The sequence below is a fragment of the Bacillus sp. N5-665 genome (genome assembly GCF_022637375.2).
GTDB classification, from domain to species: domain Bacteria; phylum Bacillota; class Bacilli; order Bacillales; family Bacillaceae_G; genus Bacillus_A; species Bacillus_A wiedmannii.
The window spans coordinates 2,364,063-2,421,733 of record NZ_CP093325.1; the positions used below are offsets into that span (position 1 = coordinate 2,364,063).

A 57,671-nucleotide genomic window follows, 5' to 3' on the forward strand; every position below is an offset into this window, starting at 1 on the left:
AAGCAGTCATGTTGCAAGTAAAAGACGGTATGGAGACGGAGTATGAATCGGTATTTAAGCAAGCATCCTCAATCATCTCTTCCATGCAAGGATACATAAATCATGAATTACAACGCTGTATGGAGCGGAAAGGAAAATATTTGCTCCTTGTGCAATGGGAAACTTTAGAAGATCACACGATAGGATTTCGACAATCTGAACAATATCAAGAGTGGAAAGCATTATTGCATCACTTTTATGATCCATTTCCAACAGTTGAACACTTTGAGCGTGTAGAGTTATCACGAAACTGAACTTGACCGTCTATTAATACTTGAAAAGTATCTTCCAATAACGAAAATTATGTAAATAAGCTGTTCATATGGACAGCTTATTTTATTTTTCCGCATAGCGTAGGTTGTTTTGCAAAATACTGACAGTATCCCATGGAACATAAAAAAGTAACAAAATACTAAACTTTAGAAGTCAAATAAAGAATAATTGGGGTCTCGCCAACATAACGCGAATTTCGTACGCTAAAGAATTACTAAGTTAAAAACTGTTTTTTTCGGTACGTTAACAAAGTTCCATTTAAAATTGTCGTTTTACACCTTCACATTTTTGAGGAAGAATTTTTTTGTCAGAAAACAATAAAATTTTATTAATTTTTATAATTAGTTGAATTTTTATAGAAATAATTCTCTTAATATATTAAAATAACATCGTATTATGTCAGATTTTAATTAGGGGAGAGAAATTTTATGTTGAAAAAAATTATTCCAGTTGCTTTAGCACTAAGTACAGTTACTTTTACTAGTGTATTTGCTGCGCCTTCAGCCCAAGCAAATACAGGACCAAACCGCTACATAGATGTGCAAATGCTCGGTATTAACGATTTTCATGGGCAACTAGACACTGTAAAAAAAATTAACAATAAAGATGCAGGGGGAATTGAGTACTTAGGGGCTTATTTACGTGATCGTGAAAAACAAAATCCGAATACATTAAAGGTACATGCTGGCGATGTTGTTGGAGCAAGTACTCCTGTTTCAGCATTATTACAAGACGAACCTACGATTGAATTTCTAAATGATTTGAAATTCGATGTTGGAACTATAGGGAATCATGAATTTGATGAAGGTGTTGCGGAAATGAACCGCCTTATTTATGGTGGGTACCATGAGAAAACAGGGAATTTTAAAGGAGCAAAATTCCCATATGTTGCTGCAAATTTCTATAATAAATCCACCGGTCGTTTATTTTTACCACCATTCACTATAAAAAAGGTACAGGGAGTTCCTGTTGGATTTATAGGAGTCGTAACAACGGATGTTCCTAACCTTGTTATGCCTACTATGCTAAAGAATGTAGAAATTACAGATGAAGTTGAAGCTATTAACAAATCCGTAAAGCAATTACAAAAACTAGGCGTTAAATCTATCGTTGTTCTTGCACATAACGGAGGTACAACAGATGGGAACGGCGTAACAAATGGTGATATCGTCCGATTAGCAAATGAGACTGATCCAGAAGTCGATGTTATTTTTGGTGGGCATAGCCACACTTATGTAAATGGAACTGTTAATAATAAACTTGTCGTACAAGCAAATTCTTATGGTATGGCTTTTGCTGATGTTGATGTAAAGATTGATCGTAAAACACAAGATATTGTTGAGAAAAAAGCAGAAATTGTTACAACTTACCATGAAGGCATGGAGCCTGATAAAAAAATAAAGAAGAAGATGGAGAAATATCAAGCGAAAATCGCACCTCTTGTCAATGAAGTTGTAGGTAAGTCTATTGCTCCACTAGATCGTAAACTCAATACGGCTGGTGAATCTACTCTCGGAAATTTAGTTGCTGATGCCCAGCGTGCAACAATGCAATCCCAAATTGCACTTATGAATCCTGGTGGTATTCGTAATGACTTAGATGCTGGTGATATTACATGGGGAGAGATATATGGTATTCAACCATTCGGAAATCAATTAATAAAAGTAAATTTAATAGGTCAAGACATTCGTGATATTTTAAATCAACAATGGCAAAAAGACATAACAAGAATGCTTCAAATTTCAGGGATCCAATACACTTGGGATGCGAACAAACCTAATGGAGAAAAAGTAACAAGTATTTGCTTAACAAATGGAGAAGAAATTATTCCTTCTAAAACTTACAGCGTTGTTGCGAACGCATTTCTAGCTTCAGGTGGAGATGGATTTGTATCCTTTAAAAACGGTAAAGATGCTGAAACAGGACCAACTGATTTTGAAGCATTAGTAGATTATATAAAAAAATCAAAAGAACCAATTCAGTCTATTATTGATGGAAGAATTCAAAAAAAAAATTAGTTTTTTATTAATCTCAAAAACAAATAGATTACCTGTACACTATACTTTTTAGTGTGCAGGTAATCTATTTGTTGTGGATTTGGAATAAAGTCTTACTGTGGCCAATGGGTATACCGTCTAGATGCAGAGTGCCGAAAAAAATGAAGTAAACAAAAAATCACCCCTAAACTAACCCTATGATAAAGAGAATACATTGCAAAAAAACAAAATTTGGAACTTCCTATTAGCCCAATATTAACTACACTACAATGGATTGAAGCTCATGTAGTTTTATATTCGTATGAGTGAATTAAGGATTTCTTAAGAACCTATTAAGAAACAAGTGAGTTTTAGGAACTAGAATAAATGTATCTTAACAGTAATAAGGGAGTTAATGGTTTTAACGGAAGTCCTTATATTATGTTGAAAATTAATAAAGATGTATTTCAGGAGGTTTTTATGAAAAAGAAAATGATTATTGCAATTGTTGCTTCTGCTATAACTTTCACTAATTTTGTAGGAAGTACTTATGCAGATTCGAAAACAGAAGTTTCTGTTACAGCTCCATACAATACAAATCAAATAGCGGAATGGTTAGAAGCACATGCAAAGCCTTTAAAAACAACTAATCCAACTGCATCTCTTAATGATTTAAAACCACTTAAGAATATGGTAGGTTCAGCTTCAATCGTAGGTTTAGGTGAAGCTACGCATGGGGCTCATGAAGTTTTTATGATGAAACACCGTATTGTTAATTACTTAGTATCTGAAAAGGGCTTTACTAATTTAGTTTTAGAAGAGGGATGGGACAGAGCTTTGGAACTTGATAGATATGTTCTTACTGGTAAGGGAAACCCAATCCAACATCTATCACCTACATTTAAAACGAAAGAAATGTTGGATTTACTTGATTGGATTCGGCAATATAATGCTAATCCAAAACATAAATCTAAAGTGCGTGTCATCGGGATGGATATTCAATCAGTAAATGAGAATGTTTATAATAATATAATAGAATATGTAAAGAGAAACAATTCAGATCTTGTGCCTAGAGTAGAAGAGAAGGTAGAAGGTCTTATTCCTGTAACGAAGGATATGGATACCTTTGGCAGTCTTACGAAAGAAGAAAAGGAAAAGTATATTTCAGACGCTAAACAAATCATTGCTTTATTAGAAAAAAATAAAAGTTATTTAAATGGAAAATCGACAGAATTCGCATGGATAAAGCAAAATGCTCGTATTATTGAACAATTTACTACAATGTTAGCGTCATATCCTGATAAACCATCGGACTTTTATTTGAAACATGATATTGCAATGTATGAAAATGCGAAGTGGACTGAAGAACATTTAGGAAAAACTATTGTATGGGGACATAATGGACACGTTTCGAAAACAAATCTGATTCCTTTTATATACCCTAAAGTAGCTGGGCAGCATTTAGCAGAATACTATGGGAAACGGTATGTATCTATTGGAACATCAGTTTATGAAGGACAATATAATGTTTATAATAGTGACGGTGAATTTGGCCCTTATGGAACATTAAAATCAGATGATCCAAACAGTTATAACTACATCTTCGGACAAGTTAAAAAAGATCAATTTTTTATTGATTTACGTAAGGCGAACGGAGTGACAAAAACTTGGTTAAACGAACAACATCCAATTTTCGCTGGAATAACTAGGGAAGGTCCTGATATACCAAAAACTGTTGATATATCATTAGGTAAATCATTTGATATACTTGTTCAAATTCAAAAAGTGAGTCCATCTCAACTGCATCAATAAAATTAGAATAATGTGCCTAAATGAAAACGTGAGAAGTGTTTCATATAACACTATGAAATTTGTGTTAATAGAACAAGGAGAATAATCGTATTAGAAAAAATGGAAATTTAACCTGTTAAGACTAAAATGAATCTTCAATATTTAAAGCGCAAAAAAACACCGAAGCGACATCGGTGTTTTTTTGCGCTTTCGGGCACAGATGCTACTTCAATCCTATCATTATAGAAACGATTTCGAATGTAAGGAATTCGTAAGGGATAGGTAAGGAAAAAGAGATTTTCATTGTGTAGGATAAAAATATAAGGAGGCGTGAAGGGGGATAAGTACGGCCTACATATAAAACAATCAGTAACAAGAGTGTTTTGTGAAAATAATGAGTATAATGATTCCAAATGCATTGTTGCCTTTTCATCATTGGGAGAATGGATAGCTGTGTGGTTCGCATATGACACAGCTATCAACTATCTATACAATTTTAATAGAAGAGAGGAATTCTTTATGAAAACACGCAGTAAAATTACATGTGCAAGTCTAGCACTTTTAATAGCTGGAAGTTCCCTGTTATACATAACACCAGCCTCAATTGTAAAAGCAGAGCCCACGCAAAATGTATCTAGTTCGTTACAAACAAGTACTCAAAGCGATCGTACTTCCGTTAAGAAAGCAATGCGGGATACACTGCAACTAGGATACCCGGGAATACTCGCTCAAATTTCTAAGGGGGGTAAAACTTGGAGTTATACCGCTGGGGTAGCAGATCTGAGAACTAAGAAACCAATGAAAGCAGATTTTCGCTTTCGTATTGGCAGTGTAACGAAAACGTTCATTGCAACAGTTCTACTTCAATTAGCTGGAGAGAACCGCTTAAATCTAGACGACTCCATTGAAAAATGGATGCCTGGTGTCATTCAAGGAAACGGATATGATGGTAACCAGATTACTATCCGGCAGATATTGAATCATACAAGTGGTATTGCTGACTATATAAATTCAAAAGACTTTGATATTATGGATACAAAAAAATCGTATACGGCTGAAGAATTCGTAAAGATGGGGATTTCTCTTCCCCCAGACTTTGCCCCAGGAAAGGGTTGGTCTTATTCAAACACAGGATACGTAGTACTGGGGATCCTTATTGAAAAAGTAACTGGAAACAGCTATGCGGAAGAGGTTGAAAATCGGATTATTGAACCGCTTGATTTGTCAAATACATTCTTACCCGGCAATTCAAGCGTTATTCCAGGCACCAAGCATGCCCGTGGCTATATCCAACTAGACGGAGCAAGTGAGCTAAAAGACGTTACTTATATTAACCCAGGTAGCTCGGATGGAGATATGATTTCTACTGCTGACGACTTAAACAAATTCTTCTCTTACTTACTCAGTGGCAAATTACTGAAGGAACAGCAATTAAAACAAATGCTTACTACAGTTCCTACAGAAAGAGAAGGAACCGGATATGGTCTTGGAATCTTTGAAACTAAGCTTCCAAACGGTGTCTCGGTATGGGGACACAGAGGTGGCGTTCTAGGGTTTTCCACTTTTGCTGGTGGAACAATTGGAGGCAAACATACATTTGCTATCAATTCGAACAGTTTAAACATTAATAATCCGGAATTTTTTAAAAACATTTTACTTGCTGAATTTAGCAAGTAGGCAAAAAGGAAAAACGGATAAATTTTGTCATTTGTAATTAGTATAGAGGGGATTAAGTATGTAGAAACAATCAAACCAATCATGAGAGATGGGTAAGTAAAAGGATTGGTTTATACATTGGCCGATTAAAAGAGCAACAGATATAATGAGTGATTATTGTGTATATACTATTGTATTTGTATGGGTAGTGTAAGTAATTGTAAAATTTGTATAAAGTGCGAAGTCTAATTTAAGACTTCGTACTTTTGCTGTTTAACAGCTTTTATTGTGAAGCTATTAACGATAGAAAAAAGGAGAATGTAACTAGTTATGCGGATGAATCTTGGTACATGCGCTATGTAGGAGATTTTGCTGAAAAAATATACAAGAAAAAATCAAATTTAGAAGAATATATGTATTAGAGACAAGAAAGCTGAAGTAAATTAAAAATCTTTGCTTTTTTTGTTTTGGGAATAGTATTTTATTATCTTCACACATATAAGAAACAAAGGAATTTATATAAATTATGTTTTGATAATAAGGGTTTAATTGGTTTGTTTTGGTAGTTTTATGCTTATGAGTTATTTGGAATTCTAGCGGTTTTGTATACATAGTTTTTCTTGCCTTAATTGATAGCGCACAGATATAGCGGTTATTTTAACCAAAATTTTCATAAAAATACCTTCAAAAAGAACATAAGTTCGTGTATAATGAGAACAAATGTTCTTTTGTTAGGGGTGATAACCTTGTATGATTATTCTCTTTTACCGAATCGTATTATTCTTTGTGTAGATCTTCGTAGCTTTTATGCAAGCGTATCATGTATAAAAAAAGGACTTGATCCACGATATACAAAATTAGCTGTAGTAGGAGATATAAACCGCAGTGGATCAATCGTATTAGCAGCAACACCGCCACTAAAAGCATTAGGAATTAAGAAAATGGCAAGATTTTATATTGCCATTTTTTTTAGAGTTAAATTAAATTTAATAACTATATCAAAGGTTATCTTAATTTTTCTCAAAATAGAAAAATTTATGAGGCGAAATTAATTGGAAATCTTCATTTTTTTCAGAGATTGGAAAGGGAAGAGTGAAATAATGTTAGATAATACAAAAGCTGTTATATTAACTGGCTCCAGTTTTTTAAATAAAATGGACTGATACTTTAGAAAAAACTCATGTGTAACTAAAGTTATATAATCTTAGCTTGATAGGGATGTGGTGCTATCCCACATCCATCAACTTAAAGTATATATTTATACAAAGAATGGTTTGTTTTTCATATAGGTTTTGTTAAAAATCTATATGAAAAACAGAAAAAGATCATATTATGGAAATAAAACCTAGGATATGACCCGTTTTTAAACGTATCTCGGCTGAATCCCATGTACACCTCGCGTTTCATTATTGCACTCTACACCATACTCTATGTGTATGCGAAAAAGAGCGGAGCAAAAAAGCCGTATCATGATGATGGACGACGCTTTTTCACACATTCACATTTTAAATTTATCTCGATGTATCTGAAATCCTGAAAGAACGTAGTATTTCAGTTCACCCGAAACCCATCGTGTATATGGCAATCTCATCTATCAAATTTGGAAAGTGAAAAATAAATCTGCATGCTTATCTTGGTATTTGGATGAAATCTATATCAAAATTAAGAGAGACTGGTGTTATCTCTATGGTGATGTGCGCCACAAGAATGGCAATCCCTCTCACGAATTGTTAGATTTTTAAAGTCTTTGTTTTTGTATTTACAATTGGAACATAGTTGACTAGAAGCAAATGTTTTAAATACCATAACCACTTGTTTATCATACCATTTTGCTTTATATTCACTTAAGTTGTAACTTAGTTTAAGAAACATCGCAACAGAACCGAAAAGAGCGTTCTATTTCTTGTTTTTTCATAATATAGGTAAATTGGCGAATCCCCTCTACATAGACTACTATAGAGGATAGAGGTAAAAGCCGTTTCCTCTTCCAAAGAATGAGCATTTTCTATTTGGAGGTAATAGTATGTTTAATAATCAAAATGAACATAGGAAATGGGAAGGGATTCAGGTTGAATCTTTGAATTCTAGTTTAGTGGGGCCGACGTTTCCAGCTATTCCTTCCTTTACCTTCCCAACGGGAGCAACCGGACCAACGGGAGCAACGGGAGCAACGGGAGCAACCGGACCAACGGGAGCAACCGGACCAACGGGAGTAACGGGAGCAACCGGGCTAACGGGAGCAACCGGACCAACGGGAGCAACCGGACCAACGGGAGCAACCGGACCAACGGGAGTAACGGGAGCAACCGGACCAACGGGAGCAACCGGACCAACGGGAGCAACCGGGCTAACGGGAGCAACCGGACCAACGGGAGCAACCGGGCTAACGGGAGCAACCGGACCAACGGGAGAAACGGGAGCAACCGGGCTAACGGGAGCAACCGGACCAACGGGAGCAACCGGACCTACAGGAGCAACGGGAGAAACGGGAGCAACCGGGCTAACGGGAGCAACCGGGCTAACGGGAGCAACCGGACCTACAGGAGCAACGGGAGTAACGGGAGTAACGGGAGCAACCGGACCAACGGGAGCAACGGGAGAAACGGGAGCAACCGGGCTAACGGGAGCAACCGGACCTACAGGAGAAACAGGTACCATGGTTTTAACAGGAGTTGGAGATCCAACATGCGCTATTGGAAATTTAGGAGATATTTACATTGACCTATCCACAGGGAGAACATATTATAAGCTCTCTCAGCCAGTTCCTCCAATGGTCAGAGCTATTCCAGCACCTACCGGTGCCACAATTCCTGTGGGTTCAACGCAGACTTATACTACAATTGATGCAGCTTTAGCTGTCGCTAATAATGGTGACAGGTTATTACTTGACGCTGAGACCTTTATAATTACATCCACTGTTACTGTTAATAAATCGGTAACGATTGAGGGTCAAGGAATAGGGGCAACTACCGTCATTACTACCTTGAATACTGTAATCTCTATGTTTAATGTTACAGTATCTAACGTTATTTTTCGTAATATGTCAATTGTCCAAAATTTCCCTTCTGTTTTGAGTGTAGAGTCTGTTATTTCAATTAATAATTTGTTAGCAACAGGAATATATGTTGATAGTTGTGAAATTTCAGTATGCGAACTCGGTATCGCCATTAAAGCAACTGAATTCCAAATAACAAATTGTAATTTTACCTATGCACCCGCTGCTTCACCTAACAACGGATACTTCTATATCATTATTTCCTCTACTTCAGGGCAAAGTATTATTGACGGTAACACCTTTGTGTCTGACTCAGGTAACACGAGATGCAGATTTATCATCATAACCAATATAACCGTTAATTCAGGCACACTTCAAGGGAATTTAGTAATAAGCAATAATACACAAGACAACTTATCTCCCGCTACATTAAGACACCTGTTAGATATCGAGGAATTTGTTGGTACAAATTTTGGTTTGTTTCTTTTAAACAACACAACAGTAAATGAAGGAAATGTACCTGTTTTATTGTTTAACGCGGACTTTACTATATTTAAATTCATAGAAGTTAATGGTAACAGTATCCAAAATACTGCCGGAAAGGGAATTATAGGAATTGACTCGAGTTCTATCGGTCAAACACCTATTTTTAGTTCGGGTAATACAATTGCAAATCAATTTTTCACTCTAGGATGGGCTTCTGCAACCATTCCACTTAGTTTTATTGTGGGGTATAATACAACGGTAATCTCAGAGCCACCTAACCTGCCATTAACTAGTTGTTATTGGCTTATGTTGATTTGATGCCGTATAGATGTAATTTAGAAGTTTAATATGTTACTATGACCCCAAACAAGACCACCCAAATATTTGAATAACATTGTAGAACAAGAGCATCACTTTATTAAGAAACGTGTACATTCTATGTTAAGAATCAAGTTTTTTCACACAGCTATATCCTTGCAGAAGCAGGTGACATTTTTTGGTTTTTATGAAGTATAAGAAACCGTCAGAAGAAGTAGAGATTGAATATCGATGTAATTTCGAAAAAATAAGATCATTACTTTTGGGAACACAACTTTATTAGATTTTCTTGCAAAGTCTTTATGTATATATTAATAAAAAAAGAATGCACACAGATTAAAATGTGCATTCTTTTTTATAATAAAGCTTGATTAATAACTAACTGTATTCTTATTGCTATGACTATAACTTTCTTCCATAGCCAATGCATCTGCTTTAGTAACATGAACGGTACCAAATGGATGATTTGGAGGAGCGTATATCGAGTAAAGTTTTAACGGAATATTACCTGTATTAGTTACATTATGCCATGTTCCCGCAGGTATCATTATTGCAAAATCATCATAGGCATTTCTTTTAAAGTTCAAATTATCTTTACTCTTGCCCATTTGAACAATCCCCTGACCTTGTTCAATACGTAAAAATTGATCGACATTAGGATGTATTTCCAAGCCAATATCTTCGCCAACATTGATGCTCATTAAGGTAACTTGTAAATGTTTACCTGTCCATAAAGCAGTACGATACTTATTGTTTTGTTTTGTTGCTTCATTTATATTAACAACAAATGGTTCTGATCCATAATCTGTTAACGAAATACTTCCAACACCGTCGGAAAAACTAAAAGAATCAAATCTGTTTGCATACTCTATCTCATTGGGGAAAGTCCAGTAAACAGGAGGTCTTCCATAGTTATACGGTACATTAACATAATAAGGACACGGATACATAAAAGGAATATAGTACATTTTTCTCAACCCTCCACGATTTTATAAAATTATCCTATGCACTGGTTAAGTTAATGTACTTAGATTAAAGGTAACTTTTGTAAAGAAGGCTTTTTAGCATAAAAGGGGTATGGAAACAATTATGGATTTCAGGGGTTAATCTGGGATTAAATCCTATATTTTAATTTTGATAAGTAAATTTGAGAGCTTCTAAAGCATTTAAAATAAACAACTTGTTATATTATTAATAGAGTATATCCTATTCATAATGCTTGGTATGACTAGGTTTATCTCATTATCGTTATAAATCTGCATAATCCTGATGTGACACGGTTTAGTTTTTAGACATATTATGTAAATGTTTATGTAATTATTAACTGAGGTGAATTATTATGATAAATCCTTACTTTATTAAAAACAGGGCAATAGGCTCAGTCTATACAACCCATGGGGCTCAATCAACAATGCATGCAGTATATCATGCAATGCAGCATATGCCATACTATCAACATCCCGCTATACCTTATTATGAAACCATACAATATCATCCCTCTATAGAATATACACCTCAAAGTATATATCCTACCATTTTTACAACAATTCCACTTTATTAATCATCCTTCTGTTTTTAATTACTTTTAAACTGTATATACAACCACTGGGGAACTCTTCCCAAAATTCTCGTTTTTGGTCTGTTTGGCTTGGCGACACCCTTGATACTCTATATAGGAATGTAAATAAATAAAAAAAGAGTGTAGACATCTATACTCTTTTTTCTCTAACTATTTGAGACTTTTAAAGGGGCTCTTTCTGTTATTACAGATTTTAGACATACTTAGACTTCAGAAGAGGACCAACATTCGAATTTATTGGAGATATATGTACTACTCACTCGAAGTGTGAACTCTAAACGATCACATGAATTAAGAAAGTCAGTTGTTGAGGGTGAATTTTAGCCTGATTTTCATACACCAATCGAAGCGATGACGTATAACGACGCTACAAGAACTTGCAACGATGGTGTTTTACAATAATGTTGCTAAGGTTGCAAGTAAGCATGATCCAGATCTTGCTACATTATTACGCCGTCTTGCAAAAGATGAAACTCTTCATTATGCGTTTTATCGAGACGTGATTCGAACACATTTAGAATTGGAACCTAATTATTGCTATCATATTGCCAAGGTGATTAAGAATTTTAAAATGCCAGGTGCCGTCATGCCTGATTTTGAAAATAGAATGGCTGTGATTGCAAAAGAAGCGAACTATGGACCACTACATCAAGTACTTGATGTAGTGGTTGATTATTGGGGGTTAAAAGATTTACGACCAATTGCACCTTTAGCTGAAAAAGCAAGAATTGAGATTTTAGAATACCACACAAGATTGAAAAAAATACGTGATCGATTTGGTTGTTTTCAAGGGAAAACTGATCTACGTTAATGAGTAGAGATTTCAGAAAATAAGCGGGGTAATTCCCCTTCCCTTTATGGGAAATCTGACACACTCCCTATTGTTTTTGGGATGTTTTTTACTTAATTTAATTTTTTGTTAAAAATTTATTGACGGTAAAAATAATTTTATGATATTATAAAAAGTTTGATAAAAAATAACATGTGTGTTAAGGTTAAGAAGGTTACCATATATGGAGGTGGATTATATGTTTCAAATTGGCGATAACATTGTTTATCCAATGCACGGAGCAGGTATAATTGAAGCCATAGAAGAAAAAGAATTCTCAGGAAAAAAACAACAGTATTATGTTATAAAAATGTCAATCAGTAATATGCAAGTCATGATTCCTATGGGTAAAATACTAAGTTCGAGTATACGCCCAGTTACTGATATACTTGCATTAAAACACATTATACACATTTTTCAGTATGGAGAATCAGATGAATTATTGCCGTGGAAACAAAGGTATAAAGTGAACACGGACAAAATAAAAACGGGTGAAATACAAGATGGTGCTGAAGTTGTACGTGATTTAATGCGTATGAAGAAAGAAAAGGCACTGAATACAAGCGAAAAAAAAATGTTGGATAACGCACATGAATTTTTGATTAGTGAACTAGGATTAATTAAAGGGATCACTGAAAATCAAATAAAAAGTTTCTGTTAAGATTCATTATAGATAATGTATTACATCCCCCGGAAATATCCTGAATTTTTCGGGAATATGATGATTATTAAAAGTAAATCATTTCAAAGACATTCAACTTCTTCAACTCACTTTTAGAGTAGGAACCTCTTTTGTTATTACTTCAATCTTATCCATTTTTATTTTTAAATTTCTTTTACGAACGTTCAAAGTTTCATCAAATAACTCGATTAAATAGTCACTTGATTTTTGCAATCCTGATTCACACTGGCACGGACAAGGATCCGTAAGGATGAAAGAGAGGTAGGGCTTTCATTGTTTTAGGTAATATATTATCTAAGTCATTATTTCTAGAAGAAAAAACAATTAATCTCACCGCTATCTCTTTAAGAGTTCCTTACATCTACTGAGACAGTGAATAGTAATTGTTTATCTTCTTTACGTAAAATTGATAAACGAACTGGTAACACCTTATGGTCAACTACAAAAAAATGGTTTCCAGACCAGGAAACCATTTTTAATCTTATTTACATAACAATAGTAAATTAAGCAGTAAGAAGGAGTGCACACATGAAAAAAATGTTAACAAAAGAATTAAGTAATGAATTAAAGAAGCGAGAAGGGATTATTTCTATTACAGTTGAGCCTTATGAAAAAATCGAAGTTGGTGGAATTCGTGTAGATGGACCAGCTGTGATTCTAATTAATCAAGAATAGCTAAAAATAGTTGAATGAACGAAGAAAAGGATCAGCCTTTACGAGAAGGGAAGATCCTTTTTGTTTGCTACGGCTAATAACAGGATATACATATATTCCATCTGATGTGATGGGGTTCAAAGGAAGGAGAGGGTCCGGATTATCATAGTGGAAAGCTTAATATTGGTAGGATTTCTTTTTATTTTATATACATTAGTTGATCAAAAACAAATTAAGTATTTGAAACGATAGATTGTTTTCTTTTTAAGAGCGGAATTTATCTTATAGTGAAACGGATAATTTAAAGGAGGAATTTAGATGGATGCAAGGAAAAAACGCATAAAATACGAGAAGATGTCAAAGAATTATGATCGTATTTATTTAGTTTCGTTTATCCTATTAATTGTACTTGTTTGTAGTAGTGTGATTATCATAGGAGCTACAGGGGGAAAATATGGAGTATTTTTATTGTTAGCAATTTTACTTAACGCACGTATTACGAAAGAATCTCAAAAAAAGTATGAGCACTATTCTAATAAAGGGCGTATTTAAAATGATACATAACCAGAAAGGAACAACCTAGATGTATATTCAAAATATCCCTTTATCATCTCCTATTAACTAGTAAAAGTAACTTTATATAAATCATTTTTTTTAGCAATGCAGAAATAGAAACCGTACCCTATTAAAATGTTATTTCCGTCCATATAATGAATTATCCTTCTAGCATATTTATAAGATTTATATCATATATTAGTAGAAAGAATGCAAGTTAGAAAGGAGTCTTATAGAATGAGTTATTTGGAGGGAAATGACTTTAGTAAACAAAATATGGTAAGTGTACCTAATCCCTATGTATATCAGACATTACAATCAGTAATTGGTAAACATGTGGTTATTGAAACTGTAAGAGGCAATATAAGAGGTAAATTAAAGGATGTGAAACCAGATCATTTGCTCATTGAAGATACGGTGCCATATATTGTACGCATTCAACAAATTGTATGGATTATGCCAAAACAATAATCAAATTGCCTGTAATTTAATTTATAATAGATTAGCGTTATAGAGCATCAAATAAAAAAACAGGGTTTTATCTCTGTGTTTCTTCAAATTTTCGTTTTTGAATATATGCTTGAGCATGGATAATTTCTTTCTGAAGTTCTTTTAATTCTTCCGTAGATCCAGATTCAATCCTCATGTACGTAGTAACTAGACTAATCATCATATCCATCTTCTCTACTATATTTTGAATGACCTGTTCAGATTGCTCTTTTTTAGGGTGTTGTATTGCTATTAAAGCATTTTCTATATAATTGTTCTTTCTTTGCTGGATATCATAAATAAACTGTTTTGTGTTTGAATTCATTTGTTGTTCCTCCGTTTTGGATATGTTTCTATTGTATCACCTTTGAATAGAAAATACTGGATTTCCCTAAATTTAAATCTGTCTCACAGATCTACTCAAATATACAAACTAATTCCTGAACGTACAGGGAATTAATTAAAATGTGTCAATAATGTGTATTGATGATTTTGTTTTTTTGTTGTTACTAGTTCGTTAAAAAATACCCCTATTTATACATTGGTCATGGGAGTAGGTAGTTTGTCTTTACTCCCTACATAAACATCATGTAATTCATACACTTGGCCAGCTTGTAATTGTGTCATGATGTCTTCCAAATGAATTTGTATATATACCGGTCTCAATTGAGTGAGCTTTGTTTTAAATACAACTGTTTCGCACTCTTTTCTGTATATTTTAGTTGGTAACTTAAGACGTGATAAATAATATCCTTGCTTGTCTTTAGTAGACTTAAAGTCTTGTAAACGAAAACATCCTAAGTCACGAATATATAGTTCATTCTTTTGTGCCATGCCTGTTCGAGTCGCACTATATGGGGTAGTACCACATCACCATCAAGCTAAACAAGTAATTTACTAGGTACGAAATGATCCTTGTCTCAAAACTAGCAAGTGATAAAAAAGTAGGCATGCTAAATAAGCCTATTAAAACGCGATTTTTTCGCTAGGCAGCTTGTCTATGCTTCACCGTCGTTTTATACAAAATCCCTAGAATATCAAATACGGTCATCTTCTTATGTCTATGACATTTACGACCGTTCTTTTTGAGCAGTTGATAAAGGCTATGCAGAATTTTTAAAAGTTCTTCTGTGCCAGCAGCTATCGCTTGAAACAGTAACGGAAAGTAATCCTTAATCATATAAATCGCTTTGTATTCACTCAGCTCCCGCTTTTTCTTTTCAAACAGAAACTGACGCATTTGAAACATCGTAGAAGAACAGAGGAGAATGCCGATGAGTTGTCCGTATAAATGGCACTCTAGGCGTTCTCTTTTTATATTTTGACACTCATCAATTTCAAAGAATGACTTCCACGTTTTAAACAAAATTTCAATCTGCCAACGAAGTGAATACAATGCATGCACGTAGTTCGTTGGTACTTCTTCTAGCGACGTGTTCGTGATATATACATTCATGCCCATTAAACGTTTACTTTTATCCTTCATGACAATGCCTTTCTTCTTTTCACGTATCGCTTGGTTTTTCAGACGTGTTTGCGTTTGATCATCGGTTAAACGATGGATAATGACACGTGCTGGAAGTTTCTGATTTTGGCCAATGTATGCCTCGGGGATTTCCATCGTTTCACCGGGGATTAGACAAGACATCATTTGTGTCATATCAAGCTGGATGTATTCTGTTTGCTTTTTCAACGTACCATTATTGAAGTATTCTGGGTCAGGGTTCTTGATATAAATGCGTGTATTCAACTTCAACCGTGAGATATAGTAAGCTTCTTTATCATGAATGGTTTGTAAGTCTCCTAAATCGAAGTAACCAAGATCACGTAAACACAAATCGCTTGCTTCTACGGTTTCAAGGCAGATGGTACCGTATGTTTTATCATTATTCTTTCCTGGTCCAAGCTGCACGTTAAGAAATTGACCACTAAGTAAATCATATTCCAATTGGATTTTCACGCCTGCGGTATTACTACTCCCACCTGAACCTTGATAGTCAGTGGCGAATTGATCAGGTAGTTGAAACACTGTTGCATCTAGAATACGGATACGATTGAAAGTAGAGATTATATGTGCAGAAAGTGAGTGATCTGAACAGAGTTTTTGTGTGAGAAGAGAAGTAAAGACTTCTCGAAGAAATGCGACGGCTGCTGGATTAAAGCGTTGATTCAGTCCTTCTGGACTCATGAGTGTAGCTGTATTTTGGGTCCCGCCCCATCGCTATCAAGTTAAGCTCATACAACGTCAATTATAGTTGACGTTGTTTTTTTTCTAAAGGCTACATGTGAGGGAAATTAAAGAGTTGCATACGAAATAAACCCTAAAGGGTTTCATTTTTTTAATTTAAGCCGCTTGATTATCAGACATGGTGCAATTGTAAACGACACCTAATATATCAAAGACTGTTTTCTTCTCATACCTATGGGATTTTCGTCCGTTTTTCTGTAAGAGATTGAACAGACGAAACAATATCTTTGTTACTTCTTGGGCGTCTTTTTGTAAAGATTGATAAATAAGTGAGAAATAATCTTTTATGATATAAGTTGCTTTATATTCGCTTAATTCTCGTTTCTTCTTGATGAGGAGTAATTGGCGCATTTGAAACATGGTGGAGGAACAAAGAAGGATACTTATTAATTGTCCGTATAAGTGACATTCTAGTCTTTCTAATTTTACAGAACTACATTGATGAATACGAAAAAATGATTTCCATGTTTTAAAAATAAGTTCAATTTGCCATCGTAAGGAGTAAAAATCGTATACTTGCTCTTTTGGAAAATATTCCAATGGAATATTTGTAACGTAAAAGTTAATTGCACTAAGCCGCTTACTGCGTTCTTTATAGGTAATTTGCTTCTTATGTTCTTTAGATGCTAAATCCTTTTGTCTACGCTTCATTTGCGTTTCAGTTAATTTATACAGAATAAGTCTTGCAGGAAGCTTTTGATACATTCCAATATAGATTTCAGGAATTTCATATGTTTCACCTGACTGTAATTGATCAATAAATTGCTCCATATCTAATTGGATGTACTCAGATTGTTTTTTTATGGTTCCATTTTGAAAGTATTCAGGTTCTTTATTCTTCTGATATATACGTGTATTAAGCTTTAATCGTGAAATAAAATAAGCACCACACTCGCTTATAGTATGTAAATCTTTTAAGTCGAAATATCCTAAATCATGTATACATACATCGTTCGGTTGAAGGGATGTTAAACAAGTAGAAGCATACGTTTTATCATTGTGTTTTCCTGATCCTACATGAACATGAAGAAATTGACCACTTAGTAAATCATACTCTAGTTGAATTTTTACGCCAGCACTTTGACCGCTACCACCTGAACCTTGATATGTAGAAGTGAATTTATCGGGAATTTGAAAATGTGTAGAATCCAATATACGGATACGTCGAAAATAGTTTGTATACAAAGTTGGAATCTTGCTAGAAGAACAAAATTGTTGGTGAAGTAAATGCGCTAAGAGTTGTTGTAAAAACTGAACAGCCTGAGGGTTAAAACGTCGATTGAGTCCCTCTGGACTCATAGAAATACAGGTGTTAGCTTCTAATCGACTACATAATTGTGTCAATGAAGTATGAGCTATGTTTTTGCTTAACCAAACACAAAGAGCCACTAAGTCTTGTGCACGATATTTACTCCTTCGTTGTACAAACCCTATCTTTCTAGCTAACTGATCCAAAGCATGTGGTGACATATGTCGCTGTAATTCTTCAGTAAACAATTCTAATTCATCAGAAATCGATAAATCCATACTAAAAACGCCATCCTTTCTGTATGTTTCTACAAAAAGAATAGCGTATCTTTGCATTTTGAGGAAGTTTAGTTTTGTTAGCTTGATAGCGATCTGGTGCTACCCCATATTTGGAATTTTATGTTCGTTCAATATAATCTACTTCTGTTTGTTAAAGATGGATTGATCATATCCGTTACTGCACGAAATAGATTTTCCGGATATTCAGCTATTCGATGACATAAATACAAGTACCACTCTTTTCCGTAAGTTAAATATACTTTACAGTTGTACCCCTTACTTTTTAAATCCATTAACAAATCTGGACGGATTCCGTAGAGCATTTCCATTTCTACGTTGGGTTGATTAAGGTATTGACGGTTTTCCATTTCTTGAATAAGCATTTCATCATGTGTGGCTATGGATACTGGGTGGTTAGATTCTATTATTTGTTCTACAAGTTTAAGATAACGATTATTTAATTCCTTTGATCTAGACATAGCAACATCAGCTGTTTCTTGATAAGCCCCTTTGACAACTCGTATTTTCCCAGGATAATGAACTAATTCCTGAACATCATCGTTGGACCTATATAAATGTGCCTGTATAGTGATCCCTACATTAGGATATTGCGTAGTTGTTTTTTTATAGATATCAAGAATATCGTCAGTTTTTGATGTTTCTTCCATACTTATCATAAGTGTAACGCCGTACAGATTTGCTTTCTTGGCTAACTCAAGTAAATGAATATAAGCTGTTTCTGGATCCACAGATAATCCAATATGTGATAAATCAAACGAAACAGTCGACTTCATGGAGAACAAACCCATTTCTTCAATAAGATTCAAAAACTCGTTTTTGGCGTTTCGGCATTCTTCTAAATCTGTTGTATTTTCACCAATGTATTCCAGTGATATAGAATAACCTCTTGAAATTAGTTCTTTTGCTATTGCAAGCCCATCTTGCCTATGCTCTCCGGTTACAAACCGTTTGGCGGCTTGCAATAATAAAGGATAGAGTTCATTGGACTGCTGAATATAAGATTTAATATGTTCATTTCGTGCAACCGATTTAAGTGCTTGGGTGACTTGAATCTTTGGATTAGTCATAACTTACATCTCCTTTTTCATATTTACATAAACTTTATCATGGTAAAATGGTTTATATTAGTACCATTTATAATGAATTTTCAAAGTACCAATTTTAGATAAGGAGTAAATTTCAATATGCTTTGGATACCCATTGACCGGTCATTAGATATACCATTAATTAGACAAGTTTATCAGCAAATACGAGAACAAATTTTAAACGGGGACTTACAATCAGGAGAAAAACTACCGTCGACACGTGAACTATCTTCTGAGTTGAATGTATCCAGGAATGTGATTTTGGAAGCGTATGATCAATTATTGGCTGAAGGATTTTTAGTTGCAAAAAGGGGTGCTGGAACATTTGTTGCTGAAGGAACTTTTTTAGAACAACAGAATAAAACACCTTCATTTCATTATGTGAATTGGAGTGAAGATAAAAATAAAGATGATAACATCATCAACTTTCGTTCAGGTATACCAGCACTGGATTTATTTCCGCGTAAGACATGGGCAAAATTGTCTCATACCATATGGAATGACATTGCACCTTCTACTTTTGGATACGATATTCCCGAAGGACGTCCGGAATTACGACAGGTTTTATCACGCTATTTACTGAAAACAAGAGGTGTTGATTGTCATCCAGAACAAATTGTGATTACATCTGGTGCAACCCAAGCTATGACACTTGTTTCTAAATTACTTTTATCGCCCGATGATACAGTGATAATGGAAGATCCAATCACCAATGATATTCAAACTATATTTAAAACTTCAGGTGCTCTTCTTTACCCTATACCTGTTGATGAATATGGAATGAAGACATCGTTGCTGCCATTAAATAATTATCCAAAGTTTATCTTTGTTACTCCGTCCCACCAGTTTCCGTTAGGAGGAACGTTACCAATTCAACGAAGGATTCAATTAATTAACTACTCTAGAAGAACAAATTGTTATCTTGTTGAGGATGATTATGACAGTGAATTTAGATATGAAGGACCACCTGTAAGTTCATTACAGGGATTGGATTCAGATCGTGTATTATATATTGGTTCGTTTAGTAAAATCTTATCACCAGCCCTTAGAATGGGATATTTAATTCTTCCTTCACAACTTATTGAAAAATGTCGCAAGCTAAAATGGTTTTCGGATTTACATACCCCTTCTTTAGAGCAGCTTATCCTTGCCCGTTTTATTGATGAAGGCTATTTGGAACGACATATTATGAAGATGAAGAAAATGTACAAAAAACGAAGAAACTTCCTTATTCATTGCTTAAAAACAACATTTTCGAATAGGGTTAATATTTTCGGTTATTCAACAGGCTTACACCTAATTGTTGAATTAAATGAATCCCATTTTTCAAAAGAATTACTCGAATGGATCGAACGGTTTGGAGTTAAAGTATATCCTGTAGAAGATCATACTATAGAAAAAGGAAAACATCATAATCGAATTATTTTAGGTTATGGGCATCTAAAAAATGAAGAAATTAAAGAAGGTGTGACCAGACTACATAAAGCAATATATAATTTTAAATCCAAAAATTAAAGCCGAGCCGTCCTTAGCTTAGCATGAGGACAACTCGGCTTAGTTTTCTGTCAGGATCCCATCACTATCCAGCTAAAATTTTATAGTATCTCCAGAACGAAATTTTGTGTTAACTTGTAACAAAAAGTTCATTTTTTCGTTTTGGGGTAATTCTGGATTTTTAACTTGATAGCGATGTATAGTGCCCCCTAATACATAAAAATATATTTCACTTTACTCACCTCTTTATATTATTGTTGCAAACACAACAATAATGAGTTATATTTAATACATAAACTTTTTGTTGTATTTGCAATAAAAAACGGTTGAGGAGTTAATTATGAAAGAAATTCTTCGTGAAATTGGAATGATTGCAAGGGCATTAGATTCTATTAGTAATATAGAATTTAAAGAATATGACCTCACAAAAGGGCAATATTTGTACCTTGTACGAATATGTGAAAACCCCGGAATTATTCAAGAAAAGTTAGCTGAGATGATAAAAGTAGACCGAACAACAGCAGCACGCGCTATAAAAAAACTAGAAATAAATGGATTCATCGATAAGAAAGATGATACCCATAACAAAAAAATAAAAAAACTTTTCTCAACAGAGAAGGGCAAGAATGTTTATCCTTTTATAAAAAGAGAAAATGATTATTCTAATATCGTTGCATTAAATGGATTTACAGAAATGGAAGTGAAGACCATCTTTAACCTTCTTCAAAGAGTGAGGAAAAATGTAGAAGTTGATTGGGATTTTGTTAAAAAAGGAAACAAAAGAAATTATTAATTATATGAAATTCTTTGCATTTGCAACGAAAAATCAAGAGGTGAAATTTTATGAGTTGGAATTTAAAGAAATTTGACGAGTTAACAAATATTGAACTATACAATCTTTTAAAAGAAAGAACTTTAGTTTTTGTGGTTGAACAAAATTGCCCTTACCCTGAAGTTGATGGTAAAGATCCTTTTTCATATCATCTTTTTAAAGAAGACAATGGAGAAATTATTGCATATTTAAGGATTGTACCTGCAGGTGTTTCTTATCAAGAAATTTCTATTGGAAGAGTCTTTGTAAAGAAAGAATACAGGGGACAAGGAATTGCAGAGGAGCTTTTAAAAAAAGGGCTAGATTTTATCCAAAACGAATTAAAAGAAAAAACTGTTAAAATTCAAGCCCAAGATTATTTGAGAAAATTCTATAGTTCCTTTGGTTTTCAAACCATTTCCCAGACATATTTAGAAGATAATATCCCTCACGTCGATATGCTTTTACAAAGATAACACAACTGGTCATTATTGGATAAGTTATATCGAGGTGTAGAAGAGATTGTTATGGGTTACACTTAAACAAACTGGGACGTTAGCTTAAAGTACCAAATTAAAAAAACGACTCCTAAAATTTGTAAAGGAATCGATTTTTTTTTGCTCAATTTAATTTAACGTTGTAAATCCGCATTTTCCTGACGCTACCCCTTGTAGACCCCCCAGAACGAAATTTTGAGTTAACTCTTAACAAGAGCTCATTTTTTTCGTTTTGGGGGTGACCTATTTTTTTAGCTTGATAGCGATGTGACGCTACCCCAAATATAATTATTTTATTTGAAGGTTGTAGTTTTAGAATAAATTTTGATTAAAAGACTCCTTTCAATTTTTGTTTAGCAACAAAAAGAGCAACTCCATTTTGAAAAAAGATTGATCGAAATGGAGTTGCTCTTTTAATATAAGAATATGATTTTTATATTACATATTGATCGGGCAAATACCTCAAAGATTAGTTAGAGGAAGTGATTCCCTTCAGAAACGCTTTTGTCTGCTTCAGACTAAGTATACTGGCCGGAGAGGCCATACCAAACTGATAGCCGTGACCCGCTTTTATCTCGTTGGGGTCGAAAAATAAAGAAGTAACTGGTACGTCTTTTTCTTGAAGTGTAGCGACGAAAGTCCTGGCTTGTGTTTCAAATGAATTCGTGTTGCCGTCGGTTACAAATGCAGGAGGGAAGTCTTTAGTGATATACTTTGACAGATTTAAGATATCAAACTTCGGATTGTCCATCCAGTTCTTATCACCCAAAATGCCCCAGCCCATACGTTTGATTACGAATTGTTGCACGGGATTTAGATCGCTATGCTGAAATGCTGTAATATCGTAGGGGGCGCTATATAGTAATAAGCCCTTGATTGTATTCTTCGATACAGATTGCGGGACTCCCACGAGATTTGCATATTCAGAATTGGTTTGGATCAGGGCAAATTCCCCGGCCAAGAAAGCTCCCGCTGAGGAACCGGCCAAGATCACCTGCGATGGGTCCAAGGGGTATTTTTGAGCTAACTTCTGCAAATAAGACAATACCTCGCCGACTTGCTTCGTTTGATCAAACAAAGTGGCCCCTGGCGCTAACTCGTAATTCATGGATACTACAGCAAAGCCTTCCGAGGCTAGCGCCCTTGAATAATCGGCAGGCATATACTTGTCTCCATTAATAAAGCCTCCACCGTGGATAAAGATGATTACAGGCAATGGCTTCGAATAGGTTTGAGGAAGGTAAAGGTCCAATTTATTTTCTTGGTACTTGGATGGATATGAGATGTCAGAGAGAACCCGAGTTTGTTTCATAAGAGCAGGCAAATCGGATGGGTGGGAGCCATAATTTTCAGGATTATTCTTGCTGGCGAGCATTTGGAGCGCCCAAATGCTCGGCTGAGGTGTCCAAATGGTGAAGGCAGCCGTGATTAGAACAATCATCAAAACAGCAATCCCTGTAAGCTTGATTAATTTGAAGGTGCGCTTTTTTTCTATTCGTTGGTTGGGTATTTGTACTTGTGTCATTGGTTAACCTCCTACATCCATGTCTTCGGTTTGAGCATAACCGGTCATTTTTAATATGAATTTCATGGACGATCTCGTTTATTTAATTATATCACTTCTAAACTGAATCGTAATTCGAAAACTTATTCAATTAAAGCGCCCTTTAATTGAATAACAGAGGAGTTTCTATTAGCTAGTTTAGTCGAAAAGGGAAAAATACTAAGGTTGATATACAGTGATCAACCAATACTGCAGTAATGTTTATAATAATACTTATAATCATTAAAGACCATTCTATAACCGTTCGTACTTAATGTAGAAGAACTTACACCTAGTATTAAAATAACTATTTGTAAAGGTCAGTTTTTAACCAATCTGAATCCCCCTTTAAACATAACATCCTTATTTTTTAATATCAAAAAATAAGGATGTTATTGATTGTAAGATAGTTATCTATGGGTATTTAACTTATTTTTTCTTTTTGGGGGTATTTGCATTTCTTAGCTTGATGGCGATGTGGTGCTACCCCATTGCCATCAACCTAAGAAAACAATTTACCCCCAAAACGAAAAAAATTACTTTGTTTTAAAGTTGCAAATGATTTTTGCTCTGAAGTATTTTTCTTTTTTAGTTGTTAGACGAGAATCATATATCTTAATGGGTTATTTTTAAAATAATAAAAAAATTCAGATATTTACATAGATACCAATAGGTGATATTATATAAAAAATAAATGCGATGAAGAGAAGAGTAAATAAAGTGAATTCTATACAGAGAACCCTGGTAGCTGAAAAAGGGTTAGAATATCTTTATTGAAGCAAGCCTCAGAGCAGCACGTCGGAACCTTTTAGGAGGGGGTGATGTGACGGGAGTTCCCGTTATAGAGCTAAGGTATAAGCATTTTTACATGACGTACCTGATAAGGTTAATATGGCGACATATTAATAAACTAGGGTGGCACCGCGATGATAAATCTCGTCCCTAAGACTTCAAGTCTTGGGGGTGGGATTTTTTTTTGTTAAACAAGAAAGTAATAAAAATATACTTAGGAGTGAGATTGATGAATTTAAAAAAAATGAAAAAAACTGTTATGGCTCAAATATCAATTCAGGAATTAACTGTGAAAAATATTTATAAATGCCTAAACCTAAAGTTAGCAGAGAATCAAGTTGATCGAATTGCTCCTAATGTTTATTCCATTGCAGAGTCTAAGGTAGATCCCAGTTTTACACCGTACGCGATACATTTGGATGAGGAAGTTATAGGATTTGTGATGACGGAACATCATTCAAACGAGATTGAAGAGAGGAAGTATTGGATTCCTAGGTTTATGATAGATGTCTCTTATCAAAGAAAGGGATACGGGAAAGAGGCGATGAAACAAGTCATAGATATGCTCACAAAGAATGATGACTGTCATTATATTGGCCTTTCAACAGAGCCAGATAATTATTCGGCACTTCAATTCTATGAGTCACTTGGATTCGTGAACACAGGCGAGTTGTTAGAGGGAATTGAAGTTATTTTACTATTAAAAGTTAGACGGTAACCTTCACTAAATGCCCTAGCAGGAAAAATAAGTTATTTATCTAGGATGAAGTGACCAATACTCTTATTCAGCAAACGGGCGCGATTGTTTCACTCCTTATTTTTTATGATTTTTTACGATTTAGGTCTTGATAAAATACTTATAGGGCTACCGCCACATCGCTATCAAGCTAGGATTTTTCACTATGCATCAAGTAAATAAAACGTTATCCTTTCTATAGAATTATAAGAAAGGATGGCGTTTTTTATGAATCTTTCGATTCTTGACGAACTTCAACCAATCGCTGAAGAATTACAACGATATATGTCTCCTGACGTTCTAGAACACCTAGCTTTTATGAATCTTTCGATTCTTGACGAACTTCAACCAATCGCTGAAGAATTACAACGATATATGTCTCCTGACGTTCTAGAACACCTAGCTAAAGAAAAAGGATTTGTTCAGCGAAAGAGTAAATATCAAGCAAAGGAGTTAGTTGCTTTATGTGTATGGCTCAGCCAGCAGGTTGCAAGTACATCACTCACACAATTATGTAGCTATCTTGAAGTATCTACAGGTGTTCTTATTAGCCCTGAAGGGCTTAACCAACGATTTAATGCTTCTGCGGTACAGTTTCTTGAACAAGTTCTAGCTAATCTTCTAACTCAAAGAAATTATTCCACAAAAGAAATAATTCACCAATATTCCACGACCTTTAAGCACATTCGGATTCTAGATTCTACAACATTTCAGCTTCCAGATACGTTTTCTTCACATTATCAAGGTTCAGGTGGAAGTAGCCATACGGCAGGAGTCAAAATTCAATTAGAGTATGATCTATTGAGTGGGAAGTTCCTGCACGTTTATGTAGGAGAAGGAAGAGAAAATGATAAAATCTTTGGTTCAACAACCCTGCAAACCATTCAATCAAAAGACTTGTATATAAGAGATTTAGGCTATTTCGATTTACATGATTTACAGGATATCCATGATAAAGGGGCTTACTATATCTCACGTTTGAAATTAAATTCCCGAATCTATCGTAAGAATGAGAAGCCAGAGTATTTTCAAAATGGGACTGTGAAGAAAGGGACACTTTATATTCAGTTAGATATGGAAGAACTTATGAATCAACTGTCTCCTGGCCAAACAATGGAGATTTCAGAAGCATACATTGGACAGTATCAAAAATTACCATCTCGTGTTATTATTCATCGATTAACAAAAGAACAAACAGAGAAAAGACTAAAGGAACAAGCTAAAAAAGAAAAGAAGAAAGGTATTATCTACAAAGAACGAAGTAAACGATTAAGTGGGATCAACGTGTATATTACAAATCTTTCTGTAGAAAATGTTCCAATGGAACATATCCATGACCTGTATTCATTGCGCTGGCAAATTGAAATTTTGTTCAAAACATGGAAATCTTTCTTTCAAATTGACAAGTGCAAAGAAATCAAAAAAGAACGCTTAGAATGCCATTTATACGGGCAACTCATTAGCATTTTACTCTGTTCATCGACAATGTTCAAAATGCGTCAGTTACTCTTAGACAAGAAAAAGAAAGAGTTAAGTGAATACAAATCCATCTATATGATAAAGAATTATTATCTATTGTTTTATGAGGGAATACTGAATGGAACCGATGAATTATTAAAAGTTTTGCTGCGTTTGTTTTACCTTTTAGAGAAAAACGGGAGAAAATCTCACCGGTACGAAAAGAAAACCGTCTTTGATATCTTAGGTGTTGTGTATGACTATACGATGTCAAAAAGTTACAAGGTTGCATAGTGTTTTTTTAAACACCTAATTGATAGGTTTATTTGTTATGCACAACTTTAATAGAGTCGTAGAAATTCCAAAGAAGCACACTTGTATATACTTTCTTGGCAATCTTAGCTTGATGGCGATGTGGTGCTACCCCAATTAATGGTCTTTTTGTTCAATCGATAATGCGCGATAAATTTTATGAATAAGCTTGGTAATATTTAAAAGCCACGAGACGCCTTCATACGAGCGTTTCGTGGCTTTTTTGAACTATTCATGCACATACTTTTATACATTGTCCCCGTAACTTTTATAGAACTACTTAAAGTTGCATTAAGTTTTATTCGACCGGTACTTTATTAGCATCCATTTCTATAAATTCATTAAAATCATCTCCCCAATCACAGATAGCAGTTACTACGTGTTCTAGTCGACGACCTATTTCACTAAGTTCATACTCAACCTTTGGAGGTACTATAGGATATACACATCTAGTAATTATTTTATCTTCTTCTAACTCTCTTAATTGTCTGATTAACATGCGTTGATTCACATCAGGAAGCTTTTTTTGTATTTCACTTAATCTTAAAGGTGAACGCTGTAACAAACACCATATAATTGCTATTTTCCAACGCCCTCCTATCACAGATAAAGCTAAATCTTTTCCAGTGAAAAATTCCTTGTCCTTATAATGAATAACCATAATTTTTGATCTTCCTCTCGCGAAAAAATGTTTATAGTGACGAATTTGTCAGTATTGTAATTAAAATTATAAAGTGTAATCTTAGTGGTGTAAACAATAAAAAAAGAAAGTAGGGATTCAATTGAAAAGTAGAGCTGCTGTTGCATTTAAGCCAGGAGAACCACTTCAAATCGTAGAAATCGATGTAGAAGAGCCAAAAGCAAAAGAGGTATTAGTTAAAATACTATATACTTCTGTCTGTCATACAGATGCTTTTACATTATCAGGTGACGACCCCGAAGGAGTATTTCCTGCTGTACTAGGTCATGAAGGTGCAGGTGTTGTCGTTTCAGTAGGTGATGAAGTTACTTCAGTAAAGCCTGGTGATCATGTTATTCCACTATATACACCTGAATGTGGAGAGTGTAAATTCTGTCGTTCTGGTAAAACAAACTTATGTAGTGCTGTACGAGAAACACAAGGTAAAGGTTTAATGCCTGATGGAACAACTCGCTTCTCTTATAATGGAGAGCCACTTTACCATTACATGGGAACTAGTACATTCAGTGAATATACAGTTGTTAATGAAATTAACTTAGCGAAAATCGACGAAAACGCTCCGTTAGATAAAGTTGCCTTATTAGGGTGTGGTGTGACTACAGGTATCGGTGCTGTACACAACACCGCGAAAGTTGAAGAAGGAGCTGTGACAGCTGTATTTGGTTTAGGAGCGATTGGATTAGCTGTTATTCAAGGATTAGCACAAGCAAAAGCAAGTCGAATTATTGCCGTTGATTTAAATCCTGAAAAGTGGGAATTAGCCAAAAAAATGGGAGCAACTGATTTTGTGAATCCTGCAGATTATGATCGCCCAATTCAAGAAGTTTTAGTCGAAATGACAGATGGAGGCGTGGATTATAGTTTCGAATGTATTGGTAATGTTGAAGTAATGAAGTCCGCTCTTGAAGCATGTCATAAAGGTTGGGGCGAAAGTATTATTATCGGTGTAGCCGGTGCTGGTAAAGAGATTCATACTCGTCCATTCCAATTAGTAACGGGTCGAGTATGGCGTGGATCAGCCTTTGGTGGAGTTAAAGGAAGATCTGAGCTTCCAGAAATGGTCGAAGATTATATGAAGGGTGAAATTGATTTAGATTCATTTATTACTCATCATTTAGAATTTAAAAACATCAATGAGGCATTTGACTTACTACACAAAGGTGAATCCATTCGTACGATTTTAACTTATGGAGAGTGAGATAATGAGTCTTAAATGTATTGAACAACATCGTTCTTTCGAAGGAGAGCAACGTAAGTATAGCCATTATTCAGAAGTCTTGCAATGTGATATGAAATTTAGTATCTACTTACCATCAAATAAAGAAAAGAAAAAAATCCCACTTATATGGTGGTTATCTGGTTTAACTTGTACAGATGATAATTTTAGTCAAAAAAGTGGATTTCAATGTTTGGCTGAAAAGCATCAAGTTGCAGTGATTATGCCAGATACTTCACCACGTGGAGAATACGTTTCTGATGTTGCAGCATGGGATCTTGGACAAGGGGCAGGTTTTTATTTAAATGCTACCCAGGATCCTTGGGCACAGCATTATAAAATGTATTCGTATATAGTAGATGAATTAACATCCATTGCTTCGACTATAGTACCTAATTTTTCAGGTGAAGAAAGCATAATGGGGCATTCAATGGGAGGACACGGTGCTTTAGTGATCGGTTTGAAAAATGCTAAGAGATTCAAAGCGGTTTCTGCTTTTTCTCCAATCTTAACCCCTAGTCAAGCCCCATGGGGAATAAATGCTTTCACCTCTTATTTAGGTGAAGACAAAGATTCTTGGAAAGAATGGGATGCTTCAGAATTAATTAAAGAAGATACTATTCCACCTATTCTTATTATGCAAGGTAGTCAAGACGAGTTTTATCCGGAACAATTGGAAGAGCATATTTTCTTAGAGAATGCTCAAAAAAATAGTCAAATAGTAACTTATAAAAAAATGGAGGGATATGATCATAGCTACTTCTTTATTGCCACTTTCTTAAATGAGCATTTCTCTTTCCATATGAAGTATTTAAGATGATTCTTATTTACAACAAATTATGGTTACAACAATACCCACTTCCAATGTCATATGAAGTATTTAAGTTTACAGCAAAATATAGTAACAAAAGTATCCGCATGTAGAGATGTGGGTACTTTTGATTGTTATATTTTGTCATATTATATCGTTTGTAAAAACAAATAAATTGGGAGGAAGAGTCCATGTGGATTAAAAAAATGTTATTTAATTACCGTGTTAAACCACCCTTATTAAAATCTCATTATGAGATTGAAAAGGAAAATCGACAAGTTGACTTAGTTGAAAGTTCAACTGAAAAGTTTGAATATGTTTCGATAAGAGATACAAAATCATATATTCAGCAAGATTTTGCAGAAGTACAGATAGAATTTATTCAGCCTAATACTAAAAAATTACAAGACATTATTAATTACTTAGCAGCTATACGCGAAATCCCTTATCTTTTCGCAGATAAGAATAAAATGCTTTGGCCATTAATATCCAAGTGCTGAATTCCAAAAAAATAAAGGCTATAAATTTATCTATTTTTATATTAAATATTTGAGTTGATGGGAGGTACCAGTTTATATGGAAATGAAAAAAATGTTAAACAATGACCGTATTAAACCATATTTATTAAAAGCACGTTATGGAGTTGAAAAAGAAAGCCAACGAGTTGACCTATCAGGAAGTTTAGCTAAAACGGAACATCCAAAAAGTATTTCAGTAAGAGATGAACATCCTTATATTCAGCGAGATTTCTCTGAAACACAAATGGAATTAATCACACCTGTTACCGAGACACTAGAAGATTTATTTAATTACTTAGCAGCTATCCATGATGTAGCCTATCGTTCTATGGGGGAAAACGAAATGCTTTGGCCATTAAGCATGCCACCACAGTTGCCAGAAAAAGAAGAAGATATTGTTATTGCAAAACTTAATAATCATGAAAATGTTTTATATCGGCGATATTTATCTAATTCTTATGGTAGACGAAAACAAATGATTAGTGGTATACATTTCAATTTTGAATTTAGTGATGATTTGATTCAGGAATTATTTAAATTACAATCAGAAATAAAAGATTATAATCAATTTAAAACAGAAATTTATCTGAAAGTCACAAGAAATTATTTACACTATCGATGGTTAATAACTTATTTCTTCGGTGCTTCTCCTAGTAGTGAAAAGAATTCCTTTGAAATCAATCCTTTAAATAACGCCGTAAGAAGCATCAGAAATAGTATATATGGTTATAGCAATGATAATGATGTTCAAGTATCCTATAGTAGTATACAGAACTATATATCCGATCTTTCTACACTGGTGGATAAAGGGATTTTATTAGAAGAAAAAGAATTTTATGCATCTGTCCGTTTAAGGGGAGGTCCTCAAGTTTCAGATTTAAAAAATCATGGTATTCGTTATATTGAATTGAGAAACCTAGATTTAAATCCTTTTGAAACATATGGAATTAGCCATGAACAAGCAGAATTTCTACATCTTTTCCTTATTTATTTACTTTGGATTGATGAATGCGATAATAATGATGAATGGGTAAAAACCGGTGACTTTCTAAATAATGTAGTGGCTCTTGAACATCCGTTAGAACATACGCAATTTAAGAGAGAGGCTGAGCTTATTATTGATGAGATGGAAAATTTAATAGGGATGTTAGACATAACGGTTTCCAATACCTTATTTGTTAACTTGAGAGAAATGCTAACAAATCCAAGTAAGACTTTAGCTGGAAGATTTTATAAAGAGATTATAAAAAGTAGTCAAAGTCAGGTAGCTACCCGTATTGCTAAAGGGAATTATAGGAAATTATGGGATAAACCGTATCAATTATCAGGATTTACTGACATGGAGTTATCTACACAAATTTTAATGTTTGATGCTATTCAACAAGGAATACAAGTAGACGTTTTAGATCGACAAGATCAATTTTTAAGACTAAAGCTAGGAAATCATGTTGAATATGTGAAAAATGGGAATATGACTAGGAAAGATAGTTATATTTCACCTTTAATTATGGAAAATAAAACAGTAACAAAGAAAATTCTTCAACAGCATGGATTTCGTGTACCAATAGGTGAGGAATTTAATGATATAGAAAAAGCCTTACGTTCCTATGATTTATTTGCAAGAAAGCCTTTTGTTGTAAAACCAAAAACAACAAATTATGGATTAGGAATATCTATCTTTAAAAAAGCCGGAGCAAGTTACGAAGACTATCAAAAAGCACTCACATTAGCATTTAAAGAAGACTCATCCGTATTGATAGAAGAATTTGTTTATGGAACAGAATATCGATTTTTTGTGCTAGATGACAAAGTTCATGCTGTTTTATTACGAATTCCTGCTAATGTTGTAGGGGACGGTACACATACGATTGAAGAATTGGTCTTTCAAAAAAACTTGGATTCATTAAGAGGAATGGACCATAGGACACCTTTAGAAAGTATACAATTAGGTGAATTGGAGGTCTTAATGCTTAAAGCTCAAGGATATCAAAAAGATTCAATTCCAACAAGTGGCGAAATTGTATTTCTGCGAGAAAATTCTAATGTCAGTACAGGTGGAGACTCTATTGATGTGACAGATCAAATTCCCGATGATTATAAGAAAATAGCTGTAGATGCGGTATATGCACTTGGAGCTAAAATTAGTGGTATAGATTTGATTATTGAAAATACAGAAGTTCCTGCAGCAAATAAAAATGCTTATGGAATTATTGAGGCAAACTTTAATCCATCAATGTACATGCATATATATCCGTATAAAGGTAAATCTAGACGTTTAACTATGCATGTATTACATTATTTATTCCCTGAATTATTAGTTAGTAATTACAGATAGTTAAATTTAATGTTTATGTTGTAGAAATAACATCCTAAAATTAATTAAAAAAGCCCTTAGATATTGAACTGTACCCCGAATCATGGGGCTTTTTTTTAGTGTCCATGATTCGGGGTACAGTTCAATGTGTTAGAAAGGATAACTTTTTTATTAAATAGTATTAAATTTCTTAAGTTCAAAAGTGGATAAGAAGTACTTTACATTTCAGCTGTAGATAAAATACAGATATTTCTTATGCGCAAGGAAATCCTTTTAGTAATTTTAGATGATTTAAAACATTTATTGTAAGTAAATGTTTTGATTATTATTTAAGGACATGTTGCAGTCATTATTTTATACTGTTACTTTCTACGAACTCAGAGAAGCTATGAATAAACTTTAGGATGAATTGCAATTCATCGATATTTTTTTGATGGATTAGAGAAGTAATGATACTCAGAAATTTAGTTATAATTGTTACTGGATTTAATTCCGTAATTTTTTCCAGTTAGCTAAGATAGGGGATTCTTCTTTTACAATTTTTTTTAGACTATTTTTTTCTTCGTTATTTTTGAGGGTTAAATCAGGATCGAGAAATGAGTGAAGGTTGTCCAAATTATCAAAAGCCTTCTGATTTTTTGATACAGATATTTGATTTTTTAAGCCGTACTTTACTCTATATTTTTCGACACCACTATGATGAGCCATTTCTAAGGTCATTTTTTCATATTTTTTAATCGTTCCTTCCAGTTCAGATATTTCAAGTTTTAGTGAATTAATTTGCTTCTCAAGTATATTATTTTGTAATTTAAAGTCACTATTTTTGTTTAACGATTCATGTAGTAAATTTTCACATGTTAGCAAATGTTCTAAAAGCTTTGGTTTATCATGCATATACTTATCAACGATATCAGAAAAGTTAGGTATTTCATGATGATCACCTAATTCTGACACGACTTTAATAGTAATTGGTTCGTTTGCTAGGTTAATTATTTCTCTTCCCCAGTTACTCCAAACATCTTTATTATATGTTGATGGAAATTCATCGGGTTTTATTTTATTCATTTCTTCTGAAAATCTTACTAAATGAGAGATTTTAATTATTCCTGAAGGATTTCTTTCTCTGTAAAGATAAACTAATTTCTTTAATCTAGTTTGTTCCGCCGGATTGTCATATTTTCTTTTACGTCCAGCACCTTTGGGGTTTTTTAATTTGCTCAATTATCTCACCTTTTATTCGAAAATTTTTGAAATCAGCACAGCATAATCATGAATTTCACTGTTTGTTAATTTAGACTCTCTAGCCAGTTCAGCTAGTTCTAAAGGATTTACTCTACAAGATTTATATTCTATTTTAATATCTTTATAAATTCTGGATAGTGTTTGTGCTCTAATTTTTAGTTTTTTGCTGTATTCAGTTTTTAATTCAACAATTTCTTTAAAATTACTTTCTATTTCTTCACGAGGGATCCAATTTTTAGAGCAGAAAATGCAAATTCTAGATTCACATCGTCTTAATTCATCTGTGCAATAGCCAATTTCGACTTCCTCTTTATACTCAAACATTTCCTCAGGAGCTAAGGACCTGCAAATTAAATCCTTTATTACAAGCGAGGAGTTATAGTTTGTATCCCTAGATGAATTTGTTAAGCGATTTAATAATGTTGCTTCATACGCTTTGGAATCTATAAAAAATTCAATATGTTTTTGATAGTGGTATTGTGATTCAATATGTTGATGACCAGCCATACGTGCAATAGTTAATGGATTAAATCCTTGAATCATCATACTACAAATTGCAAAATGTCTTGTGTCATTCGGTTGGATTTTGATAATTTGTTTCTCAGCAGTAAATTCACTCAAACCATCATTAGATCTTAATTTTATTACGTTATTTTTTTCTTTTAGCCACTTTGATTTGTCTATTGGTTCCAGACCATATATACCCTTTAAAACTTCAGAATAAAAAGCATGTAGTAAATTATTAAACATATAAAGAACAAAATGGTTTTGATTTAATATCCTACGTTTTGATTGTGTAGGATAGTTTAATGTACTACGATATACAGTAGCTGATATAAGAGTGGTTGTTTCACCGTACGAATCTGAAATGTGAATATAGCGTTCTATGAGATTGTAGAGCTCTTTAGAAATCGGTAGGGTATTAGGTACTTCAAAAGTTTTTGATGTAGCTTTTTGTTTTTGTCTAGGCAAAGTTATAAAAAAATCATTACCTTGAATAGATAGGCAGTTTCTTTTAATAGAACAAAACTCAGAAGGTCTCATTGGTATAACAGATGTTAATTTCCACCACAATAAAACTGGAAAAAACTTCAGTTCTAATTTTTCATCCCAAACGTTAGTGAATGAAGTAAGGATAAAACTAAACCTGATAATGTCTTTATAAGGGGGGAGGTCTCTGGTGTTAGAAAAGAAAAACTTAGATACTATTGACCGTAATTGATTTGAAAATAATTCTATTTTAGATTTAGTTACTTGACTACCATATATATAGTCCAGGAAATTTATTCCGGAAATTAAAACGTTGTATCGAACTGATAATTTAAATTCATTTAAAGAAGCTTCTATTTCATCGATATCAAGGCATGATAAATAATTTGTAAGAAGCAAAAAATTTTTTAAGTTATTTAAATACACTGTTGCAGAACTAGGTGCTACTGTCAGTAAATAATTTAAAATCCAACACTTGGCTTTAATTTTAATTTCAGTATCCAAGATGTCCTGAAAATTAAAATATTTACGTATATTTAGTTCTTTGTTATTTATTAAAACCCAGGAATCATCATCGAATTTTCCATCTAAAAAAACTTTGTTTAAAGTAAGTTCTGCAATAATTTCTTTTGCATTTTCAATTGAATGCTCTTTTAGAAACTCATCCTCCGAAAATTCCTGAGGATAATTAATTCCATATAAGTTACCTTGAATTTTCATTTGTGACAAGAAAAGATCACTCCTCTATAAGGGTTAATTGCTGTACAAAGACATTTTCTCCGCCAGTATAAAAACTAAATACATAGTCCTCACCAAATTTTTCTATTGCTTTAATAAGAAGGTGTTGTAATTTAAAAATAGTATTTTGTTCTCTTTGTTTTACTCCATTTTTGTTTGTATTTTTATACCTTTGAATGCTATCATCAAATTCATTGAATATGGAGGTTAGTGCATAAACGTTATGCACTGCAAAGGGACATTGATTACAACTAAACATGTTAGATGGTCTATGACAATTAGGATAAATTAAACATTGTGCATCTAAGTTTTTTGATGGCATATGTCCTAAATACATTTTTCGCATGTGTTCAAATGCTTGATCTGGGGTTAAGGATAAGAGTTTATCCATTAAATTTTGTTCTTCATCGTTCATTACTTTAGATAAAAAATAAGAAAAATTTTCAACCTCAAATGGTTCGAAAAATCGTTTGAGTTGGCAAATGTCTAGTGTTCTTTGGGATAACGTACTTTCACGCTTATCTGTAAGAAGTTCAATTAAATGGTCATATAAAAAGCCAAATTCTCCTCGAGAAAATAAGTGGAGAGAGATTGTATTTCCTCCATCACTTATGTATTCCTTTGTAACTTCAGTTTTATGTTTACGTAATTTCATCACTAGTTCAAATGCTGAATTACCTTTCCCTTTTTTCTCTTGAATAGAATAAAATAAATGTTCCATCAATGAACGGTTAGCGATTAAAGGAGAAAATTTAATGTGTTTTAGATTCATATTTCTTCCAAAAAAATGATTAAAATCACTCCCTTTAATAGTATTCTTCTTTTTTCTTTCGGTCGTAAAGTCCATTATTGTTGGAATATTAGACTTCCGTCTATGAAATTCACAAATACACAATGCAGTTACCATTGGTTCAAGTAGGTCAAGATTGCATGTGAAATCCCTAGGCATTCCGTTTTTAGCTGTAACTAAATTATAACTACGGATAATATTTATAATTTTTTGTGCCTTAGGTTTAGTAATTTTATGATGCGTAAGCCAATCAATGTTAGGGATACCAATAATTTCAGGCTGGATAGGGGGTATTCGAAAAACATCACTAGGTCTCCAAGCGTTAGTTAAGAGTATTATGACGAATAACCATAAATTTGCATACTGTTTATCAATAATAGCTTGATGTAAGTGTGCATCGATTTTCTGTGCATACTTATAAATTTCTAGCCAATCATCAAAACAAAGTTTTTCTTGTTCTTTTTTAAGCCTTTGTTTACGTGGATTGGGTAACTTTTTTAGTGAATATCTACATAATCTTTCTTTTTCTATAAAAGTTAAGATCCTCCATAAACAGGTTTTATGATGTGTTGAGGAGCATTTCTCAATAAATAACTGTACTTCAGTATTATTGAAAAGATAGAGTTCTTTTTTGAGGGGATATTTAATTAAATATTCTATCGCAATTAGATATTCTCTTTTATAACTGTTTAATGTATCAGGGTTAGCTTGTTTTGCTGAAAGATTTTGCTCAGTAAAAGACTTTAAGAGATCTGCGGTTTCTTTAAGGCTTTCAGGAAATTTTCTTAAATCAATAAATGATTTTATATAATCGCTAAGGCTAAGGTGCGATTGTTTAAAAATAAGGTGAGATAGTTCTGGGCTATCTAAAAAAAGTTGTGCTTCTTGTTTATCATATAGATAACTACTTAAAATATTGGTGAAAAACTTCATATGCAACGGTACCTTTATAGAAGAGATAGGGATGTATTGAAAGTTATTTGGTAACTGTAATTTTTTTAATAATTCAGCGCGTGTATAATATTTTTCTCTCAGTTTTATTATTTCTTTTAAGTAATTATCGACTTCTTTTTTGCTGATTTTCCAAAACTTTTCTTGATTAATTGGTTCTATATAATCTTTAAAAAGGTTCTTATATTCAGATTTTTGCAGCAGTTTATATAAGGTTTTTTCTGTTCTTGAGGAAAGAGATGCGATACCTTTTAAAGTATAGTAGTCATAGATAGTAGAAGGGATATTGGGATTCGGAGAGTAAGCCTCTTCTATACTTTTTAAGTCATATCTTTCTAAAAGTTTAAATGCTTTTTCTTTTTTTATGTATATTTGTTTACTTATAATGAGCTTGTCATTGTTTGAAAAAACCGAAAGTAAATGTATGTGTGAAAGTTTTAACTTATTCTCTATATGCTCTAGCTTCAAATACTTATTTTCCAATAAATCTAAAAATGAATGAACAGACTCTTTTGTTATCCAAAATGTATTGTGGCCAGCGTTTTCATTAATTATTCCATATTCCGTTTTCCGAAAGGTTAAAAACCCTTCTTCAACTAGAGCCATAATTGAACATAAGCTACTTTCAGCGTATCCAAGCATTTTTTTTACTGCAGAAACTGAATAATGCTCTTCTAAAAAGGTCTGTTCTTCTGCGGCGACTGCTTCTAGTTCTTCGATAGGATAATACAAGCCGCGTTCACTAATATTAGGAGGAGCTATAATAGGATTTAATTTTTTGATTTTTGTATAATATTTAATTCTAGCAAATCCAAAACCATATCTTTTATTAGCTTCTTTTGTGGAAATATGAGTAGAAAATAGTAATCTTTTTTTATCTAAAGTATTTCTAAAGGTGAGGGAAGATTCTTTTGTGATGAAAATATACTTTCCGTTGATCGGAAAAGTTAATTTTATTATTTCAAGAAGGTGAAATTCTTCAGGGAAATGCGATTGAAGATTCTGAATGCCGGTATACTTCGGTATCTGTACAAATTTTGTAAAATCATTGATGTTGAAAGAAGTATCAATTATTCCTTTTTCATAATCTAAGTATTGTAGTATGGAATCTTGCTGATAATATTTTCCGTTAAACTTAATTAGGTTTAATTCTGCTAACCGTCTAACTTTATCTGCACTGAAACCAGTTAACTCAATAACTTCTTTCTGTATTAGTAATCGACTCAAAATTTACAGCACCCTCTCTTAAAATGGAATTTATAAAATTATTGTTATATTGCTGTGCTAAACTAATTGCTTCTTCATCTAAATTATCGTTGGTGTTCATGTTCTCTTGATACATCTGTTGTAACCCTTCTTGTATTTCTTCACGAATTGCTTCTTTGCTCATATAAACAAGGGCAGATTCAAGACTTTTATCTCCTCGAAGAATAGCTAACTCAGCTGGACTTTTAACGATCTTTGCCATCAGATTAGTATATATTCGTCGACCAATATGCGTCCCCCAGGTATTAGATGAAAGTAGAGAGAAATAAGCAGGCATTTTCTTTTTTACAGTCATTAAAAATTTACGCTTAACTTTATTAAAACGAGCATCATAAGTATCACCACTCATTGGATTACCATTATTATCAACAAATAGCGCATTATGTCTGTTCGATTTTTGTAACGTTTCTAATCGTATCTTCAAACTTTTTAAAATAGGGACTGAAATAGTTGGGATAACTTGAATGGGTTGTATAGGGAAAAGTTTAGTATTTCTTTTAACTGAGCAAGATGAAATATCATTTAATCTTTCCCATATATAAGGTTTGTAGCCTATCCTAACAGATAAACCATGTTCTCCATTAGGACCGATTTCGCGAAGGTCACTTCGTAAGATATTAACAACTTCACCTCTGCGTAATCCACCAAATATTTGTAGATAAATCCCAAAAGAAATTTCTGGCGCTACCAAATCAGATACTTCTAATAATAAAGTAATTAATTTGGGGTGAGGGAAGTGCTCTAGTTTAAATTCATGTCTTGTAACGTTTTTTGCTGGGAGTGAAAAACCATTTCCAATAAAAATAGAGCTAATTATTTCTTTATTATTTGCTTTGTATGTATGTTTTTCAATAACATCTGCTAATGCACCTTGAAGGATGTGTTGATCTTTTAAGAATTTTAAAAAATATCTTAAGTACAGATCTGCATGTTCTAAAGTCCCTCTAGACCTGTATACGCTATTTCTATCTTTCTTTTTTTTATATTTAGTGGTTTTTAAATAATTCAAGAAATCAACACCATGTGATAAGGTAAGTTGTTTTAAAGAATTTATTTGATAAGTACTGTATTTTTCAATTAATAGCCAATTTAAGAACTGTACAATGACATCAGCAGCTCTTTTTTGCGAGTTAAAATTGTGATCTGTTTTCCCATAGCGTTGTTTAATAAAATTGGTTGTAGGGTGAACTCTAAAAAACTTAGTCTTAGTGTCTTCAACAACTATAGTTGCATACTCCACTTGATAGTCATTTCCAATATCGACACATGCTTTCTTCACACTGAACTTGATATTTCTATTATTCGGATCCAATAGCATCCTCCTTTAGTAATCTAACCAATGCTTAAAGTCCTCCTAATTGATTAATCTCTTAAAATATCATCTTGAGATAAATTAAGTTTATCTGTAAATTATCTGCTAATCAACATATAATTCAGAATATTTATTTTAAATTTTAATTATTAGCGAAATCACCCACATAAAAGGTTATACGAGATTCCTCGCAGAAAAGACATTCTTGTCGTAAATCCAATTATGGGGGCTTATATTAAATGCTCCAATTATATAACAAAATTGGCTTTACAATACGTTCCTATTGAGGATTTTCACCAATACAGTATAGATGTTCTGTTATATTAAAGTAAACCAAAGAAAATGGTTTACTTTTTTCGTTTATGGCTTAGAAAGAATGTGTTTTAATGGTGTACTAAAAGAATTCCAGTACACTATTAATAAATCCAGAAAATGAGGTGAGAATTGTAGGATGAAGCATGAAAATACGTATGGATTAAAAGTAAAAAAAGCTAGTAATGGAGAGATTCTAAGATATTTAATTGTGGAGGATGGTATTCCTGTACCAGAAGTATGTTTATGGCTTGATTTTGTTTCAATAAATAGCTATTTAACAGGAGAGAGATATGCTTATGCTTTATTACAATATCTTAGATATTTAAAAGAGAGGAATATCCATTATAAAAATGTGACTAGAAAGGGAGTCATAGAAGAATATGTGAAGCATCTTTTAGGATTAAACGAGAAAGTTTTAAATGTTGATACGAATATGACTTACACAGCCGTGAAGATGAACATTAGTGTTCTAAAAGGCTTTTATTACTGGCTAGAGGACAATATGAAAATTATTCATAATCCTATTCTCTACGGAAATAGCGATATAAAAAATACTAAATTTAAAGAAACAAAATTTTTATACGGACAGATATGGGAGTTTGATGTAGAAAAGACAATTTTGAGTAGATTAACTTACAAGCAAAAAAGAAATCATCTAAAGTGGTACAGCGAAGAAGAAAAAGAAATTATTTCTAATTATTTACCAACTGCACGAGATAAACTTATTTTCCAAATTAGTATCGAAACTGGTATGAGAATTGGTGAAATATTGGGTTTAAGATTAGAGGATTTTGATTCTCATAATAATTGGCTTTCAATAATAAAAAGAGACAATATTAAAAATTATGCTAAAGCGAAAACAAAAGAAAGAGAGGTACCAATTTATGAAACCCTTTCTGAACAAATACAAATATACAAAGAAAATGAAAGGAGAAAATCAGATGTTTACTATAGTGAATATTTATTTTTAAATCATAAAGGAAAGTATAAAGGAGAACCATTAAAAGCACGTAACTTCTTACACATTTTAAAAAATGCTGCTGAAAAAGCTGGTATGGAACGTTCTGAAATTAGAACACATAGTGGAAGAAGCACCAGAGCCCAAGAATTAGTTGAGATTATGAGAGAACATCCAGAATTAGGTGTGACAGAGGGGTTAATATTAGAAGAATTAGGTTGGTCTAGTGTGAGAAGTTTAAAAGTATATGAGAAAGGATACACGAAGAAGCAGAGAAAAAAAGTAATGGATAAGATTAAAACTATAGTGGTCAATCAGAGTGATGAATAGGAGTGAACAATGGCTAATGTAAAAGTACTAAGAGACATATCACCAGCACAGGGGATTTACGAAATTAACGGTTCTGAAATTAAACTGTATTGGTCAAAAAAATTATATGTAGATAATCCAGATTTTATCCCTATGGAGTGTCTGGAGGTTCTAGTGGATGATGTAGAGTATGCATTGAAAAGCACCGATATAAATTTATTTAAATGTGTCATAAGGAGGAGTCCATTACTAGCAAATAATGTATTGAAGATTGCAGAAAAGGTTTTTTATAATGAATTTTCAGCTCTCTTGAAGGAGGTTTGTAAGGATTTTTATTTCAAGGAAAAGGTGATTAGTAAGCAAGGAATTATTGGATTTTTAATTGAAGAATATATCTATACTGGAAACCAGCATTATATTATAAAAGAAAGTGTAGAAGGATTTTATGCTCAACTAAAAAATGATTTAAAAAATGCCTTAGTTGATCTACGAATAAAAGGTATTAAAAGGATTTTAAATTCATTTCCAGATTATATGAGAAGACAACTTTTATACACTGACTTGAAAGAAGTTTGTTCTAATTATCTAATTCGAATTGGAAAGGCATATATAAATGAACACTTATGTTTTAATAGAAAAAAGTTTGGAGTTTTTGCATTAGGAATTAGTGATATTAATGTACTTGTTATGAACAATATAGATTTTCGATATTTTATGCAACCAATATTTCAACAACTAGAATCTTATTTAATAGAAAAATTGAAAACACACAGATATTCTTTCTCTGATGATATTTGGCTAATTGTTGATATAAATATACAAATTCCAATGATTAGAAAATTGGATTGGACATTTTTACACGGTATAGTAAAAGTAGAGTTGAAAGAATATATACATAGTTATATACAAATGGGAGAGAATGTAAGGGGAGTTGCTAGAAGATTTAGGAATATTCAAATGTTAGGAGCTGCATTGCATAAAATGCAATACAATAAATACTCATCCTTATTAGATGTAGATGTAATTCAAGTGCAGCAAATTATTGATATTTTACAAAAAATCCATAGCAAAACAGGCATGAACTATAATATTAAAACAATACAAAGCTGTATTTCTGAATGTAGACTATTATTTGATTGGATAGTTAAAAAGAAAGAAAAAAATTATATAGAAAATCCTTTTAGGGCAATGATTTTACATAACGTGGATGCATTTTCTGAAAGCGTTACCTATATCCCTGAAGAAGTTATAAATGCATTAAAAGAAAAATTAAGTGAGCTAGCTCCATTTGTGCAATATGCATGGACTATTATGATGAACACCGGAATTAGAATTAATGAAGTTATTAATTTAAAAAAAGAGTGCCTTATTTATGACATTAAAGATAAAATTTATTATCTTAAATTTATTCCACATAAGACTTTAAAGTACAGAAGAAAGCATGGTCTTGAAGATTATCATTATCTTCCTATTAGTGATGCGAATTTGATAAAAATTATTAATCAGCAAATTGAAGATACAAGAGGATTAAGAAAAATTAGTGGAGAAAATAGGATATTTTTAAAGAATACAAAAAAGGGAATCAAACTGTATTCTGGTGCAGAAATAGCGCGAGCGATTAATAAATTAATTCATAAATACAGTATACGCGATCGGGATGGTTTATTATGGAAATATACTCATCATCAATGTAGAAAAACTGTAGCAGTTAATTTATTCACAAATGGTGCAACAGTAGAAGAGGTCAGTGATTGGTTAACTCATTTAGATTCAAAAGCTACTATGAAACATTATCATGACATTGAACTTATGAAAATTGCGAAATTAGATGCTGAATATTTCAATGTTGCGTTCGATAATTTAGATTCAGATATTAAGAATATATATAGTCCATCAGAACTAAAAAATTTAAAGGATGAAATTATGATGGGATCTAGAAGTACACCTGAAGGACACGGAACTTGTATAAAACATGTCTCATTTGGTCCATGTCATAAGAAAAAATGTGTAGGATGCAAGATGTTGATAACTGGTCCCCAAAAGTTGGCAATGTGGAAAAAGCTATATAGCGAACAACAAAGCTATTTAGATGAATGGGAAAAAGTTATGATTGAAAATAATATTGGTGATTGGAAAGATTATAGAGAATATCAAGCGGAGATAAGTTTATTAAAAACATATGATGATACAGTTCAGAAACTAGAAAAGTTTATAAAAGAGAGGTTATCAGAAGATGAACAAAAACAGTATCTCCATAACTAGTATAGATCCATTATATGATGGTACCCTAAGACGAAGACTTATAGATAAAATCCCACAATTAGGAGATTTTGATTTTGCAGATGATGTTTGGTATTACCGTCATAAACATAGAGATTCAAGAGCAAAATTATACTATGTAGTAAGATTTCATAAGTTCAATGAGCCTTATAAAAGTTTATTAAAGTATTATGCATTGATTAAAACTCATTCTGTTTTTGGTATTCAGCAAAAAGTATATTATATTGCAGTTTTTATAGATTTTTTACATGAAAACTATCCAGGAGTTTCTTTGAGAAATATACGTAAAGATATTATTAATGCATATGAATATGCAATTAGTATTGATAATAATTACAAGCCAAATCATAAAAGTGCACTCTATAGAGCAATTAGTGATTTTTTTAAAAGTCTTAAAGGGTTTCCGGAACTACCTCATACTGTCCCGACGAAATCTATAAATCCTTTTAAACAAGTTCATAATCCAAAAAATAGGATTGTTCCTCTTAATGCTATTCAAATGATGGATAGAGCAATGAAGAATATGAATGTTAATATTCCTTTAGAATTCCGTACATTTTACTGGTTAATAAGATCATTTCCAAACAGAGGAACTGAAATATTAAGTATGAAAAGGGAGTGTTTAAAAGCTTTTTATAATGAATATACAATTAGTATTCCTACGTTTAAGCAAAATGGCGGGTATTATAATCCTGAAATGAAAGCGATTCCTGTTATCTATTATGGGCATGGTAAATTTGTGGTGGATCTAATCAAACAATTAAAATTACAAACTGAAAAACTGTTGAAAAATTATCATTTAAATGATGGAGACCAAAAAGATTATTTGTTCATTGGAAGATATCTGACACTACATAATGATGGTAATGGTAGTGTGGATATTAGATATGATAAGAGATATAAATTTGTAAGAAATTTAGACAATATTGCAATGAATAGGTACTTAAAAAGTCTGGCTACAATTATTGGAATTGTTGATGAAAATGGAAATCCATATACTGTAACTTCGCACCAGTTTAGACATAATGCAGTTACAGATAGAATGTATCAAGTTGGTTACACAATGGAGCAAATAGTCAAGTTAACGGGACATAAAAATATTAACATGCCATCTCATTATTTACATCAATTAAAAGAGAGACAAAAAGAAGTCCATTTAAATATAGGGGAACTAAAAGGCATAGAAAATAATGCGGTATCATTTAAAGGAAGAATTATGAATCTTGATCCCCAAACAATAAAATTTTTATCAAAGGATTTAAAAAAATATTTAACATGGGAAGCAAATGGTAAAAAAGGTGTTGGAATATGCGGCGATATATCGGGATGTAATCCTAAAGGAACTTCTATACTTTTTGAATGCTATGCATGTGAATGGTTTATTCCAAGAGCCGATTATTATGATGATTACAAAAAAGAATATGAATACTGGCAAGCTGTAATAGAAAGAATTGGTACGGATACAAGAAGAGCCTCTCAGTTAGAAAATGCCATACGAAATGTTAGCTATTTAGAACGGATAATTAAGATATGTGAAAAAGGTATGGAGCAGTATCAAACAGATATTGTAGATAAATAAAATATAAAATTTGCTGAAAGATAGAGGGGAATAAAATGAATACAGGTCTTATGCAATATCAAGAGAAAAAACGGAAAGAATCCATTGAAAAAGTAAAGTGGGCTATTCAGACTTTAAAAGATTTAGAAGGGGAAGGTGTGATTATTCGACCTGAAAAAATTATAGAAATGACAGGATTAAGTAAAACGGCTATTTATAAACCGCATTTAAGAACGATATGGGATCAGCAGTGGATAGGGCCAGTTTCTCATTCAGATAAAATGATAAGTAAAATGCAATATAATAGAGAAATCGTAGAATTAGAAAAAGAGGTGCAACGCATCAATAAAAAGTTAGAAAAAGCAACAACAAAGATGCTTAATTTACAGGAGAAATTAGAACTGGAAATATCGAGAAGTCGAGTTTTTATAAATGAGTATGAGGAGCAAAAGAAAGAAAATGAAAAACTTTTATACAAATATTTAAAATTATTAAGGGTACTTCATGTTCGTGGAATAGAGGTTAATGAATTATTAGACGATCAAGTTACTAAATAGATTATTATTAACAAATAAATGAATTGTTTAAATATGTAATTTTAATGGATTTAGTGTGAATTTTGATCACTCTTTTGCTAATATATATACGGTACTTAATAAAGGTAAAAAGTATTTTAAGAACACAAATATTTTATTGTAATGAAAAAGGAGGTCTATATGCGTGATAGAATATTATATGTTTGCTGCGTTTAAAAGTTTAAGGAAATCGATAAAATCGTTATTTAGTAATGAATAGAAAGAACACATGATTACTTGGAATCGAATATTCTGAAGTGTAAACATAAATTAAATTTATTGTCGATAGGATAACTATTCTAGTAATATCCATTGTTATCCCAATTATTAAGAGTCTATTTCCCCTTATTAGAGAGGGTATCCTAATTAAAAAGTAAAGTTTTGTTTGAAAATATGCTCCTATCAATATAGGTGATATAAGGCTCGGTATGGTATGAAAAAGGGGATTTTCACTTTGAATATGATAATATTTAATATGTACCTAAGTTTTTGGAGGTGATGTATAAACCTTGATATTCAAAAACTTAGAGATAACACAGATAATGTAAGAATTAACTTTAATGATATGTCTACTTTAATTTAGAGAGAATGATGATGGAGAGCCTACAATATTTTAATCAGTTTCATATTTGCTAATTTATTTAATACGATTTTTTTGAAAAAACGTAATGAAGTGCAAAGTATAGGAATTGATAAATTAGACATTTTTCTCTAAATATATTACAAGTAGGAGAAAAAAACATTAAATAATTTAAATTGAAAAGTGGGGAATGGAATAATGTCTACACCAGGAATAGGAGATCCATATTGGTATGAATGGTATGTAGGATTAGAACAAATTATAAAAATGATAAATCCAGATAACGGTATTTCCTATGTGATGTTTCAATCGGATGTGCATAATACAATAGATGATGTCATTGTTGGATTTGAAAATAAACAGGAAGTTTGTTACCAAGTCAAACATGAAATAGGGAATGTTGGTAAAAGTAATTTAACCTTTCATAAGCTTATCGAATCAACCCAAAAAGGAAATGTGAAGATAAAGGAGAGCTTAATAACTGCATTAGCTAAGGGCTGGAAAGAGGCGGAGGAGCTTGAAGGAAAAGAAATTATTCCTGTTTTATATACGAATAGAGGATTGGGAGTAAGGCAGCAAAAAAGAAATTTTGGTAATAAAGAGTATACTGCTATTCCATTAGCTAAATTTATAAAACAAATTCAAACTTTTTTAAATCAAAGCTTGTCTTTGGAAGAGATGGGCAAACTCGTTGCTGAGGAAAATCTGAAATTGCAATTTATGGAATTTAGAGATGCAATTGGAGAAGATGATTCTCAAGTTTTACGGTTTATTAAAGCATTACAGATAAGGTCAAATGAAGGCTCTTTAGATGATTTAGAAAAGAATATGTTGGAGTCTCTACAAAAAGTATTTAAGTGTGATTATGTTGTAGCTAAGAATTTATTTGATAAATTATGCTCAAATCTAAGAATATGGACAACTACTAGAAGAGAAAATGTTAAAGTGACTCTAGAAGATGTATTTAATGTAATGTCAATTGAAAATGACCTGGAACATGGTGAACATAAATTACCTTATCCTAATCCTTTTTTTGAAAGTAGGAAAAAATTTTGTGGCGATTTAATTTATAATTTAAAAAATACAGATAAACGAGTTGTGTTTATTTCAGGAGAGCCTGGAAGCGGAAAAACTAGTTTAATAAGTTATTTACAATTAAATCACAATTTATTTACTGCAAGATACCATACTTTTAAACCTATATCACCTGAACAGAAATTTTATAACTCAGATGAAGGTTTATGCACAGCGAGGTCACTATGGAATGACTTATTAATCCAATTAAGAATATACTTTAAAAACCAGCTACATAAATATAATATTCCAGTTGTTAATGCCCTATGTACTGTTGAACAAATGCGTAGTGAAGTACTGCGTTTATCCGAATTATTATATAAAAAAACAAATGAAAAAACGATTTTATGTATTGATGGTATAGACCATGCCGCAAGGTCTAGTATGGAAGTGACATTTTTAAACTCTTTATTTAATCCTTCTGAAATTCCAGAAGGAGTTTGCATAGTGATAGTGGGACAGCCAGCAGATATGTATGATAAATACCCTTTGTGGATTAAAAATAAAACATCAGGTATTGAACATTATTCAGTACCTCCTTTAACAATAGTAGATATCAAAGATTTGATCCTGGAAAAAAATTTAAATTATAAGGTAAGTATTGATGTCTTAGCAGAATTTATATTTGCAAAAACTAAAGGGAATAACTTATCTGTAGTTTTTGCTATAGAAGAAGCAAGAAATTGCAATAATATTGATGAATTAAGTGGAATTTTAGATGAAAAGCACATCAATAGCAATATTACTAACTATTATACATATATCTGGAAACATGTATCAAAGCGTTTGAATGCAATGGGAACGGGATTTGCTTTTCCAGATACAGTTGTTGCTAGTGCAATTATTTTATTAAATGGAAGATTGGATGCAGCAATGCTAAGTGAAGCAATCAAATTTAATTTTCTTAAAGAAGACTGGGAAGAATTACTAGATTCACTCTATCCATTAATTCAAAAAATTGATAATCAAAATGAATATGCATTATACCATAATGATTTTAGAATATTTTTGATGGCAACTGTTAATAAAGACGGTGCTAAATATAAGAGAATTGCTTTACAATTAGCTGAATATTATATGGCACATAATAAAGGCGTAGATGGTTTAGTCAATTTAATACCAATGTTAGTAAGTGCTGGGCGGGAGGATTTAATTGCAAAAGTATTTGATTCAAAATTTGTAATTCATTCTTTAGCTGAGGGGATATCAAGAAGGAAGCTAAATGAATATGCATCTTTAGCCTATAAATCTTCTTTAGATTCTAAGGATTGGCAACTGTTTCACAGTGTGTATTTAGCAATAAATACATTACAGCAACACCATAAATATTTCGAATATTATGACCGGAAATATGAGGTTCTTGACAAATCGTATTCAAAAGTTTTACAAAGTTATGAGATGAATGTACCTATGTTAACAGAAGAGAATTTATATGAATATCGTGACATGCTAGTATTTTGTGAAGACTTAATAAATTATAAAGATCAAATTTCTTATTTACGTGCAAAATCAACTTTTTATTTATGGATGCAGAATTTAACACCACCCATTTTCATAAGAACTTTGGAACAAAATCAAGAAGAAAGTATGGGTACGTGGGATGCCAGTTTAGTTAAAGATATCATGAAAAGATGGGGGAAACTCTCAGTAATTTTTGAACGTGATTATGTGATTATAAAGTCAGGTGAATATTCAGATGAAGAAATTAATGTTTCAATTGAATTTAATGAAATATATTTTGAATGTCTTTTAAAAAAGAATGAAATAAAAAAAGCCATTGAACTAATTAGGTATGGCGGAGTGTCCTATAAATGTATCGAAGAAAATTTGCAAAATATTTTATTTAAATATGGTACTAGAGAGTTTAATGCGATTTTAAAACCTCTAATTAATGGTAATCTAAATTTGAATAGCAAACTTTTAGCGATGGTTTGTTTGATTGATTCTGGTCAAGTTATTAATCTAGATGATGTAGTTTCTGATACCGATATTAAACCTATTACTTATATAACAAATGAAACAAGTTTAACAGTTATTTTATGGTCAGTTATTAAAGGGTATCAGCACTGGAATATGGATGTATCTATAGTTACAGGAGAAATATATAAGTTAATAGACCCTATTGAAAGACAAAATCGTGATTTTGACTATTTGAAAATTTTAATAAGACAAGGAATAATCTTAGGAAGAGCTAAAAAATGTAATGAAGAAGCAAAACAATTGTTGGACAAGAAATTGGTATTTGAAAGTTATGAAAACTTTTTTGCAGGAGATATTCAACATGTTAGAACATTTGACTTTAAAGAAGGGTTTATTCTACTCTTGTTTTTATCTTTGAAAGAAGAGTGGGTTAACAAGTGTATTGATATAGATATTTTAATACAATTAGCTGAAGAACATTTGTTTAATAAAAACCAATTAGGGATGTATTATAAAGATGTTATATTAGACTTTTTAGTGAAGAATAATAGAAATGAGACTGTTAGAAATTATATAAGTAAGCTATATGGTCCCCACGGATCTAATCTTTTCCAAGGCAGCGGTTTTGACGATACTCATAATCATTTTATGAAAAATGGTGGAATAGTGCTTCCAGAATTAATGAATGAAGTAAGCAATAAGATAAAATGGGATGTAGTGGCGTACGTTGATCATAATGAATATGCCTTATTGCCTCTTTTAGAATATTATAAAAAAATCTCAATTGTGGATCCCTCCCAATGGGAATCTAGGGGAGTTAAATTATATAAATTATCATATGTGGCTGATATGAAGGGAAGTAATAGAGCATCATTTGAAATTCAGAAAGAGGTAGCTAATTCAGCCGTAAAATGTGGATTCAAAGAAATATGGTCATTCAGACAACAAGATCGTGAATTTAGATTTTCATTAGAATTATTATATAATCAATTACTCACATTAATAAACAGTGCAAAGACGGTAGATGAAATCTTAACTCTTTGGTACCTTAGTTGTGGTATTCTCTCTTGGTATAATCAAGATGATAGAAGAGGTATACGAAATATTTATAACACGTGTATCCAAAAATCTAAGGAACTAGGCATTAAAGATATAAATTTAATCTTTGAGAGAAATTCAAAAAATCATAGTTCATTAGCTACTAGTATGGAGGAAATTGGATATAAAGAAAGTTCAGATGATTATTCATTAAGAAGGGAACAAGAAAAAAAAGAACTAATAGAAAAATTGAGTGGCCTATCCAATAGTGAATTAATTGAAGTTCTTAAATATGAATCATTTGAATCGTCAAAATGGACTTATATTGATATAGGATGGCAACTTATCTGTGATCGAGAAATGATGTCTGAACAAATCGCTAATGAATTTTTTGGAATTGTGGTAAATAGTTTGGAGAGTTATGCGTGGAAAAATTCAGGTTGTAGTAAAATAGTTCAGAAGATTATTAGGTATTTAGGGGCTAATATTGCATGGGAATTAGCAGCTTATAATTACATGACCCTAGGAGATAGTGACCAATATTATACTTGTAGTAGCAATATGAACTCTATTCTTCAATGGGTTTTGGATGAACTAGGAATAGATTTATTGCAAACAATCTTTGATAACGAAGTAGAGTGCCATTATTGTTGGATTACGGGATGTGGATATTTGTTGGAGGAATTCGATTATTATGAAAAGTCTATTACTAATCTTCCTCAGCCACAAACTATTCAAGAGTTTGCTCTTAATATATTGATGGAACAATTTGAAACGCGAAATGCGCATAGGATTGAGATAAGTATACAAGGAATTCAATTGCTCATGGAAAGGTATCCAGAGTTATTTGAATATATTTCAGAAGCATGGTCTACTTATGATTTTAGTCAAAAAGAATTTATTTTAAAACTCTCAGAAAGATGGTCCCAACAAAATATAAAAGGGTTTTATAAATTAGTTCCAATTATTGAACAAGAATATTTAAAGACAAATGAACTTGATAAAGTAATTCAATTATATTTAATTCTCCAAAATTATAATGCAGTGTTAGAAAAGAGAATAGAAAAAATTAAATATAATGCAGAAGCTAAAAACTATATAATACCGGATAATATTCCGCCGATATTTAATCAATCAAATATAAGTAATTCAATTAGGCATTTTTTAGTAGTGATGAAAAGCTGTACGTTTGATGACAATGAAGATCTTATTTATTTCCTTAACAATTTGGCTCTTAATATAGATGATGAGATGAAAGGGAATAGTAGGGATTTTTCAAGGCCGGGAGACTCCTTTCTTTATCCTTTGAATCATATAAAAGCAGAAGCTGAGGTTTTATACGGTGAAGAGAAAAAAGGTAGATGGAAATATGTACCGGTTTCTATCAAAGCTCAATCTCTTTTACAGATGGATGATACCTGGGTTATTTCAGAAATGCCCAAACTATCGAATAGCGAAGTTTGGGATATTGAAGAAGAATTAAAAGGATTGCTAAAGAAAAATGCTCTGTCTACCTCTAAGTCTTTCTTTGAAAAAATAGCACTTGAAAATATAGAAGACAAAGAAGCAGTTATAGGAGCGTGTTTATGGTATCCAATTGAGCATAAAGACGGGATAATTTATACTGAATCATTGAAAATGATTTCTAATCAGATATTAATAAAAGATAGATCCATGACACGTACTTTGAATCCAGGGAGCATTATGTTAAATATGGACGAATTATTTGAAATAGAATATGAAGATGTTTTTGAAACAGGAGTATGTTTAACGAACGCAATTGTAGGTTCCACTTCTTTTATGTATGGAAATTGTATGATTTATCCATCTGAATATTTCAGAGAGTTATTTGGAATTAAACCTTTAAAAAATAACCCTTTAATTTGGGTCGATAAAGATGATAATGAAGTTATGTATTTTGAGCGATTGGTATACCCTCACAGAAAGTTACTTCAAGAAAGTTACTTTAGACAACCAATTTTATCTAGGTGGGTATGTAACAAGGAGTTAATAAATAAGATTATCCAAAAAAACAACTTAACATGTTATTTAGCTAACAATGTTGAGGAAATGCCTAAGTTTGGAGTTTGATAATAGTAATATTTAACGATACCTGTCAAAAACCATAATCAATATTTTATCAAAATTAAAAAAGAAACCATTTTACTTAACTTTTCTTTAAAATGGTTTCTTGGATTATGGGGACTTAGTTTTTTGTCTGGAAAATTTAATGGAAATTTATTGTATAATAAAACTATGTAGAAATACATGGTTTTTTTATTTATTGAGGATGGGAGGGGGGAACAGCTTGCTTAACTATTTATAAAATACAGGGATAAGAACAGAATTAAAGAAGGTATATATTAAAAATAAAATAATTAAGAAGATAAGGTGATGAATAATGAAATTCAGTAATATTACAATAAAGAACTTCAGGAATTTTGAAAAAGTAAATATAAATTTAGATAATAAAAATGTGATTTTCGGGATGAATGATATTGGAAAAACAAATTTTTTATATGCATTGAGATTTCTTTTAGATAAAGAGATAAGGAAATTTGGCTTTAATAAATCTGATTATCATAAACATGACACTTCTAAAAAAATTGAAATTATTTTAACACTTGATTTGTCTGATTATGAAAAGGATGAAGATACAAAAAAACTTATTTCAGTGGTTAAGGGTGCTAGAACATCGGCAAATGCAGATGTTTTTTATATCGCACTAGAATCTAAATATGATGATAAAGAATTGTATGGTAACATAATTTTAAAATGGGGATCGGAACTAGATAATTTAATAGATATACCAGGGAGAGGGAACATAAACGCGTTAGATAATGTATTTAAGGTGATTTATATAAATCCTCTTGTTGATTTAGACAAATTGTTCGCACAAAATAAAAAATATATTTTTGAAGAGTCACAGGGTAATGAATCAGATGAAGGGATTTTAAATAATATTAAATCTTTAACAGATCAAGTAAATCAACAAATAGGAGAAATGACAATTATTAAGGGTTTCCAGCAAGAGATAACAAGTGAATATAGGTCTTTAAAAAAAGAAGAGGTTTCTATTGAGTTGAAGTCCGAAATGGCAATTAAAGGATTTTTCTCGGATATTATTCCATATATAAAAAAAGACGGTGATTCTAATTATTATCCAACCTCAGGGGATGGTAGAAGAAAAATGCTTTCTTACTCTATATATAACTATCTGGCTAAGAAAAAATATGAGGATAAAATTGTTATTTATTTAATTGAGGAACCAGAAATCAGTCTACATAGATCAATGCAAATTGCTTTATCAAAACAGTTATTTGAACAATCTACATATAAATATTTTTTCTTATCCACTCACTCTCCTGAACTTCTTTATGAAATGGATAATACAAGATTAATAAGAGTGCATTCAACTGAAAAAGTTGTATGTTCTTCCCACATGTATAATGTGGAAGAAGCCTATGGAAGTGTCAAGAAAAAGCTAAATAAAGCACTATCATCGGCTCTATTTGCTGAAAGAGTACTTTTAATAGAAGGTCCTTCAGAAAAAATATTATTTGAAAAGGTTTTAGACGAAGTAGAACCAGAATATGAATTAAATGGAGGTTTCTTGCTTGAAGTAGGAGGGACGTACTTTAATCATTATGTGTGTACATTAAATGATTTAGGTATAACCCATATAATTAAAACGGATAATGATTTGAAATCAAAAAAAGGTAAAAAGGGTGTATACGAATTACTAGGATTAAATAGATGCTTAAAATTGTTAGGACGTGAAAATCTAGATGAGATTACTATTGAAATCCCTGAAGATATAAAAGGTAAAAAGAAAAAAGAGAGACTTAATGAAAGAAAAAAACAAATTTTTAAACAATATAAAAATGAGGTAGTGGAATTCTTAGGGGAACGAATATATTTATCGGAAATCGATCTGGAAAATGATCTATATTCTGCAATTGGTGAAAGTATGAAAAGAATTTTTGAAAACGAAGATCCCGTGCACTATTTACAGAAAAGTAAACTATTTAACATGGTCGAGCTAGTAAATAATTTAAGTACTAAAGATTGTTTTGATGTTTTTGAGCACGAAAAATTTGCATGCCTAAAGGAGTTGGTGGGTAGTGATAGAGGATAAAATGTCTAGAGAACAAATAATAAAGGATGGGGGTAATATTCTTGTTACTGCTGGAGCAGGTTCGGGTAAAACAACAATATTAGTTAGTAAAATTGAAGCTGATTTAAAAGAAAATAAAACTCATTACTCAATTGCAGCTGTTACTTTTACAAATAAGGCAGCAAAAGAAATCGAGGAAAGATTAGGATATTCATCAAGAGGGAATTTTATTGGCACTAACGATGGTTTTGTCGAGACTGAAATTATTAGGCCGTTTATTAAAGATGCATTTGGAAACGATTATCCAGACAATTTCACTGTTGAATATTTTGATAACCAATTTGCTTCATACGATAAGGGACTGCAACTGCTGAAATATCAAAATATATTAGGAACTTATAGTAATCCTAAAAAGAATTTTAAGTTTCAATTGGCTTTAGATATTTTAAAAAAATCACTTGTCGCTAGACAATATATATTTTCAAAATACTTCAAGATATTTATAGACGAGTACCAAGATTCGGATAAGGATATGCATAATTTATTTATGTATTTAAAGGATCAGCTTAAAATTAAGTTATTCATTGTTGGTGACCCTAAACAATCTATTTATATCTGGAGGGGAGCAGAACCTGAAAATTTTAATGGTCTTATAGAAAATTCTACGGATTTTAATAAATATCATTTAACTTCCAACTTTCGATGCTGTCAGGATATTCAAAATTACTCTAATTTATTTAATGAAGAAACTAGAAGTTTAATTAAAAAACAAAATGAGGTTCAAAATGTAATCAGTATAGCAGACGATATGCCAATTTCAGATATTTTATTAAAGTTAACAGAAGAAAAGCAGGTATTAAACATAGATGAGGAAGTAGTGATTTTAGTCCGGAGACGTAATCAAGCCGTTGAAATAATGAAAGAACTAAATGAAGAAGGGTTTAATTTTATTTTTATTCCCCAAACTCCATTAGATAGGGCAACTCCAAATGCAACTCTTTTAAAAGAGGTAATTAAATATGTTAAAAATGATAGATATTCAATATATGATTTAGCTGCTGAAATTGTAGGTAATCTAAGCTCACGAGAAATTAAGGAGATACAAAAAATAATTAATGAATTACTTGTTCCTGATATTAATCAGGTACTAATTAATCAGGTATTAATTAATTTATTTGCTAAATTAGAAATCACTTTAGATACTAGAGAAATTACAGCATTTACAGAAGTAATGATGACGAATGAATTTGACATAGCTTTTGATACAAATGAATATTTACATAAAATATTTACTGTACATTCTGCAAAAGGGTTAGAATTTAATCAAGTCATTATTACTGCAAGTGATTACAATGTACACTATAATAGAGATACAAATGAACATTATGTTGCTACAACTAGAGCAAAAGATAAATTAATTGTCATTATGGATAATAAGAAGTACTCAGATTATATTGAGATGCTAATGAAAGAACTTAAAATCAAAAATATTATTAAGTCAATATAAGGGAACTTAAGTTTGACATACTAACGATGAAATATAAAAGTTTGTTTTCGTAAATAGCCAATGTCACCAAGTTATCAAGACTTAAATTAAAAAAACTTTAAAATAAAAGACTCTAACATATTAGTCATAATTAATATGTTAGAGTCTTTTGTTTTATTTGAAATCCAAATAGTGTATTAAGATAAAAAAGAACATTGACAACTGAATTGATGAGTTTTTCATGGATATGACTGCAAGTATTCATTTGTTTGCGAGTAATCCGTGTGAGTTTGCATTAAAGTTCAAGCGAGAAATATATGAACGTACACGGATCGAAAGTACGATTGGTATTGGGCCAAATTTATTATTGAGTAAAGTAGCGATGGATGTAGAAGCGAAAAAGAATAGAGATGGAATAGCGCAGTGGACATATGACGATATACCCGAGAAGTTATGGAGTATTAGACCGCTCAGTAAATTTTGGGGTATATCGTATAAAACGGAAATGAAATTGAATCGAAAAGGTATACATACGATTGGGGATTTAGCGCAGTACCCGTTGAAGTATTTAAAGCAATCATTTGGTGTAATAGGAGAAGAATTACATTTACATAGTAACGGGATTGATTTTAGCAGAATAGCAGAGAAATATGTTCCAGCAACAAAGTCTATAGCGAAAAGCCAAATATTATTTCGTGATTATTCAATAGAAGAATTCATCGTTATTTTGTTAGAGCATGTAGAAGAAGTTTGTTACAGATTGAGAAGAGAAAAGAAATACGCGCAAACGATTCATTTTTCAGTTGGATATAGTAGGGAATATGGGGGAGGAATAAAAAAAGCACATACGTTAAACAGAGCAACAAATTTAACGATGGACATTTACAACGTTTGTATATATTTTTTATACGAACGGCATACAGGAGAGCCGATTCGGTCGATAAGTCTTTCCTTAACAAATTTAATACGGGAAGGAGAAGAGCAAATTTCGCTTTTCGATAACATTATACAAAGAGAAAAAGAAATGAGATTAACGAAGGTTATGGACGAAATTCGAACACGATTTGGTAAGAACAGTATTTTACGTGGGATTTCTTACACAAGCGTCGCAACAGCAAGATATAGAAACACATTATTAGGAGGGCACAAATCGTGAGAAATGCTAATATGCCAAAAGGAAGAGGAATGGTAAAGTGGCAACCGTTTGCTAGTATGCCAGAGCAGTTCGCCTGTATTAAAGAAATGATACAGGGGCAAACAAAAGTCACGCGTCCCATCTTAACGCAAGATGCAAAAGAAATGATTGAAAACAAGCTGTTAATCTCATATTTAGGTGAGGAAGAGATTTTACTTACATATTATAGAGGTGGATACTTATATAAAAATTACATAACTGTAGTTGATATAAATCCCTTGAATGGGTTGATTACTTGCACGGATGCTTTTTGTAATAAGAAGATTTTTAAGTTTGGTGATGTAATTGAAATTGATTAGAACTTTTTAGCTGATGTATTTTTGTACTATTTACAAAGAAATGCTCATTTACTTCAAGTGTTATTTCTATTTTTATGCAAAACCCAAAGTTACAAAAGAAGTTCATAATATAAAGTGTAAGTACCATGGGTTTTCAAGTTATAAAACACGCACTTCCGACTAATATATTAAAACTTAAAGAACCTAAAAAATAAGAATGATCACTACTAAATAGGCATTCAAAATACGAATTCATATTTTGAATGCCTATTTGAAAATTTTCGAAGTCAATAT

At 32.2% G+C, this 57,671-nt stretch carries 37 protein-coding genes, 9 pseudogenes and 1 other annotated feature (1 of these 47 only partly in view); of the genes and pseudogenes, 32 read left to right on the plus strand and 14 right to left on the minus strand.

Annotated features, from left to right (window positions below; genetic code table 11):
• The 6 genes and pseudogenes from MNO09_RS14750 to MNO09_RS14775 form a co-directional block, all read left to right on the plus strand.
• On the plus strand, window positions 1-293 hold the 3' portion of the coding sequence (locus MNO09_RS14750) for an antibiotic biosynthesis monooxygenase family protein (protein WP_000599695.1). It extends 10 nt beyond the left edge of the window; 293 of the gene's 303 nt are visible here — the last part of the coding sequence; its start codon lies off the left edge, out of view; it ends in the stop codon at window positions 291-293.
• 447 nt (window positions 294-740) lie between these two features.
• A complete protein-coding gene (locus MNO09_RS14755) occupies window positions 741-2,330 on the plus strand; it encodes a bifunctional metallophosphatase/5'-nucleotidase (protein ID WP_000913762.1) in 1,590 nt (529 codons plus the stop codon).
• Between the two features lie 438 nt (window positions 2,331-2,768).
• Window positions 2,769-4,100: an erythromycin esterase family protein gene (locus tag MNO09_RS14760; protein ID WP_000728375.1), complete on the plus strand. Its 1,332-nt coding sequence runs from the start codon at window positions 2,769-2,771 to the stop codon at window positions 4,098-4,100.
• A 498-nt stretch (window positions 4,101-4,598) separates the two neighbouring features.
• Window positions 4,599-5,756 (plus strand): serine hydrolase domain-containing protein, encoded by a 1,158-nt coding sequence (locus MNO09_RS14765; RefSeq protein WP_002096487.1) that lies wholly within the window; start codon window positions 4,599-4,601, stop codon window positions 5,754-5,756.
• Between the two features lie 725 nt (window positions 5,757-6,481).
• Window positions 6,482-6,691, plus strand: a pseudogene (locus tag MNO09_RS14770) (Y-family DNA polymerase); the annotation flags it as partial.
• 556 nt (window positions 6,692-7,247) lie between these two features.
• Window positions 7,248-7,423, plus strand: a pseudogene (locus MNO09_RS14775) (IS6 family transposase); the annotation flags it as partial.
• Here the strand turns inward: MNO09_RS14775 and MNO09_RS14780 are convergent.
• Window positions 7,398-7,577: pseudogene (locus MNO09_RS14780) on the minus strand (zinc ribbon domain-containing protein); the annotation flags it as partial. The pseudogenes MNO09_RS14775 and MNO09_RS14780 sit on opposite strands and share 26 nt — an antisense overlap.
• Before the next feature lie 181 nt (window positions 7,578-7,758).
• Between MNO09_RS14780 and MNO09_RS14785 the strand changes: the two are divergent.
• The gene (locus tag MNO09_RS14785; protein WP_277884436.1) at window positions 7,759-9,534 is read left to right on the plus strand and encodes an exosporium leader peptide-containing protein; all 1,776 of its coding nucleotides are present in this window, start codon (window positions 7,759-7,761) and stop codon (window positions 9,532-9,534) included.
• A 371-nt stretch (window positions 9,535-9,905) separates the two neighbouring features.
• Here MNO09_RS14785 and MNO09_RS14790 read toward each other — a convergent pair whose 3' ends face one another.
• On the minus strand, window positions 9,906-10,502 hold the full coding sequence (locus tag MNO09_RS14790) for a cupin domain-containing protein (RefSeq protein ID WP_044796583.1): 597 nt from the start codon (window positions 10,500-10,502) through the stop codon (window positions 9,906-9,908).
• A gap of 371 nt (window positions 10,503-10,873) precedes the next feature.
• Here MNO09_RS14790 and MNO09_RS14795 point away from each other — a divergent pair, with 371 nt between their 5' ends.
• From MNO09_RS14795 to MNO09_RS14820, 6 genes and pseudogenes are all read left to right on the plus strand, one after another.
• Window positions 10,874-11,095 carry a hypothetical protein gene (locus tag MNO09_RS14795; RefSeq protein ID WP_098014584.1) on the plus strand — a complete coding sequence of 74 codons (222 nt, stop codon included), beginning with the start codon at window positions 10,874-10,876 and terminating at the stop codon, window positions 11,093-11,095.
• Window positions 11,096-11,263: 168 nt separating this feature from the next.
• A pseudogene (locus MNO09_RS14800) lies at window positions 11,264-11,924 on the plus strand (acyl-ACP desaturase); the annotation flags it as partial.
• A gap of 217 nt (window positions 11,925-12,141) precedes the next feature.
• Complete coding sequence (locus MNO09_RS14805) at window positions 12,142-12,603, plus strand: CarD family transcriptional regulator (protein ID WP_176536737.1); 462 nt, start codon at window positions 12,142-12,144, stop codon at window positions 12,601-12,603.
• Between the two features lie 549 nt (window positions 12,604-13,152).
• Window positions 13,153-13,299 carry a BC1881 family protein gene (locus MNO09_RS14810; protein ID WP_000738547.1) on the plus strand — a complete coding sequence of 49 codons (147 nt, stop codon included), beginning with the start codon at window positions 13,153-13,155 and terminating at the stop codon, window positions 13,297-13,299.
• Window positions 13,300-13,596: 297 nt separating this feature from the next.
• On the plus strand, window positions 13,597-13,830 hold the full coding sequence (locus tag MNO09_RS14815) for a hypothetical protein (protein WP_000340044.1): 234 nt from the start codon (window positions 13,597-13,599) through the stop codon (window positions 13,828-13,830).
• Window positions 13,831-14,070: 240 nt separating this feature from the next.
• Window positions 14,071-14,304, plus strand: a complete 234-nt coding sequence (locus tag MNO09_RS14820; protein ID WP_000120818.1) for a YuzF family protein — start codon at window positions 14,071-14,073, stop codon at window positions 14,302-14,304.
• 67 nt (window positions 14,305-14,371) lie between these two features.
• On the opposite strand, the gene MNO09_RS14825 is transcribed toward MNO09_RS14820, so the two are convergent.
• The 5 genes and pseudogenes from MNO09_RS14825 to MNO09_RS14845 form a co-directional block, all read right to left on the minus strand.
• Entirely contained in the window at window positions 14,372-14,647 is a 276-nt protein-coding gene (locus MNO09_RS14825) for a hypothetical protein (protein WP_001087712.1), read from the minus strand.
• Window positions 14,648-14,874: 227 nt separating this feature from the next.
• Window positions 14,875-15,177 (minus strand): annotated as a pseudogene (locus tag MNO09_RS14830) (IS4 family transposase); the annotation flags it as partial.
• A 130-nt stretch (window positions 15,178-15,307) separates the two neighbouring features.
• Window positions 15,308-16,525, minus strand: a pseudogene (locus MNO09_RS14835) (IS4 family transposase); the annotation flags it as partial.
• Between the two features lie 141 nt (window positions 16,526-16,666).
• The gene (locus tag MNO09_RS14840; RefSeq protein ID WP_241950180.1) at window positions 16,667-18,097 is read right to left on the minus strand and encodes an IS4 family transposase; all 1,431 of its coding nucleotides are present in this window, start codon (window positions 18,095-18,097) and stop codon (window positions 16,667-16,669) included.
• 128 nt (window positions 18,098-18,225) lie between these two features.
• Window positions 18,226-19,185: a proline dehydrogenase family protein gene (locus tag MNO09_RS14845; RefSeq protein WP_098098295.1), complete on the minus strand. Its 960-nt coding sequence runs from the start codon at window positions 19,183-19,185 to the stop codon at window positions 18,226-18,228.
• A gap of 117 nt (window positions 19,186-19,302) precedes the next feature.
• On the opposite strand from MNO09_RS14845, the gene pdxR reads away from it, so the two are divergent.
• From pdxR to MNO09_RS14860, 3 genes are all read left to right on the plus strand, one after another.
• On the plus strand, window positions 19,303-20,718 hold the full coding sequence (pdxR, locus tag MNO09_RS14850) for a MocR-like pyridoxine biosynthesis transcription factor PdxR (RefSeq protein ID WP_098014578.1): 1,416 nt from the start codon (window positions 19,303-19,305) through the stop codon (window positions 20,716-20,718).
• Window positions 20,719-21,037: 319 nt separating this feature from the next.
• Window positions 21,038-21,490, plus strand: coding sequence for a MarR family winged helix-turn-helix transcriptional regulator (locus MNO09_RS14855; protein ID WP_088081194.1), 453 nt, complete (start codon window positions 21,038-21,040; stop codon window positions 21,488-21,490).
• Window positions 21,491-21,540: 50 nt separating this feature from the next.
• Complete coding sequence (locus tag MNO09_RS14860; RefSeq protein ID WP_000118761.1) at window positions 21,541-21,984, plus strand: GNAT family N-acetyltransferase; 444 nt, start codon at window positions 21,541-21,543, stop codon at window positions 21,982-21,984.
• A 490-nt stretch (window positions 21,985-22,474) separates the two neighbouring features.
• Here MNO09_RS14860 and MNO09_RS14865 read toward each other — a convergent pair whose 3' ends face one another.
• On the minus strand, window positions 22,475-23,530 hold the full coding sequence (locus MNO09_RS14865; protein ID WP_088081193.1) for an alpha/beta hydrolase: 1,056 nt from the start codon (window positions 23,528-23,530) through the stop codon (window positions 22,475-22,477).
• Window positions 23,531-24,238: 708 nt separating this feature from the next.
• Window positions 24,239-24,495: a binding site (T-box leader), on the plus strand.
• A gap of 74 nt (window positions 24,496-24,569) precedes the next feature.
• Between MNO09_RS14865 and MNO09_RS14870 the strand changes: the two genes are divergently transcribed.
• Together MNO09_RS14870 and MNO09_RS14875 are read left to right on the plus strand one after the other, a co-directional pair.
• On the plus strand, window positions 24,570-25,058 hold the full coding sequence (locus MNO09_RS14870; protein ID WP_098098293.1) for a GNAT family N-acetyltransferase: 489 nt from the start codon (window positions 24,570-24,572) through the stop codon (window positions 25,056-25,058).
• A gap of 336 nt (window positions 25,059-25,394) precedes the next feature.
• Window positions 25,395-26,828, plus strand: coding sequence for an IS4 family transposase (locus MNO09_RS14875; protein WP_098098292.1), 1,434 nt, complete (start codon window positions 25,395-25,397; stop codon window positions 26,826-26,828).
• Window positions 26,829-27,144: 316 nt separating this feature from the next.
• On the opposite strand, the gene MNO09_RS14880 is transcribed toward MNO09_RS14875, so the two are convergent.
• On the minus strand, window positions 27,145-27,507 hold the full coding sequence (locus MNO09_RS14880; RefSeq protein WP_098014577.1) for a winged helix-turn-helix transcriptional regulator: 363 nt from the start codon (window positions 27,505-27,507) through the stop codon (window positions 27,145-27,147).
• A gap of 121 nt (window positions 27,508-27,628) precedes the next feature.
• Between MNO09_RS14880 and MNO09_RS14885 the strand changes: the two genes are divergently transcribed.
• From MNO09_RS14885 to gshAB, 4 genes are all read left to right on the plus strand, one after another.
• Window positions 27,629-28,744 carry an S-(hydroxymethyl)glutathione dehydrogenase/class III alcohol dehydrogenase gene (locus tag MNO09_RS14885; protein WP_088265993.1) on the plus strand — a complete coding sequence of 372 codons (1,116 nt, stop codon included), beginning with the start codon at window positions 27,629-27,631 and terminating at the stop codon, window positions 28,742-28,744.
• Window positions 28,745-28,748: 4 nt separating this feature from the next.
• Window positions 28,749-29,582 carry an S-formylglutathione hydrolase gene (gene fghA, locus MNO09_RS14890; protein WP_241950001.1) on the plus strand — a complete coding sequence of 278 codons (834 nt, stop codon included), beginning with the start codon at window positions 28,749-28,751 and terminating at the stop codon, window positions 29,580-29,582.
• 182 nt (window positions 29,583-29,764) lie between these two features.
• On the plus strand, window positions 29,765-30,073 hold the full coding sequence (locus MNO09_RS14895) for a UDP-N-acetylmuramoylalanyl-D-glutamate--2,6-diaminopimelate ligase (RefSeq protein WP_241950002.1): 309 nt from the start codon (window positions 29,765-29,767) through the stop codon (window positions 30,071-30,073).
• A gap of 76 nt (window positions 30,074-30,149) precedes the next feature.
• Window positions 30,150-32,426 carry a bifunctional glutamate--cysteine ligase GshA/glutathione synthetase GshB gene (gshAB, locus tag MNO09_RS14900; RefSeq protein ID WP_241950181.1) on the plus strand — a complete coding sequence of 759 codons (2,277 nt, stop codon included), beginning with the start codon at window positions 30,150-30,152 and terminating at the stop codon, window positions 32,424-32,426.
• A gap of 328 nt (window positions 32,427-32,754) precedes the next feature.
• On the opposite strand, the pseudogene MNO09_RS14905 reads toward gshAB, so the two are convergent.
• From MNO09_RS14905 to MNO09_RS14925, 5 genes and pseudogenes are all read right to left on the minus strand, one after another.
• Window positions 32,755-32,868 (minus strand): annotated as a pseudogene (locus MNO09_RS14905) (helix-turn-helix domain-containing protein); the annotation flags it as partial.
• 23 nt (window positions 32,869-32,891) lie between these two features.
• Window positions 32,892-33,626, minus strand: a complete 735-nt coding sequence (locus MNO09_RS14910) for a hypothetical protein (RefSeq protein ID WP_098014570.1) — start codon at window positions 33,624-33,626, stop codon at window positions 32,892-32,894.
• Between the two features lie 12 nt (window positions 33,627-33,638).
• Window positions 33,639-35,366, minus strand: a complete 1,728-nt coding sequence (locus MNO09_RS14915) for a tyrosine-type recombinase/integrase (protein WP_098014568.1) — start codon at window positions 35,364-35,366, stop codon at window positions 33,639-33,641.
• A 7-nt stretch (window positions 35,367-35,373) separates the two neighbouring features.
• Window positions 35,374-38,343 carry a hypothetical protein gene (locus MNO09_RS14920; RefSeq protein WP_098014567.1) on the minus strand — a complete coding sequence of 990 codons (2,970 nt, stop codon included), beginning with the start codon at window positions 38,341-38,343 and terminating at the stop codon, window positions 35,374-35,376.
• Complete coding sequence (locus MNO09_RS14925) at window positions 38,309-39,694, minus strand: hypothetical protein (RefSeq protein ID WP_098098131.1); 1,386 nt, start codon at window positions 39,692-39,694, stop codon at window positions 38,309-38,311. Before MNO09_RS14925 ends, MNO09_RS14920 begins: the two co-directional genes overlap by 35 nt.
• 171 nt (window positions 39,695-39,865) lie before the next feature.
• Here MNO09_RS14925 and MNO09_RS31035 point away from each other — a divergent pair.
• The 10 genes and pseudogenes from MNO09_RS31035 to MNO09_RS14970 form a co-directional block, all read left to right on the plus strand.
• Window positions 39,866-40,006, plus strand: a pseudogene (locus tag MNO09_RS31035) (Y-family DNA polymerase); the annotation flags it as partial.
• Window positions 40,007-40,145: 139 nt separating this feature from the next.
• Window positions 40,146-41,297: a tyrosine-type recombinase/integrase gene (locus MNO09_RS14930; protein WP_241950182.1), complete on the plus strand. Its 1,152-nt coding sequence runs from the start codon at window positions 40,146-40,148 to the stop codon at window positions 41,295-41,297.
• Window positions 41,298-41,306: 9 nt separating this feature from the next.
• Window positions 41,307-43,538 (plus strand): tyrosine-type recombinase/integrase, encoded by a 2,232-nt coding sequence (locus MNO09_RS14935; RefSeq protein ID WP_241950183.1) that lies wholly within the window; start codon window positions 41,307-41,309, stop codon window positions 43,536-43,538.
• The gene (locus MNO09_RS14940; RefSeq protein WP_241950184.1) at window positions 43,510-45,135 is read left to right on the plus strand and encodes a tyrosine-type recombinase/integrase; all 1,626 of its coding nucleotides are present in this window, start codon (window positions 43,510-43,512) and stop codon (window positions 45,133-45,135) included. Before MNO09_RS14935 ends, MNO09_RS14940 begins: the two co-directional genes overlap by 29 nt.
• A gap of 35 nt (window positions 45,136-45,170) precedes the next feature.
• Entirely contained in the window at window positions 45,171-45,671 is a 501-nt protein-coding gene (locus tag MNO09_RS14945; RefSeq protein WP_241950185.1) for a DUF6262 family protein, read from the plus strand.
• 796 nt (window positions 45,672-46,467) lie between these two features.
• Window positions 46,468-52,392: an ATP-binding protein gene (locus MNO09_RS14950; protein ID WP_241950186.1), complete on the plus strand. Its 5,925-nt coding sequence runs from the start codon at window positions 46,468-46,470 to the stop codon at window positions 52,390-52,392.
• A 310-nt stretch (window positions 52,393-52,702) separates the two neighbouring features.
• On the plus strand, window positions 52,703-54,439 hold the full coding sequence (gene gajA, locus MNO09_RS14955; RefSeq protein WP_241950187.1) for a Gabija anti-phage system endonuclease GajA: 1,737 nt from the start codon (window positions 52,703-52,705) through the stop codon (window positions 54,437-54,439).
• A 1-nt stretch (window position 54,440) separates the two neighbouring features.
• The gene (gene gajB, locus MNO09_RS14960; RefSeq protein WP_347280221.1) at window positions 54,441-55,925 is read left to right on the plus strand and encodes a Gabija anti-phage system protein GajB; all 1,485 of its coding nucleotides are present in this window, start codon (window positions 54,441-54,443) and stop codon (window positions 55,923-55,925) included.
• A gap of 205 nt (window positions 55,926-56,130) precedes the next feature.
• Window positions 56,131-57,060, plus strand: a pseudogene (locus MNO09_RS14965) (DinB/UmuC family translesion DNA polymerase); the annotation flags it as partial.
• Entirely contained in the window at window positions 57,057-57,398 is a 342-nt protein-coding gene (locus MNO09_RS14970; protein ID WP_001243173.1) for a YolD-like family protein, read from the plus strand. The pseudogene MNO09_RS14965 and the gene MNO09_RS14970, both read left to right, overlap by 4 nt.
• The last annotated feature ends 273 nt before the right edge of the window (window positions 57,399-57,671 follow it).

Bases quoted from the DNA above. Each gene is read 5' to 3' on its own strand.
- MNO09_RS14755 (WP_000913762.1), top strand. From the start codon at position 741: ATGTTGAAAAAAATTATTCCAGTTGCTTTAGCACTAAGTACAGTTACT.
- MNO09_RS14760 (WP_000728375.1), top strand. From the start codon at position 2,769: ATGAAAAAGAAAATGATTATTGCAATTGTTGCTTCTGCTATAACTTTC.
- MNO09_RS14765 (WP_002096487.1), top strand. From the start codon at position 4,599: ATGAAAACACGCAGTAAAATTACATGTGCAAGTCTAGCACTTTTAATA.
- MNO09_RS14785 (WP_277884436.1), top strand. From the start codon at position 7,759: ATGTTTAATAATCAAAATGAACATAGGAAATGGGAAGGGATTCAGGTT.
- MNO09_RS14790 (WP_044796583.1), bottom strand. From the start codon at position 10,502: ATGTACTATATTCCTTTTATGTATCCGTGTCCTTATTATGTTAATGTA.
- MNO09_RS14795 (WP_098014584.1), top strand. From the start codon at position 10,874: ATGATAAATCCTTACTTTATTAAAAACAGGGCAATAGGCTCAGTCTAT.
- MNO09_RS14805 (WP_176536737.1), top strand. From the start codon at position 12,142: ATGTTTCAAATTGGCGATAACATTGTTTATCCAATGCACGGAGCAGGT.
- MNO09_RS14810 (WP_000738547.1), top strand. From the start codon at position 13,153: ATGAAAAAAATGTTAACAAAAGAATTAAGTAATGAATTAAAGAAGCGA.
- MNO09_RS14815 (WP_000340044.1), top strand. From the start codon at position 13,597: ATGGATGCAAGGAAAAAACGCATAAAATACGAGAAGATGTCAAAGAAT.
- MNO09_RS14820 (WP_000120818.1), top strand. From the start codon at position 14,071: ATGAGTTATTTGGAGGGAAATGACTTTAGTAAACAAAATATGGTAAGT.
- MNO09_RS14825 (WP_001087712.1), bottom strand. From the start codon at position 14,647: ATGAATTCAAACACAAAACAGTTTATTTATGATATCCAGCAAAGAAAG.
- MNO09_RS14840 (WP_241950180.1), bottom strand. From the start codon at position 18,097: ATGGATTTATCGATTTCTGATGAATTAGAATTGTTTACTGAAGAATTA.
- MNO09_RS14845 (WP_098098295.1), bottom strand. From the start codon at position 19,185: ATGACTAATCCAAAGATTCAAGTCACCCAAGCACTTAAATCGGTTGCA.
- pdxR (WP_098014578.1), top strand. From the start codon at position 19,303: ATGCTTTGGATACCCATTGACCGGTCATTAGATATACCATTAATTAGA.
- MNO09_RS14855 (WP_088081194.1), top strand. From the start codon at position 21,038: ATGAAAGAAATTCTTCGTGAAATTGGAATGATTGCAAGGGCATTAGAT.
- MNO09_RS14860 (WP_000118761.1), top strand. From the start codon at position 21,541: ATGAGTTGGAATTTAAAGAAATTTGACGAGTTAACAAATATTGAACTA.
- MNO09_RS14865 (WP_088081193.1), bottom strand. From the start codon at position 23,530: ATGACACAAGTACAAATACCCAACCAACGAATAGAAAAAAAGCGCACC.
- MNO09_RS14870 (WP_098098293.1), top strand. From the start codon at position 24,570: ATGAATTTAAAAAAAATGAAAAAAACTGTTATGGCTCAAATATCAATT.
- MNO09_RS14875 (WP_098098292.1), top strand. From the start codon at position 25,395: ATGAATCTTTCGATTCTTGACGAACTTCAACCAATCGCTGAAGAATTA.
- MNO09_RS14880 (WP_098014577.1), bottom strand. From the start codon at position 27,507: ATGGTTATTCATTATAAGGACAAGGAATTTTTCACTGGAAAAGATTTA.
- fghA (WP_241950001.1), top strand. From the start codon at position 28,749: ATGAGTCTTAAATGTATTGAACAACATCGTTCTTTCGAAGGAGAGCAA.
- MNO09_RS14895 (WP_241950002.1), top strand. From the start codon at position 29,765: ATGTGGATTAAAAAAATGTTATTTAATTACCGTGTTAAACCACCCTTA.
- gshAB (WP_241950181.1), top strand. From the start codon at position 30,150: ATGGAAATGAAAAAAATGTTAAACAATGACCGTATTAAACCATATTTA.
- MNO09_RS14930 (WP_241950182.1), top strand. From the start codon at position 40,146: ATGAAGCATGAAAATACGTATGGATTAAAAGTAAAAAAAGCTAGTAAT.
- MNO09_RS14935 (WP_241950183.1), top strand. From the start codon at position 41,307: ATGGCTAATGTAAAAGTACTAAGAGACATATCACCAGCACAGGGGATT.
- MNO09_RS14940 (WP_241950184.1), top strand. From the start codon at position 43,510: ATGAACAAAAACAGTATCTCCATAACTAGTATAGATCCATTATATGAT.
- MNO09_RS14945 (WP_241950185.1), top strand. From the start codon at position 45,171: ATGAATACAGGTCTTATGCAATATCAAGAGAAAAAACGGAAAGAATCC.
- MNO09_RS14950 (WP_241950186.1), top strand. From the start codon at position 46,468: ATGTCTACACCAGGAATAGGAGATCCATATTGGTATGAATGGTATGTA.
- gajA (WP_241950187.1), top strand. From the start codon at position 52,703: ATGAAATTCAGTAATATTACAATAAAGAACTTCAGGAATTTTGAAAAA.
- gajB (WP_347280221.1), top strand. From the start codon at position 54,441: ATGTCTAGAGAACAAATAATAAAGGATGGGGGTAATATTCTTGTTACT.